This window comes from Fulvimonas sp. R45 (assembly GCF_030504985.1).
Taxonomy (GTDB): Bacteria; Pseudomonadota; Gammaproteobacteria; order Xanthomonadales; family Rhodanobacteraceae; genus Rhodanobacter_A.
On record NZ_JASERU010000009.1, the window covers coordinates 1 to 57,671 of the forward strand.

A 57,671-nucleotide genomic window follows, 5' to 3' on the forward strand; every position below is an offset into this window, starting at 1 on the left:
GCCAAGGCATCGGCCGCCTCCTCCGAACTGACCGATGCAAAGTCTGGATGTGTCCACCATGTCCCCGAACACCTGTCCACCATGTGTCCGGGCTAAACACCCTGCAAGCAGGGGAGAGAGAAAGGCTCGGGCGGCGTTTTCGTTTGCCCCTCCCCCTGCATGCAGGGGGAGGTTGGGAGGGGGTCCAACCTCACGGCAAGCCCGCCTACCCCTCCCCGACCCTCCCCTGCAAGCAGGGGAGGGGGAAAGCCCGGATGGCGCTTTCGTTCGCCCCCCTGCAAACACAGGGGAAGGAGTCAAGAATCGCCGCCCCGTCCGCTTGCGGCATGCTCCGCGATCCACGCCCGCGCGAATGCCTGCAGCTGCGGAAAGAACGCCTCGAAATGCCCCTGCAGCGGCGCGTCCAGCCCGGCCAGCAGCGGCAGCATCCGGTCCAGCGGATTGTCCCGTCGCAGCCGCCCGGCGATGCCCTGCAGCGCCCGCCCGATCTCCTCGCGCCGCGCATAGCCCGCCGGCAGGTCGTGCGCGTCCATGTAGGCGCGGAAGCGGCGCAGCGCCGGTGGCAGCAGCGCGTCGTGGCGCCACAGCAGCCTGCGCGCAGCGTCCGAGAATTCCGCCAGCGGCTCCGCGCTCCAGCGTGCGAAGTCGCGCGCCAGGCAGTGGTCGAACCAGAGATCCAGCGCGATGCCGGCGTAGCGCCGGTACGGCGGGGCGAACAGCGCCCGCGCCGCCGCCACTTCTGGATGGGTGTCGGTATGCACGTCGATGGCGCGATGCAGGCGGATGCCCTGCGCCATACGCGCCGGCAGCGCCGGGTCCGGTGCGCCGTGCACGAAATCGCCGAGCAGGCCGCCCAGGCGCAGCGCCTCGTCGTCGCCGGCCAGCAGCAGGTGCGCCAGGTGGTTCACCGGCGCCTGCCCGCGCGCCGTCCGGGGCGGCCGGCGGCGCCGGCGGTTATCATCTTCGGCATGAATCCCACCGCGCTTCCCGACGACCCCGCCCGCTTTCCCGACCAGGCCGCCAGCTTCGCGCTCGCCGGCCCGGCCGGCAAGCTGGAGACCCTGACCGACCTGGCCGAGCGCCCCGGCGCGCGCGCCGGCACCGCGGTGATCTGCCATCCCAACCCGGTGCAGGGCGGCACCATGCGCAACAAGGTGGTGACCATGCTGGAGCGCAGCCTGCGCGAGTCCGGCCTGGACACGGTGCGCTTCAACTTCCGCGGCACCGGCGAATCGGAAGGCGGCTACGACAACGGCAACGGCGAGAGCGACGACCTCGCCGCGGTGGTCGCCTGGCTGCGCCGGGTGCGTCCCGGCGACGCGCTGTGGCTGGCCGGCTTCTCGTTCGGCAGCTACGTGACCATCCGCAACGCCACGAAGCTCGGCGCGCGCGCCCTGGTCAGCATCGCGCCGCCGGTGGGGCGCTGGGAAGTGGCCACCGACGTGCTGCCCGACTGCCCCTGGCTGGTGGTGATGGGCGAGGCCGACGAGGTGGTGGAGCCGCAGGCGGTGTTCGACTGGATCGACGACATGGAGCACCCGCCCGAACTGGTGCGCATGCCCGAGACCGGACACTTCTTCCACCGCCGTCTGATGGACCTGCGCGGCGCGGTGAAGCACGCCATCCGCGACTGGCTGCCGCCGGAACGCGCCGCGTAGCGGCCGCCCGCCCCTGTCCGCCGGCCCGCGCACGGGCCGTCCGCCCCGCCCTGCCGTCGCCCGATGACCGATCCCGTCCTGCTCACTCCCTCCACCCGCTACCACGAAGGCGTGGCCGCGCACCGCTGGCAATCCGACCCGGCCCAGCTCGCCGTGCTGCCCGAGCTCGACCGGCTGCACGCCGCGCTGTGCGCCGCGCCGGCCGCCGGCAACGGCCTGTTCGGCCGGTTGAAGTCGCTGCTCGGCACCGAGGAACGCGAGTCCGTGCCCGGCCTGTACCTGTGGGGCAGCGTGGGCCGCGGCAAGACCTTCCTGATGGACCTGTTCGCCGCCAGCCTGCCGCACGGCGTGGCGCTGCGCCGGCATTTCCACCGCTTCATGGGCGAGGTGCACGGGCGCCTGCGCGAACTGGGCGAACGGCAGGACCCGCTGGTCGAGGTGGCCGCCGGCCTCGCCCAGCGCTGCCGGGTGCTGTGCCTGGACGAATTCCTGGTCGAGGACATCGGCGACGCGATGATCCTGGCCCACCTGCTGGATGCGCTGTTCGCCCGTGGCGTGGCCCTGGTCACCACCTCCAACACCGCGCCGGCGAACCTGTACAAGGACGGCCTGCAGCGCGCGCGCTTCCTGCCCGCCATCGCGGCGCTCGAGCGGCACTGCCACGTGGTGGAGATGGCCAGCCCGCGCGACTGGCGCCTGCGCGCGCTGGCCCAGGCGCCGGTCTACCACACGCCGCCCGGCGCCGAGGCGGAACGCGCGCTGGCGCGCATCTTCGACGGCCAGGCGCACGGCGAGGCGCGCGAAGGCGGCAGCATCACGGTGAACGACCGCGCCATCCCGCTGCGCCGGCGCGCTAAGGACGTGCTGTGGTTCGACTTCGCCGCGCTGTGCGAAGGCCCGCGCTCGGTGGCCGACTACATCGCGCTGGCGAAGGCCGTGCCGACCGTGATCGTGTCCAACGTGCCGCAGTTCAACGCCTACGGCGAGGACGCGGCCAAGCGCTTCGTGCAGCTGGTGGACGAGTTCTACGACCGCCACGTGAAGCTGGTGCTGTCCGCCGCCGCGCCGATCACCGAGCTGTACGACGGCGAGCGCCACCGCGCCGAGTTCGGTCGCACCGAGTCGCGCCTGATCGAGATGCAGAGCGAGGCCTACCTGGCCCTGCCGCACCGCCCCGGCTGAACCGGCGCGGCGCGCGTTGCGGCCGCGCCCCCGCCGCAGTAGCCTGCCGGCGAGGTCGCGCCGTTCCGCAGGGGGATTCGCGATGGACACCATACCGGGGACCGCCCCGGGTCCGCTGCCGGATGCAGGCCGGTCCGCCGCCCAGGGCGCGGAGCCGGCCAGTGGCCAGGCCGTGCCCGGATTCGACGCGGTGGCGCGCTTCGCCTCGCATGCGCTGGACGTGCCGCTGGTGGCCCTGGTGCTGGTCGACGGCAGCGCCTACTGGTACCTCGCTGCCGCTTCCGGCCACCTGCCCGCCGGCGGCGCGCCGGCGCCGGCCTGCCTCGCCGCGGCACGCGGCGGCGAGCCCACGCTCACGCTCGACACCCACGACGATCCGCGCTTCCTGCCGCCCGCCGCGACGGACGAACCGGTCGCGCCGGTCCGCTTCTTCGCCAGCGAGCCGGTGTTCGCGCTCGACGGCCGGCTGCTCGGCGCGCTCTGCGCGATGGACCACAAGCCGCGCGCCGTGCTGGACGAGGTGCAGCGCGACGCGCTGCGCGACGCCGCCGCGCTCACCGCCAACGGCGTGGCGCTGCGCGCCTACCTCGGCCGCATCGACCCCACCACCCGGCTGCCGCACCGCGGCGCCTTCTTCGCCGACCTCGGCGCCCACCTGCGCACCGACGCGGACACCGTGTGGCTGGCCGCGATCGAAGTGGCGCCGGTGGCACGCTTCCACGCCTTCATGCGCGCCATGGGCCATGCCTACGCCGACGCGCTGATGCGTGCGGTGGCCGCGCGCGTGCAGGCCTGGGCGGGCACGGACATCCAGCTCTACCAGGTCGGCGCCTCCCGGCTGGCGGCGATGCTGCCCGAGCCGCACGAGAGCCTGCCCGCCGACCGCCTCGACGACCTGGTGGCGTTGCTGCGCGCGCCGGTGGACTGCCTCGGCATCCCGCTCACCCTGCAGCCCGGCGTGGGCCTGCTGCGGGTGGCGGCGCACGAGCTGCGCGGCGGCGACCCGCTGCGGCTGGTGATGAGCGCCTCGCACGCGGCGCAGGACAGTTCCCGCGGCTGGGCGGTGTACGAGCGCACGCAGGACGAGCGCCACCGGCAGGAATTCTTCCTGGTCACCGAGCTGGCCGCCGCGCTCACCGAACGCGCCGAGCTGGAGCTGTACTACCAGCCGCGGGTGGCGCTGGACAGCGGCCGCTGCGTGGCGCTGGAAGCGCTGGCGCGCTGGCGCCACCCCACCGTGGGCGAGGTGCTGCCCAGCGTGTTCGTGGCGCTGGCCGAGCAGGCCGGGCTGATGCGTGCGCTGACCGACTGGGTGCTGGACCACGGCCTGGCCCAGCTGGCCGCGTGGCGGCGCGAGGGGCTGGACGTGAAGCTGTCGCTCAACGTCTCCAGCGCCGACCTCGACGCCACCCTGGCGCCGCGGCTGCAGGCGGCCGCGACGCGGCACGGCGTGCAGCCGTCGATGGTCGAGCTGGAATTCACCGAGAGCACGCTGATGCGCCACTGCGACGCCACCCGCCGCTACCTGGCCGAACTCCGCGAGCTGGGCGCCGGCGTGGCGATCGACGACTTCGGCATCGGCTACAGCAACCTCGCCGCGCTGCGCCAGATGCCGGCCGGCAGCCTGAAGATCGACCAGTCGCTGGTGCGCGGCATGGACGCGCGGCCGCATGACGCCACCATCGTGCGCTCGGTGGCCGCGCTGGCGCACGAGCTGGGCTTCCGGGTGGTGATCGAGGGCGTGGAAAGCGCCCGCATCTACGCCGCGGTGCAGGGCATGGCCTGCGACGAGGCGCAGGGCTACCACATCTCGCGCCCGCTGCCGGCGGCGCTGGTGGTGGGCTGGCTGCGCCTGCACGCCACCCCGCCCGCGCCGCGGGACGACGCCCGGCCCGGCTGAACCCTCCATCCGGCGGGGCGTTGCGCCGGCACCGCCGCAGGGCCTACCGTGCCCCCGAGCCACGGAGCCGCGCATGATCCCGATCCTCGCCCTTGCCCTCGCCCTCGGCGCCGCCCGGCCCGACGCCGGCTTCGCCGCCCGCGTGACCCGGGCCAAGCTGGCCGAGGCCGCGCCGGAGGGCGGCGCCTACCAGAAGGCGCTATGGCGGAAGATCGGCGACCCCACCACCGATGCCTACCGCGGCTGCCTGGCCAGCAACGCCCCGGCGGACAAGCGCCCGTTCACCCTGGTCGCCGACGTCGGCCGCGACGGCCACCCCGCCCGCATCGCGGTGATGCCGGCCACCCCGGTGGCCGCCTGCATGGCTGGCCAGTTCGCGCGCTGGACGCTGCCGCCACCCCCCACGCAGCCGGCACCCTACCCGGTCGAGATCGATTTCAGCGTGACGCCCTGACAGGCCAGCAACGACGCGGCCTGGCCGCACTTATCCACGACCTTATGCACAACCTGTTGGGTTGACCGTGCCTGGTCATCCCGATATGTTGTGCCCGTCGGTGCCCTGCCAGACGCGATCGTCGGCTGGGCTGAAAAGGGAATCCGGTGCGAATCCGGAACTGCCCCGCAGCGGTAAGCGGAAACGAACGCCTTGAGATCGCACTGGCTCGCAGCGGCCGGGAAGCGAAGGCAAGTAGGCGGGTCGCAAGGCCCCGGTCCGCGAGTCCGAAGACCTGCCGACACGGCATGGCGGAGGCCATGCCGAGTGGTGACGGCTTCCGCGGGGAGGCGCGTCGGACCGTCGGGCGCCCTGCCGCCCGATGGCGCGACCGTCCGCGAGCAACCGCCACTTCAGCCCTGCGCGCGGGAGCAGGCGGTTGATCACTTTCGGTTGGAGTCACCGACATGCAGCCTCTCGATACCGCCACCCGCGAGCGCCCCGGCGCCCGCGTGGAGTCGTCCGCGTTTGCCGCCGGGGCCATCGAGGCCACGGCACCCACCAGCGAAGCCCCGATGCCCGTCCTGCAAGAACCGCGCCCAGCCGCACCCGCCGAACCCTTCGCCCTCACCCCGCCGCACAACCCCGGCCAGATGCGCGTGACCAAGCGCAACGGCGGCCAGGAAACGGTGGACGTCAACAAGATCGTGCGTGCGGTGACCCGCAGCGCCGACGGCCTGCACGCGGTGGACCCGCTGCGCGTGGCGCTGAAGACCATCGGCGGTCTGTACGACGGCGCCACCACGCAGGAGCTGGACCAGCTCTCGATCCGCACCGCCGCCGCGCTCACCGCCGAGGAGCCCGAGTACGGCCAGCTCGCCGCGCGCCTGCTCGGCGCCTACATCGACAAGGAGGTGAGCGGGCAGGAGATCCAGAGCTTCTCGCAGTCGATCGCGCGCGGCGCGGAACTGGGCATCCTCAACGAGCGCCTGCGCGACTTCGTGGCCGCCAACGCGCGCAAGCTCAACGACGCGATCGACCCGCTGGCGACCCGCCGCTTCGAGTACTTCGGCCTGCGCACGGTGTACGACCGCTACCTGCTGCGCCACCCGCAGCAGCGTTTCGTGACCGAGACGCCGCAGTACTTCTTCATGCGCATCGCCTGCGCGCTGGGCGGCAACGAGATCGGCGAGACGCTGGAGCTGTACCGGCTACTGTCCTCGCTGGAATACATCGCCAGCTCGCCCACCCTGTTCAACGCCGGCACCGCGCACGAGCAGCTGTCGTCGTGCTTTCTGCTCGACTCGCCCACCGACTCGCTGGAGTCGATCTACGACAAGTACGCCGACGTGGCGAAGCTCAGCAAGTTCGCCGGCGGCATCGGCCTGGCCTACTCGCGCGTGCGTTCGCGCGGCTCGCTGATCCGCGGCACCAACGGCCACTCCAACGGCCTGGTGCCGTGGCTGAAGACGCTGGACGCCTCGGTCGCCGCAGTGAACCAGGGCGGCAAGCGCAAGGGCGCCGCCTGTGTGTACCTGGAACCGTGGCACGCCGACATCGAGGAATTCCTGGAGCTGCGCGACAACACCGGCGACGAGGCGCGCCGCACGCACAACCTCAACCTCGCCAACTGGATTCCCGACGAATTCATGCGCCGCGTGGAGACCGACGGCGAGTGGTCGCTGTTCGATCCCAAGGTGGTGCCGCACTTCGTGGACAGCTGGGGCGAGGCCTTCGAGCAGGCCTACCGCGAGGCGGAAGCCGCCGGCCTGGCCGTGAAGAAGGTGAAGGCGCGCGAGCTGTACGCGCGCATGCTGCGCACGCTGGCGCAGACCGGCAACGGCTGGATGACCTTCAAGGACCGCTGCAACGCCACCAGCAACCAGACCGCGCAGGCGCAGAACGTCATCCACCTGTCCAACCTGTGCACCGAGATCCTGGAAGTGACCTCGGCCGCCGAGACGGCGGTGTGCAACCTGGGCTCGATCAACCTGTCGCGGCACGTCGTCCCGAACGCCGACGGCAGCGTCGCGTTCGACTTCGACAAGCTCGCCGCCACCGTGCGCACCGCGGTGCGCCAGCTGGACCGCGTGATCGACCTCAACTTCTACCCGATCGACACCGCGCGCACCGCCAACATGAAGTGGCGCCCGGTGGGCCTGGGCGTGATGGGCCTGCAGGACGTGTTCTTCAAGCTGCGCCTGCCGTTCGACTCGGCCGAGGCGCTGGCGCTGTCCACGCGCATCGCCGAGGAGATCTACTTCCACGCGCTGTCGCAGTCGAACGCGCTGGCCGCGCAGCACGGCGCGCATCCCGGCTTCGCCGAGAGCCGCGCGGCGAACGGCGAGCTGCAGTTCGACTACTGGCCGAACGCCCGGCCACACGACGAGGCGCGCTGGGCCGCGTTGCGCGAGTCGATCAAGTCCAGCGGCCTGCGCAACTCGCTGCTGATCGCGATCGCGCCCACCGCCACCATCGCCTCGATCGCCGGCTGCTACGAATGCATCGAGCCGCAGGTGAGCAACCTGTTCAAGCGCGAGACGCTGTCCGGCGACTTCCTGGTGGTGAACCGCTACCTGGTCGAGGAACTGAAGACGCTGGGGCTGTGGACCAGCGAGATCCGCGACGCGATCAAGCTGGCCGAAGGTTCGATCCAGGGCATCGCGGCGATCCCCGAGCGGCTGCGCCAGGTCTACCGCACCGTGTGGGAGCTGCCGCAGAAGGCGCTGATCGACCTCGCCGCCGCCCGCGGCGCCTGGATCGACCAGAGCCAGTCGCTGAACCTGTTCATGGAGAACCCGAACATCGGGCAGCTTTCATCGATGTACATGTACGCGTGGAAGTCCGGCATCAAGACCACCTACTACCTGCGCTCGCGGCCGGCGACGAAGATCGCCAAGGCCACGGTGTCGGCGGGCAAGGCGGCCGTCGCGGACCAGGTCGGCATCGACCAGGGCCAGGCCACCGCCGCGGTGTTCTGCTCGCTGGAGAACCCCGAGTACTGCGAGGCCTGCCAGTAGCGGGACGCGCCCGATGAAGCCGTACCGGAACCGCAGCGGGAAATCCGGCGTCGCCGCCTACGACAGCGGCGACGGCTTCATCCGGGTGCGCTTCGTCCGCGACGGCACCTACGAATACACCGACGCCCGGCCCGGCCGCCAGCACGTGCGCAACATGCAGGCGCTCGCCGCGGCCGGCCTCGGCCTGTCCACCTACATCAGCCGCTTCGTGCGCGAACGCTACGCGCGCAAGCTCGATTGAGCGCCCGCGGCGCCGCAAGGAAACCCCATGTCGCACATCCTCGACCCCGGCTTCGAACTCACCCTGCGCCCGATGCGCTACCCGGCGTTCTACGAGATGTACCGCAACGCCATCAAGAACACCTGGACGGTGGACGAGGTGGACTTCTCGCTCGACACCACCGACCTCAACGCGAAGATGTCGGCGGCCGACCGCCACCTGATCCACCGCCTGATCGCGTTCTTCGCCACCGGCGACACCATCGTGTCGAACAACCTGGTGCTGAACCTGTACCAGCACGTCAACGCACCCGAGGCGCGCATGTACCTGTCGCGCCAGCTCTACGAGGAGGCGCTGCACGTGCAGTTCTATCTGACCCTGCTGGACACCTACATCCCGGACCCGGGCGAGCGCGCCAAGGCCTTCGCGGCGATCGAGAACATCCCCTCGATCCGCGCCAAGGGCGAGTTCTGCTTCAAGTGGATCGACTCGATCCAGGACCTCAAGCGGCTGGAGACGCGCGGGCAGCGTCGCCAGTTCCTGCTCAACCTGATCTGCTTCGCCGCCTGCATCGAGGGCCTGTTCTTCTTCGCCGCGTTCGCCTACGTGTACTACTTCCGCTCGCGCGGGCTGCTGCACGGCCTCGCCTCCGGCACCAACTGGGTGTTCCGCGACGAGAGCTGCCACATGGCGTTCGCCTTCGAGGTGGTGCGCACCGTGCGCGCCGAGGAACCGGACCTGTTCGACGAGGCCATGCGCGCCCAGGTGGAGGCGATGCTGGAGGACGCCATCGCCTGCGAGACGCAGTTCGCCGAGGACGTGCTCTCCGGCGGCGTGGTCGGCCTGTCGGCGAAGGACGTGCGCCAGTACCTGGAGTACGTGGCCGACCAGCGCCTGGCCCAGCTCGACCTGCCGAAGAAGTACGGCGCGAGGAACCCGTTCGACTTCATGGACCTGCAGGACGTGCAGGAAGTCACCAACTTCTTCGAGCGCCGCGTCTCGGCCTACCAGGTCGGCGTGGAGGGCGAGGTGGCGTTCGACATGGCGTTCTGAACGCCCGCCACCCAGGGCCCCGGCCTGGCGCCGGTTTCACATGCGGCTGTCATGTCGACGCATCTACAATGGCGCCGCCCTGCCATGCATGGCGCCCGTGCACCCGTCAACCGCCTCCCTCCGGGGAGGCGTTGTCGTACCGGAACAACAATAGGAGCCTGTTCAAAATCTCCCCGTGGCCCGCGCCGGAGCTGTTTGCGCGTAGACCAAGGAAGAGCGAAGGAGTGGACGTCCGTCCACGACTGAGCGATGACGCAGGGAGGCGGGCCAACAGACCCGGCCCGAAGGGCTGCCTTGCCCTGGCCACCATGCGGCAGCGCGCGCGGCTTGGCCTGCCCGCCAGGCAGGCGCTGCGCCACGCACTCCCACCTGGCGGCCAGGGCAAGGCAACGCGGGCTACGGGGAGATCTTGAACAGGCTCTAAGATCGCGCAGCCAACCGAGGAACCCATGGACTCCACCACCCGCGCCCGCTCGCTTCCGTTCGCCATCGCCGCCCTCCTGGCCCTGACCCCGGCCGTCGCCCAGAACATCACCACCTCCGGCGCCGTCGGCCGCGTGCTCGACGCCCAGGGCCAGCCGGTGGCGGGGGCCACCGTGACCATCGTGCACGTGCCCTCCGGCACCACCAAGTCGGTGACCACCGATGCCGACGGCCGCTACTCGGCGCAGGGCCTGCGCGCGGGTGGCCCGTTCACCATCACCGCGGCCAAGCCGGGCCTGGTCGGCACCGAGCAGGACAACGTCTACCTGCAGCTGGGCCAGCCCTCGGCGATCAACCTCACCCTGGGCGCCAGCGCCGTGGAAGCGCACACGCTGGGCGCGGTGACGGTGAATGCCTCGGCGCTGGCGCAGACCTTCACCTCCGAGAACAAGGGCCTGTCCACCACCATCTCGCAGCGCCAGCTGCAGGCCACGCCGCAGGGCAACCGCTCGATCGACGACGTGGCGCGGCTCGACCCGCGCATCACCGTGACCGACCAGGGCACCGGCGCGATCTCCGCCGCCGGCATGAACAACCGCTACAACAACATCGCGGTGGACGGCGTGACCCAGGGCGACCCGTTCGGCCTCAACGCGAACGGCCTGCCGTACCAGAAGTCGCCGATCTCGCCCGAGACCATCGCGGAATACAACATCTCCACCGCCAACTACGACGTCTCCTCCGACGTGGTGGGCGCCGACGTCAACGCGGTGACCAAGTCCGGCACCAACCAGTTCCACGGCTCGGTCTACTACAGCTACCGCAACGCCAACCACCTGGTGGGCGACGCCGGCTGGCTGCCGAAGAGCGACCCGGGCTACCACTACAAGGGCTACCAGAAGGACGCCACCTACGGCTTCAACGTGGGCGGCCCGATCGTGAAGGACACGCTGTTCTTCTTCGTCTCCGCCGAGCACGAGAAGACCACCGGCATCGGCGCCGACTCGGCCAACGGCCTGGACGACTCGCTGGGCAACGGCCCGTCCACCAGCAACAAGGTGTCGCCGGGCGACCTGCAGAAGATCATCGACGCGGCCAGGCAGCTGGGCCTCACCCCGGGCACCTTCGGCGGCCCCACCGGCCTGACCTACGACGACAAGCGCTACCTGGCCAAGATCGACTGGAACATCTCCAACAACCACCGCGCCAGCTTCACCTGGCAGAGCACCAAGGAGATGCTGCCGGCGGTGGGCGGCAACAGCCCGAACAGCGTGGGCCTGACCAGCTACACCTACACCAAGGCCATCACCACCGACAACTACGTGGCGCACCTGTACGACGACTGGAGCGACAGCTTCTCCACCGAGGCCAAGGTCGGCTACCAGAAGTACGTGCAGGACACCACCGCGCCGTTCCAGCAGCCCTCGGTGAACGTGAACCTGTCGCCCACCGGCAAGGGTCCGTCGGTGAACCTGGGCGAGGAGCAGTACCGCCACTACAACCACATCGACACCAAGAAGGTCAGCGTCTTCCTGGCCGGCACCTGGTACGCGGGCGACCACGCGATCAAGGGCGGCATCGACTACCAGCGCAACCAGATCAACAACCTGTTCGGGCAGGCCGAGTTCGGCGTCTACACCTTCTGGGGCATCGACAATTTCCTGGCCGGCAACTACAACAAGTACTCGCTCTACCACCCGGCGCCGGGCTACGCGCTGGCCGACATCGCCGGCCAGTGGACGTACAGCCAGTTCAGCCCGTTCCTGCAGGACACCTGGCAGGTCACCGATGCGCTGTCGCTGCAGTACGGCGTGCGCGTGGACATCCCGCATTCGAGCAGGCAGCCGGTCTACAACCCCGGCTTCGAGCAGGCCTTCGGCTACCCGAACAACAACGTGGTCGGCTCGTCCAACCGCGTGGTGGAACCGCGGCTCTCGTTCAACTACAGCTTCGACACCGCCTACAAGACCCAGCTGCGTGGCGGCGCGGGCCTGTTCCAGACCAACCCGCCCACGGTGTGGATGACCAACCCGTTCCAGAACAACGGCGTCACCCTGCTCAACTACACCTCCTACAACCCCGCCAACGCGCCGTTCAGCCCCGACCCGTTCCACCAGAACATCCCGGCCGGCGGCGGCGCGGGCTCGATCGACACCATCGCCCGCGACTTCCGCCTGCCGACCGTGTGGAAGATGAGCCTGGCGCTGGACCGCGAGCTGCCCTGGTGGGGCCTGGTGGCCTCGGCCGAATACCAGCACATCAAGGTGCGCGACGGCATCCTGTACGAGGCGGTGAACTTCGGCGCGCCCACCGGCACCCTGCCCGACGGCCGCGAGCAGTTCTGGAGGACCCCGGGCGAGGCGCCGACCACCGCCGACACGCTGGCCAACCAGAACCGCGCCTTCAGCACCGCCTCCACCCTGCTGACCAACACCCACCGCGGCAAGTCCGACAGCCTCACCCTCGCGCTGAGCAAGCCGTTCTCGGACGACTGGTTCGGCAACGTCAGCCTCACCTTCAACCATGCCACCGACGTCGACCCCGGCACCGACACCATCGCCTACAACGGCTACCAGCGCGTGGCGCGGCTGAACCCGAACAGCGACGTGCTGGCCACCTCCAACTACAACGTGGCCAAGGTGCTGAAGGCCTCGCTGACCTGGCAGCACGCGTTCTTCGGCGACTACATCACGCAGGTATCGGCGTTCTACAGCGGCCATACCGGCCTGCCCTACACCTGGGTGTTCGGCAACGACGCCAACGGCGACAGCATCGCCGGCTGGGACCCGGTCTACATCCCCGCCGCGAACGACCCGAGGGTGGCCTACGCGCCCGGCACCAGCCAGCAGGCGATCGACCAGTTCCAGGCCTTCCTCGCCGGCAATCCGTACCTGCGCGACCACCGCGGCCGCATCGCCAGCCGCAACGGCGACCGCACCGCCTGGGTGAACGAGCTGGACATGAGCTTCTCGCAGGAAGTGCCCGGCCTGTTCAGGGGCAACAAGGGCGTGCTGCGGCTGGACGTCTACAACGTGCTCAACCTGCTCGACAAGCACTGGGGCCAGCAGCGCAACACCGGGCTCTATCCCACCCGCACGCTGGTCAACTACGCCGGCGTGAACGCGCAGGGCCAGTACGTGTATGCGCTGCCCACCGACAAGAACGGCAACTACCAGCCACAGCAGCTGCAGACCTACGACGGCGGCTTCTACGACCCCAGCCGGGTGGTGTCCCGCTGGTCCGCCATGCTGACCCTGCGCTACAACTTCTGACCGGCCGCTGCGGCCGCACCCAGCACGGGCGCCTGCGGGCGCCCGTGTCGTTTCCGGCGCGGGAGGCCGCCTGCTTGACATGTAACGAACGTTACATGTAACGTTCGTTACATGCAGACCCGGAAAGAAGCCCTGATCGAATCCATCGTCGGCTACCTGCTGGAGCACGGGCTGGCCAATCTCTCGCTGCGCCCGCTCGCCGCGGCCGTCGGCACCAGCGCGCGCCTGCTCGTCTACCACTTCGAGTCGAAGGAACGACTGCTCGGTGAAGTGCTCGAAGCCATGCAGACGCGGCTGCGCCAGTCCATGGCGGAGCTGCTGGAGCGGCCGTCCGCCAGGCATCCGGAGCAACCGCTCAAGCTGTTCTGGCGCTGGGCCATCGCCGACGACAACTACCCGTACCTCAAGCTGGTCTACGAGCTGACGATACTCGCCGCCCAGGCCCCGGACACCTACGCGCAATACGTCCAGCGCAACACCACGCACTGGACGGATTTCATCCTCGCGATGCTGCCCGCCTCCCGGCGCGACCCGGCCTTCGCCACCCTGTGCGCCGCCGTGTTCGACGGCCTGTTCATCGAACTGATGGCCACCGGCGACCGCAAGCGCACCACCCAGGCCATCGACCGCTTCATACAGATCGTCCTCGACGCGCGCAGGCACCAGGCCGGCGCCTGACGCGTCCCCCACCCGCCAACCACGCAGGGAAAACATCCATGCACAGCCTGGCCGCCCGTCCGAAGACCACCGGCAAACGCCGGTGGGCCATCGCCCTCGCGGGCCTGCTGCTCGCCCTCGGACCGGTCAGCCTGCCCTTCAGCACCTGGGACCACGAGTTCGCCGGCATCGGCCACCTGGTCGGCAACGAGGTCATCTGGTGGATCTACATCGCCGCGGTACTGTGGTACGTGCGCCGGATCGAACGGCGTCCGCTGGCGTCGATCGGCTTTCGCGCGCCCGGGGCCGCGAACATCGCCCTCGGCGTGCTGTCGGGCGTGGCGATCCTCCTCGTGCTCGGCGCGATGGTCTACCTCGTGCTCCCCGCATTGCACCTGGACGATCCGGTGGCCGCCACGGCGGGCGGCAGCGCCCTGATGGCCACGCCGTTCTGGTGGCGCCTCGTCTCCACGGTGCGCGCCGCGGTGTCCGAAGAGGTGCTGTTCCGCGGCTACGCGATGGAACGGGTCGAGGAACTGACCGGCAGCCGGGTCGTCGCAACCGTCCTCTCCCTCGCCGTGTTCGCCATCGACCATGTGGCCTACTGGGGCTGGAGCCACGAGCTGGTGGTCGTCGTCGGCGGCCTGGCGTTCTCGCTGCTGTACCTGTGGCGCCGCAACCTGTGGGTCAGCATCGTCGCGCACTTCATCGTGGATGCCGCCACGGTCCTCCCCTAGCCGCGCGGGAGGCACTTGACTACACGTGTCGCCAGGCGTAGCGTGACGACACGTGTAGTCAAGACAGGTGCACCCGCATGACCCGACCGTCCATCGGCGACCAGGAACTCGCCCTGCTGCATTACCTGGCCGAGCACGAACCCGCTTCGGTGGGCGAAGTGGCCGCCGGCTTCGGCGAGACGCACGGCCTCGCCCGCTCCACCGTGCTGACCATGATGGAGCGCCTGCGCGCCAAGGGCTACCTCAAGCGCCGCCAGGCGCAGGGCATGTACCGCTACAGCACCGCTACCGGCACCGGCGAGGTGATGCGCCGCGCGGTGGGCAGCTTCGTCGAGAACACCCTGCGCGGCTCGGTCTCGCCGTTCGTGGCGTGGATGGCCGAGCGCGGCGAGGTCAGCGACGAGGAACTGGCCGAACTGCAGGCGCTGGTGGCGCGGCTGCAGACCACCCGCAAGGAGAAGTGAGATGGCGACCCTCGATCATCTGGCCTCCCTGCTGCTGACGCGCCTGGCCTGGACGTCGCTGCAGGCTGTCGCCTTGGCAGGCCTGGTCGGCCTGTTGCTGCGCGCGATGCCGCGCCTGCCGGCCGCCGCGCGCTGCGCGTTGTGGTGGCTGGTGGGGCTGCAGGCCCTGCTGGGCCTGGCCTGGCATGCGCCGATCGCCCTGCCGCTGCTGACGCCGCCGGCGGTCGCGGCGCCCGCGACCGCATCGCCGGCCGCCACGGGCGCAGCCGCGGCACGACCGTCCACGCCAGCCGCGGCGGTGACGCAAAACGCCGCGGCGGCGCCCGTACCGTCGGTGGCCACCGTCGTGCCGGCCGCCGCGGCCACGCCGACCGGCATGCCGACGGCGAACGCACCGGAGCGGCTGTCCGCGCACTGGCGCGTGCTGTTGGCCGCGCTGTGGCTGTCGCTGCTGCTGGCGCAGGTGCCGGCGATACTGCTGCAGCACCGCCGCACGCGGCGCCTGCGCCGGGCCGCGACACCGCTGGCCGACGTCGCGCTGCAGGCGCAATGCGTGCGGCAGGCGCGCGCCATCGGCCTGCGCCGCTGTCCACCGCTGCTCGCCTCGCATGCCGTCGCCTCGCCGCAGGTGTGCGGGCTGCGGCGCCCCGTCGTCCTGTGGCCGGCCGCGTCCCCGCTCGCGCCCGCCGAGGCCTCGCTGGCGCTGGCCCACGAACTGGCCCACCTGAAGCGCGGCGACCTGGTGCTGGGATGGATTCCCGCGCTGGCGCAACGGCTGTTCTTCTTCCACCCGCTGCTGCGCTGGGCGACGCGCGAATACGCGTTGCACCGCGAGGCGGCCTGCGACGCGCAGGTACTCGAGCAGCAGCCCACCGCACCGCAGGACTACGGCCACCTGCTGCTGCGCCTGGGCGTGGCGCATCCCCTGCACACCGGGCTGGCGGGTGCATCGCCCACCTTCCACAACCTCAAGAGGCGACTGACCATGTTGCAGCAGACTTCCAACGCCATGCCGCTCGCGCGCGGCTGGCTGCTCGTCGCGCTCGTCGCGCTGACCGGCGTGCTGCCGTACCGCGTGACGGCCGGCGCGGCGAAGCAGTCGAACGCCAGCCCCGCGGTCGGCGCCTACCTGCCGTCCGCGCCGTCCACCCCGCCTCCCGCGCCGCCGCCGCCGCCCGCACCACCCGCACCACCCGCACCCCACATGGCGACGCCGCCGGCACCGCCCCCGCCGCCGCCCGTACCCCCGAAGCCGCCGCTGCCCGCCGGCTTCGCCGGCCACCACGTGAGCATCAGCACGCACGACGACAACGGCTACGGCTTCGCCCTGCTCGACGGCGACTCGGTCACCATCAACGGCACCGACGGCGATCTGTCCACCGTGCGCCACCTGCGCAAGCCGGGCCAGCCGCTGCTGTGGTTCCGCCGCGGCGACAAGTCCTGGCTGATCCGCGATCCCGCCTACATCCAGCGCGCCAGGGCCGCCTATGCGCCGGTCACCGCGCTGGGCAAGCAGCAAGGCGCACTGGGCGAGCGGCAAGGCGCGCTGGGCGAGCAACAGGGCCGGCTGGGCGAACAGCAGGGCCGCCTCGGCAGCCAGCAAGGCACGCTCGGCGCCCGCGAAGCCACGCTCGCGGCCCGGCAGGCGGAGCTGGACGCCCGCATGGCCGGGCTGGACAGCCGCGGCAGCACGGACCAGGCCGACGCGCGCAAGGCACTGCAGGCCGAGGCCGCCAAGCTGGATGCCGAGCACAAGGCCCTGCATGACCAGCAGGCCGCACTCGAGAAGCAGCAGCAGGCATTGGGCTCGCAGCAGGAAGCGCTGGGCCGCAAGCAGGACGCGCTCGGCAAGCAGCAGCAGGCGCTCGGCGAGCAGCAACGCGCGGCCTCGGTCCAGGCCGAACGGCAGATCGACACGCTGCTGGAAGAGGCGCTGGCCAAGGGCGTGGCGCAACCGGTGTCGATGGCCACACCGGCGCGCGCGGCCGCGCCGGCTCCGGTCGCGACGGCGCGCGCACACCGCGATGTCGACGTCGACGTCAGTGTCGCCGCGCCGGACAGCCGCTATGCGCATGCCCTGTACGACCACGACGGCCACAGCGACACCGCGTCGGTCCATGGCACGGCCGCCGACACCGCGCTGGCCAGGCGCCTGCACCAGGCCGACCCCTCGCCGATGTTCTGGTTCCGCCGCGGCAACCGTTCCTGGGTGATCCGCGATCCCGCCTTCGTCGACCGCGCGCGCGACGCCTATGCGCCGGTCGCCGCGTACTGGCGCGACGCCGGCAAGCTGGAGGGGGAGCAGTGGAAGCTGAAGGGCCCGCTCGAGGGCCTGCAGGCCAGGCAACGCAGCATCGACAGCCAGCGCCGCGAGCTGCGCGCGGACCCGCAGGCGCCGGGCGCCGCGGCGCGCCTGGCCAGCCTCGACGAGCAGCAGCGCGACATCGAAGCGAGCCGGGCTTCGCTGCAGAAGCAACTGGCGGCACTGCAGCCGCAGCTCGACGCCCGCGCCCAGCGCCAGCAGGCGGTGCTTGCCGCGGCCGACCAGCGCGCCTCGCAGCTGCTCGACGAGGCGATCGCCCGCGGCCTCGCCCAGGACGCCAGCCGCCGCTGAACCGAGGTGCGCCGCACGGCGCGCCGACCCGACCGTTCCACACGCACCGCCTGCTTGCCGCAGGCGGCAGGGAACGCTGCGCCAGCGCGCGGCGATCGCCGGAGGAACACGATGCACGGCTACTACCTCGCCCTGGCCCTGCGCAGCCTCAAGCGCAGCAAGGTGCTCACCGCGCTGATGGTGCTCGCCATCGGGTTGGGCATCGGCGCCAGCATGACGATGATCGCGGTGCTGCACGCCATGTCCGGCGATCCGCTGCCAGGGCGCAGCGCGCAGCTGTACGTGCCCCAGCTCGACCCACGCCCGCCGGCGCACGGGCAGCCCAAGGGCGCCAGCTCCGGCGACCTGCCCGACAGCCTCGCCTGGCCGGACGCGATGGCCCTGCTGCACGCCCGCCGCGCCGACCGGCAGGCGGCGATGAGCGGCGGCTCGGTGCCGGTGCGCCCCGCGCAGGCCGGGCAACGCCCATTCTTCGAGCACGGGCACTACGTCACCGCGGATTTCTTCCCGATGTTCGCCACGCCGTTCCGTGCCGGCAGCGGCTGGAGCGCACGGGACGACGAGGACCGCGCCCGCGTGGCGGTACTCAACGCCGGCCTCGCCCGCCGGCTGTTCGGCGGCGCGCCGGCGGTCGGCCGCACGGTGCGCCTGAAGGACACCGACTTCCGCGTGGTCGGCGTGCTCGACGACTGGCACCCGCAACCCGCCTTCTACGCCGAGATCAACGACCGCGCCTTCGGCCAGCCCGACCAGTTCTTCGTGCCACTGCAGACCGCGCTGGAGCTGAAGTTGAACATCAACGGCCGGTTCAGCTGCTGGGGCAGCGGCGGCGACGACCGCCGCAGCGACCACTGCACCTGGCTGCAGTTCTGGGTGCAACTGGACAGCCCGGCCAAGGCGCGGGCCTATCGCGCCTTCCTCGCCGGCTACTGGCGCGACCAGCAGGCGCACGGCCGCTTCCCGCGCCCGGTGGACGCGCGGCTGCACGGCCTCGTCGACTGGCTCGCCCACGAGCACCTGATCCCGGCGGACCTGCGCCTGCAGTTGTGGCTGGCGCTGGGCTTCCTCGGCGTGTGCATGGTCAACATCGTCGGCCTGCTGCTGGCGAAGTTCCTGCGCCGGCGCGGCGAGATCTGCGTGCGCCGCGCGCTGGGCGCGCGCCGGCGCGACATCTTCGTGCAGTTCGGCGTCGAGTCGGCGGTGATCGGGCTGGCCGGCGGCGCGCTCGGCCTCGCACTGGCCCAGCTCGGCCTGTGGAGCGTGCGCCAGCGCCCCGACGGCTACGCGCAACTCGCACACATGGACCCGGCGATGCTGCTGGGCACCTTCGTGCTGGCGGTCGCCGCCAGCGTGCTGGCCGGCCTGCTGCCGGCCTGGCGCGCCTGCCGCATCGCGCCGGCGCTGCAGCTGAAGGCGACCTGATGCGCCGGCCCTGCGCGTGAAGGCGCGCCCTCCATGGCCGCACTCCCCATCCGCCTGCACGGAACCCCGACATGCCACGCTTCCCGATGCTCGCCAGCCTCGCCCGCCACCGGCTCACCGTGCTGCTGCTCGCGCTGCAGGTGGCGCTGACCTGCGCCATCGTCTGCAACGTGGCGCTGATGATCGCCGGACGCGCCGCGCAGATGCGCTGGCCCAGCGGCGTGGCCGAGGACGAACTGGTGATGATCGACAGCGCCAGCCTCGGCGACGGCAACCCGCTGGCGCGCCATGCCGCCGACCTGGACGCGCTGCGCGGCATCCCCGGCGTGAGGGCAGTGGCGGCGGTCGACGCGCTGCCGTTCAACCGCAACAACTGGAGCAACGGCATCGCCACCGTGCCGGACGGGTCCGCACACCTGGCCGCCACCGCCTTCAACGGCACGCCGGGCGAGCGGCAGGCGCTGGGCCTGCGCCTGGTCGCCGGTCGCGACTTCCGGCCGGACGAATACGTGCCGGTGGACAGCGCCCACGACTGGGACGGCATCAACCACGTGTCGGCCACCATCGTCACCCGCGCGCTGGCGGCGCGCCTGTTCCCGGGCCAGGATCCGCTCGGCCGGCTGGTCTATCCCGGCGACCAGCCGGTGCGCATCGTCGGCGTGGTCGACCGCCTGCTGCGCCCGATGCTGGAAACCGGCGACGGCAACGGATACGCCATGCTGTTCCCGATGCTGCCCGACGACGACAGCGTCACCTACGTGCTGCGCACCACGCCGGCGCAGCGCCAACGCGTGCTGAAGCGGGCCGCCGAGGTGCTGGACCGGCTCGACGGCAACCGCATCCTGCGCCATGCGCAGACCTTCGAGCAGCTGCGCAGCGACTACTTCCGCCACGACCGCACCATGCTCGGCCTGCTGCTGGCCGCGGCGACCGGGCTGCTGCTGGTCACCGCGGTCGGCATCGCGGGGCTCGCCAGCTTCTGGGTGCAGCAGCGGCGGCGCGCCATCGGCATCCGCCGCGCGGTGGGCGCCACCCGGCGCGACATCCTGCGCTACTTCCAGGCCGAGAACGCGCTGATCGTGGGCGGCGGCCTGCTGCCCGGCGCCCTGCTGGCGCTCGGCCTCAACCTGCTGCTGATGCGGCACTACGAGCTGCCGCGCCTGCCGCTCGCCTACCTGCCCGTCGCGGCGCTGGCGCTGTGGCTGCTCGGCCAGCTCGCCGTGCTCGGCCCCGCATTGCGCGCGGCGGCGGTGCCGCCGGTGGTGGCCACGCGCGCGGATTGAACCACGCTCCGGCTTCCACGCAACCGTTCGATCATAGCCAGCTCCAGCGACACCCGGTCGCCATCTAGCATCGTGCGCAGCTCCGCCACGTTCCACCCGTGTAGCAAGCGGCGCCGGCCGAACAAAGCTGGCAATAGCCACGCGAACCACGACGCCAGCGGTTCACGAGCGGCAGTACGCTAGCCAACAGCGGAGAGGACGCCACGACGTACCAGGCATATGCCTGTCGCCCGCCCCTCATGGGGGGCCTCTTCAATCCGCGCAGGGACGCACCGCCTTAAGGCAGCGGCGGCAAACCCAATTCCAGCAGGAAGGTGTTGTGGCGCTGCTTGGCCGCCGCTAGATCCTTCTCGATCTGTTCCAGTTCACCATGCACCTGCTTCAGGTCGATTTCCTTCTCGGCCTCGGCAGTACTGACATAGCGTGAGATGTTGAGGTTGTAGTCGTTGTTGATGATTTCCTTCATCGGCACGCGGCGGGCGTAACGCTCCACCGGCTTTTCGGGGCGCTGCCGGTAGGTATCGACGATCCGGGCGATATCCTTGTCGCTCAACTGGTTCTGGCGCTTGCCTTTGGTGAAATGCTCGGCGGCATTGATGAACAGCACGTCGTCGGCCTTCTTGCATTTCTTCAGCACCAGGATGCACACCGGGATGCCGGTGGAATAGAACAGGTTGGCCGGCAGGCCGATCACCGTATCGATGTGGCCGTCATCCAGCAGCTTGCGGCGGATGTCCGCCTCCTTGCCGCCCCGGAACAGCACGCCGTGCGGCAGGATGATGGCCATCACACCGTCGTCCTTCAGATAGTGCAGGCCATGCAGTAGGAAGGCGAAATCGGCGGCGCTCTTGGGCGCCACGCCATGGTTCTTGAAGCGCACGTCCTGCGCCATCGCCTCGCCGGGATCCCAGCGATAGCTGAAAGGCGGGTTCGCGACCACGGCATCGAACTGCGGCTTCTTCGCCGGGTTGGTCTCGCGCAACCAGTCCCAATCGTTGTTCAGCGTGTCGCCGTGGTAGATCTCGAACTCGGTGTCCTTCACCCCGTGCAGCAGCATGTTCATGCGCGCCAGGTTGTAGGTGGTGACGTTGTATTCCTGCCCCACGATCCTGCCGATGCTGCCGCCTGCCTCCTTCATGCGGTTGCGGATATTGAGCAGCAGCGAACCGGAGCCGCAGGCGAAATCGAACACGCTGTCCAGCTTGCTGCGCGGCCCGGTCTTCGGCTCCTGGCTGTCCAGCGTGACGATGGCGGACAGGATGTTGGAAATCTGCTGCGGCGTGTAGAACTCGCCGGCCTTCTTGCCGGAGCCTGCAGCGAACTGGCCGATCAGGTACTCGTAGGCATCGCCCAGCGTGTCGGTCTCGGTGGAGAACAACGCCATGCCGCGCGCGATCTCGCTGATGATGGAACACAGCTTGGCATTGCGCGCGGGATAGCTGCGCCCCAGCTTGTCCGAGCCGAGATTGATCTCCGAAAACAGCCCCTCGAAGCTGCTCTGGAACGAATCCTCTTCGATGTATTTGAAGCCGAATTGCAGCGTGTCCAGCAACGTGTCGTCCTGGGTCTTGGCTAGGTGGACGATATTGCCCCACAGGTACTTTGGCTTGATGACGTAGTGCGCCTTGCGGCGCATCTGCTTCTCGAACTCGGCCACGTCACCCGGATTGGCCGCGTACCACACCGACAGCGGCGTCTTGCCGCTGTTGCCGATCGTTGCCGGATCGGGGTAGTCCGATCCCAGCTCCTTCTTGGCCGCCGCTTCGTAGTTGTCCGACAGGTAACGCAGGAACAGGAAGGACAGCATGTAATCGCGGAAGTCGTCCGCGTTCATGCTGCCGCGTAGTTGGTCGGCGATGGCCCACAGGGTCTTGCCGAGTTGTTTCTGGTCGTTTTCGGTCATTTCTTAAGTCGTCGCTTGATCTTGTTTTCCAGCGCGGCCAGCTCGGCCTCGTCGGCAGCATCGGCATCGCGCGCTTCCTGCTGCTTGCGCTGCTCGTCGAACGCGAGGTACCGCTCGCTGGTAGCAGCTTCCATCTGTTCGTGACTGACGGAGCCGGCGCTCGTCAGCAACGGGAAGCCGTTGGAACTGATGATCTGGCCCACGTTCTCCATCCAGAAACGCATGGGAATCTCCTGGCGATTCTTGGCCCGCAGTTCCGCGGTTTCCAGGAAGATCACCACCAGCCGGTTGAGCGTGTCGATCTCGTCTTCGGTGAGGTAGTTCTTGGCGATCAGGATGTCCTGCTTGCGCACCCGTCCGCCGCTCCAGGCGCGCAGGCCGAAATGCGGATCGTCGGGGTTGGCGCGAGCCATGATGAGTTCGGCGGCGGTCTGCCCGGTCACCGCGTAAAGCAACAGGTTCTGCACGGTGGCGAAGAACACCTGCGTGGCGCGGTCGGTCTTGTCGTAGTCCACGCTCAGGGCAAACAGGTCGCGCACCTTCTGGTAGAAGCGCTTTTCCGAGGCGCGGATCTCGCGGATGCGGGCCAGCATCTCGTCGAAGTGGTCCGGGCGGCCATCCGGGTTTTTCAAGCGCTCGTCGTCCATGACGAAGCCCTTGAGCAGGTACTCCTTGAGCGCGGTACTGGCCCACCGGCGGAACTGCACGCCGCGTGGGGAACGCACTCTGTAGCCCACGGCCAGAATGGCGTCGAGGTTGTAGAGCGTGACCGGCCGACGCACCTCGCGCCCGCCCTCCCGCTGAACTACCGAGGATTCCTCGGTAGTTCGTTCAGGTTCCAATTCCTTGTCTGAAAAGATGTTTTTCAGATGCAGGCTGATGTTGTCGACGGTGACGTCGAACAACTCCGCCATCTCCGCCTGCGTCAGCCAGACCGTCTGGCCTTCGGCACGGAGCTGGATGCGGCTCTTGCCGTCTTCGCTGGTATAGAGGATCAGCTCGCTCATGCGCCTACTCGTTCATCAGGCGCTGGAGGGAACAGCTCGGGATTGAAGGCGTAGCGCGCCAGAAAATCGCCGAGAATTTTCCTGAAGTGGGCCTTGTTCTCGTCCAGCATCTGCTTCGGCTCGAACAACGAGTAGTTGCCGTGACTCATGATGTTGATCAGTCGCGTATGCAGGATGCCATCCGGATCGTCATCGGCCTGTTTGATGCAGGCCGAGAAATTCTTGTGCCCGTGGAAGCTTGCCGTCTTCTCGAGGATCGTGCGCAGCATGTTGAAGTGATGCGTGAACAGGCGATCTTCTTGGGCGGCCTGGTACAGCTCGGTCAGCGCCGCAACGTGGTGGAAGGACGGCGTGTCGCCCTTCTCCTCTCGAAGGGTGTAACCAGCACCGCCCGGGCCCTTGCCCAAAAAGAAACGCTTGGCGTTCTTCATCTCGTTGCACAGTACGTTGAAGAACAAGGGATGATGCGTCGAGATCACGGCTTTGAGCATGCTGTCTTCGCGCTTGAGCAGTTGCGCCAGCTGGTTGGCGACGGTAATCGCGTTGTGCTCGTCCAGCGATGAAATCGGGTCGTCCACGTAGACATACTTGACCCAGCGGTACGCCTCGATCTCGGGGTCCATCGCAAGCTCCACGATGGCAAGGAAGAAGCACCAGATGAAGATGTTTTCTTCTCCCCGCGAGATCTTGATGTCTTCCGCAGACACCCGCTCACCCGCCACTTGCGTTTCGCGCGAAAAGCTCACCTTCCAGCGGATCGTGTCGATGCGGAAGTCGAAGTCGGCGTATCGGCCAAGCAATCGGCGGATACGGTTGTCCATCTCCAACTGGTCAAGGCCAGCAAAGAAGCGCGAGTCCTTGTTGATCGTCAGCGACCGCTCCCGATCGTTCTGTAGGTCGTTGTCCCAACTGAACAGGTCTTCCGTAAAGGCATTGAAATAGAGCGTGTCGCCTTGGGCATCCTCAACCTCGATGGCCCCGCCATCCTCGGTAAGGATGAGTTCCCCCGCCTCCGTGATCAGCGCCGCAGGCACCCGCTGCTTGCCCATGTCCTTGAACGCCACGGAGAGTCGCGTCTTGCCCGTGCCGTTGTAGGCATAGAGCAAAATTGTCTTCTTGCCCGCCAGCTCCGTTCGGAGGTGTTGAGCCAATTCAGTCAATGCCGGGAAGTCTAAAGGCGCCATAGATCAACCCTCCGCCGGCGCCGGGAACAGCTGCTGCATCAGGCCCTGCTTGTGGGTCTTGAGGGCGGTCAGCTGGTGGGATTCGGCGGTGATCTGGGCATCTAAGGAGAAGAGGAAGTCGGCGATGCGTTGTTGCTCCTCAACCGCCGGCATCCCAAGCACCAATGACTTGATGATGTCCTTGTTGAGGTTCTGCACGCCGCTCCCGGCAGCTTGATCTACGAAATACGCTTGGCTTCGCTCTGAAAGGATCGAATAGTAGAGAAACCTACGATCCAGACTGTCAGGGATGCGGGTGACAGCGATCCAGCCGTCATGAATACATGTCTCGATCGCCGAAATGTACGGGCGACCGAAACTCATCGAGTTCGACAGAATGAAATCACCCGCCTGAATTACACGAGTCTTAGACAGCGCCTCTGGCCGCACCTTGTCTGCGGTCTTGGTGACAAACATCGCATCCCGATCAACGTCACCAATTTTCAACCAGTTGAGGCCATCAGGATGCGACGTCAGGAAGCCGTCGATGGGCCGCGGGGAGCCACCGCGCACGATTGAAGTTATGTCACCGAGCTTTTTCTCTTTCCACTCCGGCTCATCCCGGAACTCGGGGAAGCGCAGATGGGAGCACGTTTCGCCTTCGCGAGGGAATAGCTGCTGCATCAGACCACGCTTGTGCGCCTTCAACGCCTCGACCTTGCGGCCCTGCGAGGCAATCACCTCGTCCAGCGAGGTCAGGCAATCGGCGATTTTTTGTTGTTCAATCTCAGTTTCTGGCACAGCACACGGAACACTTTTCAAAACATCAACAGATAACCCGGGCTGGGCCTGTCCCGTTGCAAACTGATTCAACTGCAATCCATCTAACGTGTAACAAAGCCAATCGACGTCAATTCCAATTTTAGGTGACGATACGAGTGCGTGCTCCGTAGCGTAGAAGTCGCCTTGGGCATATTGAACATTCCCACAAAGTGCCCCTTGTCGCCCAACAAGGGGATACTTGCCAGAGTGCGTAAAGGTCGAGGTGTAACCTCGCAAGCCATTTCCGCCATAACACGGATATGACCCTTCGTATGGACTTTCGGATATTTCCGACGCGGATATGAACTTACCCGCCTGCATGTCACAAACGTGGGTCAACGTCTTCCATTCCCAGGCGGGAGCGTCCCGAAACTCCGGAAACCGCAGCTTCGGCACCGCCGTCTTCGCCCCCTGCTTCGCCATGCTCATTCCTCGTACGCCTTCAGCCCGGCGATCTCGCGGCCGCCGGCGTGCTTGTGCAGCAGCGGCAGCAGGTCGCGCATCAGCGCCAGTTCGGCCTGGGTGCGCGCCTTCCAGCCCAGATCCAGCGGGGCCAGCAGTTCGGTGAGTTGTTCGCCATCGAAGATGCGGCGGGCCAGGATCGCATCGACGAACGTCTGCAAGCTGGCGACCGACAGGCCGTGCTTACCGGATAGCACAGCCATTTCCCGCGCGGCCTTTTCCGCCTTGAACTTTTCGTAGCCCATACGGATGGCGTCCTCGTTTAACCCTTCGCCGGCCTTCAGCCCGCGCACGTATTCGCTGATGTCCTCGCGCTCGTCCATGAACTTGGCATCGCTGGCTATCAGGCCGATCAATTGCTCGCGGCTCATGCTGGCCTTGCCGGGTGCCTTCTCCGAGTAATCGGCGATCAGCTTCATGATGTAGTCGTAGTCGATGGTGCTGGAGGCGAACAGCACGAACTCGAAGTCGAGTTGCTCGACTTCGTTGCGCGTGGTTTCGTCCAGCCCGCCGGGCTTCTTCTGGTCGGCGCGCAGTTCCTCGGCCTTCTGCAGGTACTGGCCACGGAAGCTGCGCAGTTCGTCCTTGGGCAGGATCGTCTCGATCTGCGCCTGCTGTTCGGCGGTCAGGTCGGTGTACTGGTCGAGCTGGGTCTGCAGCTTCTGCACTTCCTTGAAGTGCTTGACGAAGGCGACCTTGGCCGCGGTTCCCTTGAGGTTGGCGATGTCCTCGGGTTTGCCCTCCAGCCCTTGCGAGGCGAGGAAGCTGTCGAGGTTGGCACGGGCCTCCTTCAGCTTGTCGATGACCACCGGCGCGGTGTCCACCAGCCAGATTTCGCGCGCCTTGTCGGCCCTGGCGCCGGAGAACAGCGCGATGGCGGCGTCCACCTCCTTCTGCTGGCCGCGGAAGTCGAGGATGTTGCCGTAGGGCTTGGTGTCGTTGAGCACGCGGTTGGTGCGGCTGAACGCCTGGATCAGGCCGTGGTGCCTGAGGTTCTTGTCCACGTACAGCGTGTTGAGGTACTTGCTGTCGAAGCCGGTGAGCAGCATGTCCACCACGATCACGATGTCCAGCTTCTCGCGGCCTTTCTTCGGCAGGTCGGCATTGGGGAACTGCTGGTCCTTGATGCGCTGCTGCACATCCTGGTAGTAGGCGTCGAATTCCTCGATGCGGTGGTTGGTGCCAAAGCGCGTGTTGTAGTCGGCGATGATGGCCTTCAGTGCAGCCTTCTTGGCGTCCGGGTCTTTCTTGTTGTCGGCCAGCTCCTGCGGCAGGTCTTCCTGCAACTGGCGCACATCGGCGCTGACGTCGCTGGGCGGCGAGAACACGGCGGCGATGTTGAGCGGCTGCCAGTCCGGATCGGCCTGCTGCTTCTCCGCCTGTGCCGTCCTGAAAATGTCGAAGTACTCGATGGCGTCGTTGATGGATGACGTGGCGAGGATGGCGTTGAAGCGGCGCCCGCCGGTGGCGGCATCGTGCTTGCTCAGGATGGCATCGACCACGGCCCGCTTGGCCAACGTTTCACCCGGCTTGGGTGCGTGCTTGCCGTCGGGCTTGTAGTACTCGACGTGGAAGCGCAGGACGTTCCTGTCCTCGATGGCGTGGGTGATGGTGTATTCGTGCAGAGACTGTTGGAACAGGTCCTCGGTGGTCTTCAGCGTTTGCTCGTCGCCTTCGATGCGCTTGTAGCTGGCGTTTTCCTCGAAGATCGGCGTGCCGGTGAAGCCGAACAACTGGGCGTTGGGGAAGAACTCCCTGATGGCCTGGTGGTTTTCGCCGAACTGCGAGCGGTGGCATTCGTCGAAGATGAAGACGATGCGCTTGTCGCGCAAGGGTTCCAGCCGCTGCCGATAGTCTGCGCGAGCCGGATCCAGCGCACGACCCAGCTTCTGGATGGTGGTGACGATTACCTTGTCGGCAGCATCGTCAGACATCAGGCGGCAAACCAGTGACTCGGTATTGGTGTTCTCCTCGACGCAACCCTCCTGGAAGCGGTTGAACTCCTCGCGAGTCTGGCGATCCAGATCCTTGCGGTCCACCACGAACAGGCACTTCTCGATGGCCGGGTTGGCCTTGAGCAGGGTGGAGGCCTTGAAGCTGGTGAGCGTCTTTCCGCTGCCGGTGGTGTGCCAGATGTAGCCGTTGCCCAGGTTCTTGTCGATGCACTCGACGATGTTCTTCACCGCGTAGATCTGGTACGGCCGCATCATCAGCAGCTTCTGCTCGCTGGCCACCAGCACCATGTAGCGGCTGATCATCTGCCCCAGCGTGCATTTGGGCAGGAAGGCGTCGGCAAAGGCATCGAGGCCACTGATCTTGCTGTTGTCGGGTGCGGCGTACTGGTAGATGGGCAGGAAGCGCTCGTCGGCATTGAAGGCGAAATGGCGCGCGTTGTTGTTGGCGAAGTAATACGTCGCGTCGCGGTTGCTGACGATGAACAGCTGGATGAAGCACAGCAACGTGCGCGTGTAGCCGTTGCCGGCGTCGTTCTTGTATTCGACGATCTGCTCGATGGCGCGGCGCGGGTTGATGCCCAACGTCTTCAGCTCGATCTGCACGGCGGGCACGCCGTTGATCAGCAGCATCACGTCGTAGCGGTGGTAGCTATAGTCGGTGTTGATGCGGAACTGGCTGGCGACCTCGAAGGTGTTCTTGCACCAATCGGTGATGTTGACCAGGGTGTAGTTCAGCGGCGTGCCGTCGTCGCGGGTGAACGCGTTGCGGTGGCGCAGCGTTTGTGCGGCCTTGAACACGTCAGGCGTGACAATTTCCTCCAGCAGGCGCTGGAACTCGGCATCGGTCAGGCTGACCCGGTTGAGCGTTTCGAAATGCTTGCGGAAGTTGCGTTCCAGCGCGGCGCGGTCGTGGATGTCCGGGCGTACCGTGTACTTGAGCTCACCAAGCTTTTCGATCAACTCCTGCTCGATGGTGCTTTCCCTGACTTGCATAGCAATCTCGCTCTCGGACGGTTGTTGCGTCGTGAACCGGTGTCCGGCAAATGGCTTGGCAAGTCTACCGGATGAGGGTACGCAACCCGCATTGCCGATGGATATGGCCGATCGACTCCCGGCCGACCCTGGCCGGTTTGAGACTGCCACGGCCACCGACCTGTGCCAATCCTTTGAAATATGGCATGAGCCCGCTCTGCCGCTGTCATTCGGCTGCTGCCCAGCTGGAGGTCGGCCCGGTTTGTGGGCGTCCTTCATGCCACGTGGCCGATGCGGTCAAACCACGGTACCGCGATTCATCGAAGATCGAGCGGCTCGTTTATGACGAAAAAAGCCGGGGCTCTCGCCCCGGCCTCGCTCGATCCGTCACGTGTGCGCGATCAGAACCACGGCCACGCCTTCAGCCTGTACTCCTTCGGCGGCGTGTCGCCGGCGAGGTACTGCACGAAGTAGTCCCAGCGCCGGCGCGTGGCGTACGGCGTGGAGGCGGCGTAGCCGTGGTGGACGTTGGGGATGATCAGCATGTCGAAGTCCTTGTTGGCCTTGATCAGCGCCTGCGCCACCAGGTAGGTCTCGCCCACCGGCACGTTGTCGTCGATGGTGCCGTGGACCAGCATCAGATGGCCCTTGAGGTGCTTCGCCATGTCCTGGTTGGCCTGGTTGTCGTAGTTGGTGGTGCCGTCCTTGTTCGTCACCAGCAGGCCCTGGTACTTCTCGCCCCAGTCGTTCTCGTAGTTGCGGTTGTCGTGGTTGCCGCTCTCGGCCCAGCCGACCTTGAAGAAGTCGGGGTAGCGGAACATTGCGTCGGCGGTGGTGTTGCCGCCGCCGGAGTGGCCCCAGATGCCGACGCGGTTCACGTCGATCCACGGGTAGCGCTGCGCCAGTTCCTGGATGCCCTTGACCTGGTCGGGCAACGTGTTGTCGCCCATGTCGCCGTACCAGGTGTGGTGGAACGTGGTGGAGCGCCACGGCGTGCCCATGCCGTCGAGCGCGACCACGATGAAGCCGAGTTCGGCCAGCGCCTGGTTGTCGCCGCGCGAGGGGTTGAAACTGCGACCGCGCACCGAGCCGGTCTGCGGGCCGGGGTAGACGTAGTCGATCACCGGGTATTTCTTGTGCGGATCGAAGTGCGACGGCTTGAACATGATGCCGTACAGGTCCGTCTTGCCGTCGCGCGCCTTCACCGTGAACGGGATCGGCGCCACCCAGCCGGCGGCCTTGAGGCGGCTGATGTCGGCCTTGGCGATGGTGGCGATGACGTGGCCATCGGCGCTGGAGCGCAGCACGGTCACTGGCGGCGTGGTCGGCGTCGAGTAGCTGTCGACGAAGGTCTTGCCGTCGGGCGACAGGCTGATGGTGTGGTCGGCGTTCTCCGGCGTGAGCAGCACCGGCTTGCCGCCGTCCAGGCTCACCTTCCAGAACTGGCGGTAGTAGGGATTCACGCCGGGTACCTTGCCCACGCCCACGAACCACAGCTCGCGCGCCTTGCGGTCGAGGTGCAGCACCTCGGCGACGTTGCCGTCGCCGGTGGTGATCGGGTGCTTCACCTTGCCGGTCCTGAGGTCGACCAGGTAGAGGTTGTTCCAGTCGTTGCGTTCGGACGGCCAGACCGCCTCGTCCGTCTTCGGCAGGTACTGCCAGTTGACCTCGCCGTGGCCGCTTTCGTAGTAGTCCTTCACGGTTTCCTCGAAAGCCGTGCGCACGGCGCCGGTCCGCGCGTCGGCCACGCGGTACCACTCGTGCTTGCGGTCGCGCGAGCTGTTGACCATCGCCAGGGTCTGGCTGTCCGGCGCCCACTTCAGGTCGCTCCAGTGGCCGTCGCTGTTGCAGCTGATGTCGTCGCACAGGCTGGACAGGCGCTGCTGCGGCTCGATCTTCAGCCGCACCACCTTGCGGCTGGCCACGTCGATCACCACCGGCTCGATCATGAACACCTTCTTGTCGCCCGGCAGCGGGTACTTCCAGGCGTCCAGCACCGGGTGGCCGACCTGGGTCTTCACGGTGTACATCTCGCCCACGCCGCGCTGGTCCTGCTGGTAGGTGGCGAGCTTCTTCGAGTCGGGCGACCAGTTCACCACGGCGCGGCCGGTGTGGATCCAGCCGGCGTTGTCGGTGGCGTAGCCGAAGTCCTTCACGCCGTCGGTGGTGAGCTGGGTCTCCTTGCCGGTGGCGAGGTCGCGCACCCACAGGTTCCAGTCGCGGACGAAGGCTTCCTTGGTCTTGTCGGGCGAGAGGATGCCGGGCTCGTCGCCGGTCTTCGCCTTGGCCTTGGCGGTGCACTGGCCGGCGCCCTTGAGATCGCACAGGTAGTGCTTGCCCATCAGCTCGATGTCGTAGCGGCCGTCCTTCTGCACGCTGAAGTCGAAGCCGAACGGCGGCACCTTGTCGGCCGGCACCGGCTTGCCGGTGGCCTTGCCCAGCGCGGCGGCCAGCCGGGCCTGGTCGAACGCCGGGGCGGCCTTGCCGGTGACGGTGTCCATTTCCATCACATGGTCGCCGCGGGCGTCGTGGTCGCGGTACCAGAAATGGGTGTCGTCCAGCCACTTCACCCGCTGCACGTCGTGGTCGACCAGCGGCATGGTGTTGTAGGACATGAAGCGTTCCGCCTGCGCATAATCCTGCGCCGTGAGCGTGCGTCCCTGCGCCATCGCGCCGCTGGCGCACGCCAGCAGCCCCGCTGCCAGCGCACCGCACAGGCGCGTCTTGCCGATCGTCGAATTCATGCTGCGCTCCCCTCGGGGTGTTCTCGTAAAGCGGCCGTTCCGCGCGGCCGGACCGCGCGCGAATCGCCCGATGCTAGCGCGCCATGACCTTCGGCACCCCTGCCAAAGGTTGAGGGGGCGCGGCGGCCACGCGACTTGACGCCGGCACGAGGCGGCCGCCACGCTGGCCGTCCCGCCTTCCCAGGACGCACGCATGCCCGGCCTCGTCGTGATCGGCAGCTACATCTCGCCCTACGTGCGCAAGGTACTGGCCTGCCTGGAGCTGAAGGGGCTGGACTACGCGATCGATCCGATCCCGCCGTTCACCGGCAACGCCGCGTTCGCCCGGCTCAGCCCGCTCGGGCGGGTGCCGGTGCTGCTCGACGGCGAACTGGTGCTCAACGATTCCTCGGTGATCTGCCAGTACCTGGAGGACAAGCACCCTTCGCCTGCGCTGTACCCGCACGACATCGCCGCGCGCGCCCGCGCCCGCTGGCTGGAGGAATACGCCGACACCCGGTTGGCCGACGGGCTGATCTGGCGACTGTTCTACCAGCGCTCGATCCGCCGGCGCACCACCGGCGAGCCGCCCGACGAGGCGGTGGTCGCGCAGGCGCTGGAGGTGGAGATCCCCGCCGCGCTGGATTACCTGGAAAGCCAGCTGCCCGCCGCCGGCTTCGTGTTCGGCGGGCTCTCGATCGCCGACATCAGCATCGCCTGCTACTTCCGCACCGCCGCCTTCGTGCGCTACGCCATCGACGCGGCGCGCTGGCCGCGCACCGCGGGGCTGGTGGCGCGCACGCTGGAACTGCCCGCGTTCCGCAGGCTGGCCCGCTTCGAGGACTGCATGCTGCGCCGCCCGCTGGCCGAGCACCGCGACGCGCTGCGCGAGGCCGGCGCCACGCTCACCGACGGGACCTGGGGCGACGGCCCGGTGCGCGCGGTGCAGCCGCGGCAATCCTGAGGCGGATATCCGCATGGGCCGACCGCGCCGTCCGCCGGCCACGCGGGTCCACCCGGTCCTGTCGGCCGGCGGGCCGCGATAGGCGGCCGCTCGCCATCGTCGCCGGGCCGGTCGTCACCAGCTCATGGCGGCTCGGCGCGAAAACGGCAGGCTGGCAGGACGTCCATGCCTCCCGGAGGAAGCCGCCCGTGAAACGCCGATCCGATGTGCCTCGACCGCGCCGCACAGCGCCATGGGCATGGATGGCCTGCCTTGCCGGCCTGGCCGTGGCGTCCGCCCATGCCCAGGCGCCATCGACCTGCGACCGTCCCGAACTGCAGGGGCAGAAGCGCGATCCGGCCACCATCCAGCGGCTGGAACGGGCCTGGTCGGTCGCCTACCTCAAGGGCGATACCGTACTGGAGGCGTGCCTGCTGCTGCCCGGCTTCACCGAGATCCTCGGCGACGGCCGCACGATGCGATTGAACGGCGAACTGGCGCTGGCGCGCTCCAACCAGGGGAAGCACCTGCCGATACCCGGCCTCCCGGCCGAACGCGTGCTGTTGCAGGGCGACGCGGCCGTCGCCTTCGGCACCACGGCGTCGAAGGCTTCCGACGGGCAAGTCCACCGGCAATGGTTCGCCGACTACTACGTCTGGGACCACGACGCCTGGCACGTCTATTTCGCCCAGCAGACGCCGGTCGCTTCGCCCTGAGCGGCGGCCGGCCGGCGTCAGCGCTGCGCCGCCATCAGTTCCACCAGCCAGTCCACGAACACGCGCAGCCGCGCCGGCATCTGCCGCTGCGGCGCGTACAGCACGTGCACCGGCAGCGTGGGCGGCGGCAGGCCGGGCAGCAGTTCGCACAGGCTGCCTCCGGCCAGCGCCCCGGCGATGCGGTAGCGCGGGAACTGCGCGATGCCCAGCCCCGCCTCGCAGCACGCCAGGTAGGCGTCCACGCCGCTGACGGTGACGCGCGAGGGCAGGTGCACCTCGCGGCGGCGGCGTTTCACCATGAACTCCAGCGAGGGCTCAGGCCGGCGCGTGGTGGGCGAGGCCCAGTTCACGGCCACATGGCCCTGCTGCAGCTCCGCCAGCGTGGCGGGCCGGCCGCGCCGGCGCACGTAGTCCGCGCTGGCCACGGTGACCTGGGCCAGCATGGCCACGCGCCGCCCGACCAGGCCGGAGTCCGGCAGCTCGCCCACGCGCAGCACGCAGTCCACGCCCTCGCGCAGCAGGTCGACGAAGCGATCGCTGGTGCCGATGTCCAGCTCGATGCCCGGGTAGCGCGCGCAGAATTCCGGCAACCCGGGGATCACCAGCCGGCGCGCCAGCGTGGCCGGCACGTCGATGCGCAGGCGCCCCTGCGGCTTCAGCGCGGCGTCGCGGAAATCCGCCTCCACCTCGTCCAGGTCGGCCAGCAGGCGCACGCAATGCGCGTAGTAGGCCTGGCCGTCGCGGGTGACGCGCTGGCAGCGCGTGGTCCGCTGCAGCAGTTGCGCGCCCAGCCGCGCCTCCAGCTTCTTGATGGCGTGGGTGACGGTGGCGCGCGGCAGGCCGAGGTCGTTGGCGGCGGCGGTGAAGCTGCCCAGCTCGACGATCCGCGCGTACAGCCGCATGGTGTCCAGGCGATCCATGGATTGTTGATCTGAATTGAATGGTGATGGTGATTATTGAGTATTTATCCGACAACGGCCACGACGCACCATGGCGCCACCCTCACCCATGGAGTGCATCGCAATGCAGACCCGCACGCTCGGCAAGAACGGTCCCCAGGTTTCCGCCCTCGGCCTCGGCTGCATGGGCATGAGCGACTTCTACGGCGACCGCGACGACGCCGAATCCATCGCCACCATCCACCATGCGCTGGACCGCGGCCTGACCCTGCTCGACACCGCCGACATGTACGGCCCGCACATCAACGAGGAGCTGGTGGGCAAGGCGATCAGGGGACGCCGCGACGAGGCCTTCGTCGCCACCAAGTTCGGCATCGTGCGCGATCCCGCCCACCCGCAGGCGCGCGGCGTCAACGGCCGCCCCGAGTACGTGCGCGCCTCGTGCGAGGGCAGCCTGAAGCGGCTCGGCATCGAGACCATCGACCTGTACTACCAGCACCGCGTGGACCCGAACGTGCCGATCGAGGAAACCGTGGGTGCGATGGCCGAGCTGGTGGCCGCGGGCAAGGTGCGTTACCTGGGCCTGAGCGAAGCCTCGGCCGCCACGCTGGAACGCGCCGGCAAGGTGCACCCCATCGCCGCGCTGCAGAGCGAATTCTCGCTGTGGACGCGCGACCCGCAGCACAACGGCGTGCTCGACGCCTGCCGCCGGCTGGGCATCGCCCTCGTCGCCTACTCGCCGCTGGGGCGCGGCTTCCTCACCGGCGCGATCCGCTCGCCCGACGACTTCGAACCCGACGACTACCGTCGCCACAGCCCGCGCTTCATGGGCGAGAACTTCGCCCGCAACCTGGCGCTGGTGGACAAGGTGAAGGCGCTCGCCGCCGACAAGGGCTGCTCGCCCGCGCAACTGGCGCTGGCCTGGGTGCTGGCGCAGGGCGAGGACGTGCTGGCGATCCCCGGCACCAAGAAGCGCAGCCGGCTGGACGAGAACCTCGGCGCGCTGGACGTGACGCTGTCGAAGGACGACCTGGCCGCGATCGACGCGGTGTTCCCGCCCGAGGCGGTGGCCGGCGAGCGCTACGCGGCGGCGAGCATGACGCACGTCAACGGTTGACGGTGCGCTCCTCCCCTGCCTGCAGGGGGAGGCCGGGAGGGGGTAAACGCTCCCGCGAGGTTGCTTACCCCTCCCCGACCCTCCCCTGCGAGCAGGGGAGGGAGTTCCATTTCAAGGCATCGTGTAGCTGTTGTTGGAACTTCCGGCATGCCGCGGTACAGCACGACGCCGAGGGAGTTCCATTTCAAGGCATCGTGTAATTGTTGTTGGAACGGTCCGCGTCGGGCAGCTTGTGGTCGGGGTCGAGTTCCAGCTTCGCGATGCGCTTGCCCGTGTCCAGCGTGATCTTCGGCGTGCCGCTCTGCCGCCACGCTTCCACCGGCACGCGCAGGTCGCGGTGGCTGCCGTCGGCGAAGTCCACGCGCAGCGTGGCCGGCATCACCAGCTTCTGCCGGCTGACCAGGTCCACCGTGGCGCCCCGGGCGGGGTCGTTGCCCACGTAGGACGCGCCGGCGATGCCCATGTCCAACTGCCAGTTGTGGAAGTACCAGCCGCGCCACCACCACGACAGGTCCTCGCCCGCGGCGCTGTCCATGAAGCGGAAGAAGTCCGACGGCGTGGGATGGTGGTACGCCCAGGTACGGATGTAGGCGCGGAAGGCGGGGTCGAAGCGGTCCGGGCCGAGGATCTGCTCGCGCAGCAGCACCAGGCCCAGCGCGCCCTTGAAGTAGGTCAGCGGGTGGCGGTACTTCTCGCTGATCGAGTCGGCGTGGGCCATCAGCACCGGCGCGTCCGGATCGGCCAGCAGCGGCAGGATCTCGTCCACCGGGTTGCCACCGTGCGGCGCGTACTCGCCGTCGCGCTTGGGGCCGTATTCGCCGTGGTTGAAGGCGTCCGAGGCGTAGACGTCGATGAAGGTGTTGAAGCCCTCGTCCATGAACGCGTGGCGGCGCTCGTTGGAGCCCACCACCATCGGGAACCAGGTGTGGCCGATCTCGTGCGCGCTGATCCAGAACAGCGGCTTGCCGTGGTCCTCGTAGCCGTCGAACACGATGCCGGGGTATTCCATGCCGGCGCCGTGGCCACCGAGGTTGATCGCGTTCGGCCACGGGTACGGGTACCACTTCGCCGAGAAGTGCTCGACCGCGCCCTTGATGTATTCGGTGGAACGATTCCACTTGTCGGCCCCCACGCCCTCGACCGGGTAGATCGACATCGCCATCGCGTGCTTGCCGCCGGGCAGGTTGATGCGCGCGGCGTCCCACACGAAGGCCGGCGAGGCGGCGAAGGCCACGTCGCGGGTGTGCTCCATGTGGAAGCGCCAGGTCAGCGTGCCGCTGCGGGTGGGCCGGCTGGACGGATCGTTCACCTCGTCCGGCTTGCGGATGTAGACGGTGCGGTCGCTCTTCGCCGCCTCGGCCAGGCGCTGGCGTTCGGTGGCGGTGAGCACCTGGTCGGGATTCACGAGCTGGCCGGAGCCTTCCACGATCCAGTTCCACGGCACCGTCACCGCGTAGTCGATGGTGCCGTATTCGAGGTAGAACTCCTGCCCCAGGTAGGGCAGCGTGTCCCAGCCGCGCAGGTCGTCGTACACCGCCATGCGCGGGAACCACTGCGCGATCTCGTAGATGTCGCCGTTCTTGCTCGGCGTCACCGCGGTGCGGCCGCCCCACGTGCCGGGCACGGTGTAGTGGTAGCGGATGCGCAGCTTGAGCTGGCCGCCATCGGCCTTCAGCGCCGCGGGCAGGTCCACGCGCAGGCGGGTGTCGTCCACCAGGTAATGCACCGGCTTGCCGTCGATCTCCACCGCGTCGAGCTGGTAGCCGTCGGTGGACTGGCCGGGCTTGCGCGGGAACGGCGACGTGGTCGCGGCGCGCGAATCCGGCTTGTAGATGTTCTGGTCCAGCTGCAGCCACAGCGCGTCCAGCGCGTCGGGGCTGTGGTTGGTGTAGGTGATCGTCTCGTCGCCGGCGAGCGTGTGCGTGGCCGGGTCGATGCGCGCCTGGATGGCGTAGTCGGCACGGTTCTGCCAGAACGCCGGGCCGGGCCTGCCGGCGCCGTCGCGGATGGCGTTGGCCGGGTGCGGCAGGGCCAGCGGCGCGAACAGCGCCTGGGGATCGAAGCCGGCATCCTTGCCGTCGGCGAAGGCCGGCGCGCTCAGCGCGGCGGCCACGGCGAACAGGGCGACCGCCGCGGGGCGGGCCAGGACCGGGGTCTTCATGCGGCTTCCTTCGGGTCGGGGAATGCGAACGGCCCACTATAGGAACCTCGGCGCGCGCGTGGATAGGCCAGAAGTCCTGCCCGGGGCCGGTAGAATGCACGCATGAGCACCCCCGACCATTCCCCGCTCGGCAAGGCCACGCCCTACGCCGACCGCTACGACCCCCGGCTGCTGTTCCCGATCCCCCGCGCGGCCAAGCGCGCCGAGATCGGCGTGGGCACGCCGCTGCCGTTCCACGGCGTGGACGTCTGGAACGCCTACGAGCTGTCCTGGCTGGACATGCACGGCAAGCCGCAGGTGGCGGTGGCCGAGTTCCGCGTGCCGGCCACCTCGCCCAACCTGATCGAGTCGAAGTCGTTCAAGCTGTACCTCAACGGTTTCGCGCAGGAACCGCTGGCCAGCGCCGCGGCGCTGCGCGCCCTGCTGCAGCAGGACCTCACCACCGCCGCCGGCGACGTGGTCGAGGTGAGCCTGCGCCCCGCGCGCACCGGCGAGCACGCCTTCGCCGACCTCGCCGGCGAGTCGATCGACGCGCTGCCGGTGGCAGTCGACGACTACGGCCCGCCCAAGGCCGGCTACCTGCGCGCCGCCGCCGGCGCCGCCATGGTCGAGGAGACCCTGGTCTCCGACCTGCTGCGCTCCAACTGCCCGGTCACCGGCCAGCCCGACTGGGGCAGCGTGCAGATCGCCTACCGCGGCGCGCCGATCGACCGCGAGGGCCTGCTGCGCTACCTGGTCTCCTTCCGCACCCACAGCGAATTCCATGAACAATGCGTGGAGCGCATCTACATGGACGTGATGGCGCGCTGCGCGCCGGAACGGCTCAGCGTGTACGCCCGCTACACCCGCCGCGGCGGGCTGGACATCAACCCGCTCCGCAGCAGCGTCCCCGCCGTCCCGGCCAATCCGCGCGGCGCCCGCCAGTAGCGGAACGCATGTCCACGCGCCTGCCAAGCGGGCGCGCGCCGGCCGGTCATCGGCACTTCAGATCGGCCGCGCTAGCCTTCGCCTCCACGCCTGCCCGCGACGCGGGCCGCACCCGAACCCTGCGCGTTTTCACCGGAAGCCGCCCATGAAACCCTCCGTACGTACCGCCGCCCTGACCAGCGCCCTGCTCGCCGCCCTGCTCGCCCTGACCGCCTGCGGCAAGAGCGGCCAGCCCGCCGCCAACCAGCCGGCCGCCAGCGGCAGCGCCGCCCCGGCCGCCGCCGCAAGCACCCCGGCCGCGCCACCGGCCGCCCCGGCCGCCGCCGGCACCGCCGCGAAGCCCGCCGCCAGCGGTACCGCCGCGGCGGCTCCCGCACCGGCCGCCAGCGTTCCGGCCGCAGCCAGCGCCGACGCCGACGTGCTCAAGGTCGCCTCGCTCACCGTGGGCGACGCGGTGAACGCCGACCACAAGGTGCGCAAGGCGCAGGACCATTTCGCGCCGGACCAGAAGTCGCTCTACGCCAGCGTCGCCACTACCGGCGACACCGACGGCGCCACGCTCGGCGCGAAGTGGAGCTACCTGGAAGGCAAGGGCCAGCTGGTCAGCAACATCAGCCAGCGCATCGCCACCCACGGCCCGGCCACCACCACCTTCAAGGTGGAGAACCCCAACCTGTGGCCGGAAGGCAAGTACAAGGTCGACATCTCGCTGGACGGCAAGCAGGTCGCCAGCCAGACCTTCGAAGTGAAGAAGCGCTGAGCTTTCCCGCCCGACGCGGACCGAGCGCCCGGCCTGCCGGGCGCTTTTGCATGGCGGACGCGGCGTCCGCGTTGCGCATGGCGGCCGCTGTGGCACCATCGCCTTCCGTGGCATCCGAGGATCACGACCGGTGGAACAGCAAGGGGGCGCTGAGATCCTGAGCCGACAGGAGGATCCTGGTCGCGTGCCGGCGGGTCCGGCCTGGCTGCGCCGCTTCGGCGGCCCGCTGCTGTCGGTGCTGATGCTCGCGCTGGCGCTGTGGGCGCTGCAGAAGCTGGCCGGCGAGGTGAGCTACCACGCGGTGGGGCAGTACCTGCACCGCCTGCGCCGCGGCCGCATCGGCCAGGCCGTCGTGCTCACCGCGCTGGGCTACGCGGTGATGACGCTGTACGACATGTTCGCGCTGGCCGCCATCGGCAAGCCGCTGCCGCGCCGGCGCGTGGCCCTGATCTCCTTCATCAGCTACGCCTTCAGCAACACGCTGGGCATGGCGCTGCTGGTGTCCGGTTCGATCCGCTACCGCTTCTACATCCAGGCCGGGCTGTCCACGGCCGAGGTGGCGAAGGTGGTGCTGTTCTGCACGCTCAGCTTCTGGCTGGGCCTGTGCGCGGTGACCGGCGCCACGCTGCTGCTGGAGCCGGTGTCGCCGCAGCTGCCGCTGGCCGCGCTGCACCTGCCGCTGGGCGTGCTGCTGGCCGCGGCGCCGCTGGCCTGGGTGCTGGGCGGCGCGTTGCGGCGCCGGCCGCTGCGGCTGTGGCGCTGGCAGTTCGCGCTGCCTGCGCCGGGCACCGCGCTGCGCCAGGTGCTGGTGGGCGCGCTGGACTGGGGCCTGGCGGCGGCGGTGCTGTACGCGCTGATGCCGAGCGAGATCGTGATCGACTTCGGCCCGTTCCTGGCGATCTTCGTGCTGGCGCAGATGGCCGGCCTAGTGAGCCACGTGCCGGGCGGCCTGGGCGTGTTCGAGGCGGTGATGCTGGCCGGCCTGGGCGCCACCGGCAACGCGGCGCTGGCCGCGCCGGTGCTGGGCGCGCTGGCCGCGTTCCGCGGCGTGTACTACCTGCTGCCGCTGTGCGTGGCCACGCTGGCGGTGGTGCTGCGCGAGGCGCGCGGGCTGCGCCGGCATGCGCGCCTGCCGCGCTGGTTCGCCAGCCTGCTGCCGCCGTTCTTCGCCGGCCTTACCCTGGTCTCCGGCGCGGTGCTGCTGTTCTCCGGCGCCACCCAGGCGCTGCCGCGCCGGCTGGCGATCCTGCGCGACGTGATGCCGCTGCCGGTGCTGGAGGTGTCGCATTTCCTCAACAGCGTGGTGGGCATGTCGCTGCTGATCCTGGCGCGCGGCCTGCAGCGCCGGCTGGACGCCGCCTACGTGCTGACCCTGGTGCTGCTGGTGGCCGGCGCGGTGTTCTCGCTGCTCAAGGGCATCGACTACGAGGAAGCCACGTTGCTGATCCTGCTGGCGCTGGCGCTGGCGCCGGCGCACCGGCTGTTCTACCGCCGCGCCTCGCTGTTCCACGCCACCTTCTCGTTCGGCTGGTCGCTGGCGATCGCGGCGGTGCTGGGCTGCACGGTCTGGCTGGTGCTATTCAGCTACCAGCACGTGGAGTACAGCAACGACCTGTGGTGGGAGTTCAGCTTCCACCACGGCGGCGCGCCGCGCGCGCTGCGCGCGCTGGTGGGCGCCGCCGCGGTGGGGCTGCTGTTCGCCCTGGTCAGCCTGATCCGCTCGGCGCGCCCGCGCCCCACCCTGCCGGACGAGGCCGCGCTGGCCCGCGCGCTGCCGCTGATCAAGCGCTTTCCCTCCGCCCAGGCGCACCTGGCGCTGATGGGCGACAAGCCGCTGCTGTTCGATCCCGACGGCCGCGGCTTCATCATGTATGGCATCGAGGGCCGCAGCTGGGTGGCGATGGGCGACCCGGTGGGCGCCGACGCCAAGGCGCGGCAGGAACTGGTGTGGACCTTCCACGAGCAGTGCGAGCGCGCCGGCGGCTGGCCGGTGTTCTACCAGGTGAACCCGCGCGACCTGGACCTGTACCTGGAAGTGGGCATGAGCCTGCTGAAGGTGGGCGAGGAGGCGCGCGTGCGGCTGGACGCGTTCAACCTCGACGGCAAGTCGAGGAAAAGCCTGCGCAACATCGTCAGCAAACTGCAGCGCGAAGGGCTGCGGCTGGAGATCGTGCCGCAGGCGGACGTGCCCGCGCTGCTGCCGCGACTGAAGCCGGTGTCCGACGCCTGGCTGCGCGACAAGCGCGTGCGCGAGAAGGGCTTCTCGCTGGGCGCGTTCGACGAGCGCTACCTGGCGCGCACGCCGTTGGCGGTGGTGTGGCAGGGCGACGAGCCGCTGGCGTTCGCCAACCTGTTCCTCAGCGGGACGATGGAAGAAGCCTCGGTCGACCTGATGCGCCACCGCCCCGACGGCCCCGCCGGCCTGATGGACTACCTGTTCGTCGAGCTGATGCAGTGGTCGAAGGCGCAGGGCTACCGCTGGTTCAACCTCGGCATGGCGCCGCTGTCCGGCCTCACCAGCCGCCGCCAGGCGCCGCTGTGGAACCGCTTCGGCGCAATGATCTTCGGCCGCGGCGAACGGTTCTACAATTTCCGCGGTCTGCAGCGCTACAAAGACAAGTTCGATCCCGAATGGGAGCCGCGCTACATGGCGGTGCCCGGCGGCATCGCGCTGCCGGTGGTGCTGGCCAACGTGGCCAGCCTGATCTCCGGCGGCCTCACCGGAGTGGTACGTCGATGAAATTCGTTGCCCTGGGCACCGTGGCCGCCTGCGTGGTGGTCGCCGCCGCGATCATCTGGAACCCGTTCGCGCGGCCCAGCCTGGAGAAGGCCACCGTGAAGCTGCAGCCCGCGCCGCAGGTACAGGCGCCGGCCGCGGACCGCGACGTGCTGGTGGTGTTCTATTCCGGCGACGGCGGCTGGCGCGACCTCGACCGCCAGGTCGGCCAGCAACTGGTGCAGCGCGGCTTCCCGGTGCTCGGCGTCAGCATGCTCGACTACTACTGGCGGCACCGCTCGCCGGAGGAATCCGCGCAGGAACTGGACGCGATGATCACCCGCTACCTGGCGCAATGGCACAAGCGGCGCGTGTGGATGGTCGGCTTCTCGTTCGGCGCCGACGTGCTGCCCACCCTGGTCGACAAGCTCAGCCCCGCCAACCGGGCGCGCGTCAGCCAGCTGGTGCTGCTCTCGCCCAGCCGCGACGTGAACTTCGAGATCGCGTTGGAGGGCTACATGCGCGAGAACTGGCTGAAGACCAAGCTCAAGGCGCTGATGGAGAAGCTCAACCCGATCCCGCACTACCCCGCGCTGCCGCGCGTGGCCGCGCTGGACGGCAAGCCGCCGGTGGTCTGCTACTACGGCGTGGAGGACAGCGACGACGACAGCCTGTGCGATGCGCCCGGCCTGCCGGCGTGGATCACCGTGCACAAGACGCCGGGCGACCACCACTTCGACGGCAACTACCCGGCGCTGGCCGAGCGGATGATCGGCGAGTTCCCGCACGTCACCGCACCGGTGGCGCCTGCCACGCCCGCCCCCGGCACAAGCGTCGCCAAGTGAGCCCCTCCCTTCAGGGAGAGGGTGCCGGCAGGCGGGAGAGAGGCTTTCCCTACTCCGCCCGGATCGCCTCGATCGGATCCAGCGCCGCCGCCTGGCGCGCGGGGTAGACGCTGAAGGCCAGGCCGATCGCGGCGCACACCACCACGGACGCCACGATGGGCAGCGGCGCCCATGCCACGTGCCAGCCGGCGAAGGCCGCGATGAGGTAGGCCAGCAGGGCGCCGAAGGCGACGCCGATCAGCGCGCCGGCCACGCAGATCACCACCGCCTCGCGCAGGAAGCGCACCACGATGTCGTCGCGGCGCGCGCCGATGGCGCGCAGCAGCCCGATCTCGCGGCGTCGTTCCAGCACGTTGGCCAGCATGATGTTCATGATGCCGATGCCGCCGACCAGCAGGCTGACGCCGGCGATGGCGCCCATCACGATGGAGAAGATGCGTTGGGTCTTCTGGTGCTGGCGGTAGAGCTGCTGCGGCACGATCAGCCGGGTATCGTCAGCGCCACTGTGGCGGCGCGACAGCACGTCGCCCAGTACGCGCGCGCTGGCGGCCAGGCGCGAAGGGTCGTCGATGCGCAGCAGCACGCGGTCGACGGCATCGTCCATCGGCTCGAAACGGAAGCGTGCCTGCGCGCTGGCCAGCGGCACGAACACGCGGTTGCCGGCCCCGCCCAACGGCACGCCCTCGAACTGGTCCTTGTCCAGGTCGCGGTCGGCCAGCACGCCCACCACGCGCAGCCACACCTGGTTGACCTTGACCAGCCGGCCCAGCGCCTGGCCGCCGGGGAACAGTTCGGTGGCAGCCTGGTGGCCCAGCACGGCCACCGCCGCCAGCGACCGGTCGTCCGCCTCGGTGAGGCCGCGCCCGGCCGCCAGCCGCTGCGACGACAGTTCGAAGTAGCCGGGGCTGACGCCGCTGGCGCCGAGGTCGCTGCCACCACCGCCGTCGGCGAACACCGCGTAGGTGCGGATGCGCTTTTCCGCCGCGAAGCGCTGGGCCCCGGGCACCACCGCCAGCGCCGCACGCGCGTCGGCCAGGGTCAGGCCCAGGCTGCGCTTGCGCAGTTCCTTCAGCGCCTGGTCGTCGCCGGGCGGATGGGCCTCGACGATGATGTTGTTGAGGCCGAGGCTCTCGACCATCTGCAGCGCCTCGCGGCGGCTGCCTTCGCCCACGCCCTGCATGGCGACGATGGCGCCCACGCCGAAGATCAGCCCCAGCAGGGTGAGCAGGGTGCGCAGCTTGCGCCGCGAGAGTTCGTCCCAGGCTTCGCTCCACGGTGCGAGGTTCATGGCGCCTTGTCCCTGCCCGCCACCAGCACCACGCGGTCGCCGGGGGCGAGGCCGCGGACGACCTCGCTGCGTTCCGGCCCGCGCACGCCCAGCGTCACCGCCTGCCATACCTGCCGGCCGTCCTTGTCCAGGCGCACGCGCACCGCCTGGCCGTGGTCGTCCAGCGCGATGTTGGGCACGCTCAGCGCCGACTTCACGTCGGCGAGGACGATGCGCGCGGCGAACTGCATGCCGGGAAGCCAGCCGTACCGGCGTGCCTCGGCGGTCGGCACCGTGGCCTTGACCGCAAGGTACTTGACCGGGCTCTGGCGCGAGATCGGCGCCGCGGCCGCGGCCACCCAGGACACCGTGGTGCGCACCGCCTGCAACGGCGCGCCCAGTGGGTGCAGCTCGACGGCCATGCCTGGACGGATGCCCTGCGCCTCCACCTGCGGCACGTCCAGTTCCACTTCCAGGTGGTCGAGGTCGGGCAGTTCGGCCAGCGGGTTGCCGGCGTAGAAGCTGGCGCCGACCTGCGGCTTCTGGCCGCTCCAGTCGGCCTTGAGCACCACCACGCCGTCGTGCGGTGCGCGCAGCACCAGCGCGTCGACGTTGTCGTGCGCCTGCTTCACCTTGAGCGCCAGCGTGGCGCCCTTGGCGTCCACCACGCCCAGCTCGGCCCTGCCGCGTACGCCGGACTCGCGCTCGCGCCATTCCAGCACGCCCTGCCGGGTGCCCAGGTAACGCTGGTCCTGCACCGCGTCGAGAATCTGGTTGCGCGCCACCGCCTCGATCGTGGCGCTGGCGTAGCGGTTGGCGATGGCCAATTGCGAACCCACCTCGGCCAGGTCCACGCCGAGTTTGCCGCGTACCGTGGCCAGCTCGGCCTGCTTGCCTTCGCGCGCCAGCTGGTTGCGCATCCGGTCGAGTTCGGCCTCGCGCAGGTCCTGCTGGCTCTGTGCCGCGGTGAAGCGCGCCACCACCTGGCCCTGCTTCACCTCGCTGCCGTCGGCCACCACCATCGCCAGCTGGCGCTGCGACCACATCGGGCCCGGCACCATCAGCGGCGTGGCACTGGCCGCCTTGAGCGTGCCCTCGGCATCCACCGCGATGAGCAGCGGCGCCGGCTTCATGGTGAGCGTGACCGGCGCGTCCGCACCGCCGCGCCCGCAGCCGGCCAGCGCCAGCGTCGCCGCCAGCATGGCGGCCAGCTGCCAATGGTGCAGGTTCATGTGGCGCCTCCCGGGCGCAGCGGGATGTCGACGCGCGCCGAGCGCCCGGGCTTGAGGCCCGCATCGGACGAGTCCAGCTTCACGTCGAGGTCGACCACCGGGATCGGCTCGGCGGCGGAGCGGCTGTGCACGTTGCGGCCGATGTCGGCGATGTGCCCGTCCAGCGTGCGGCTGGCGCCACCGCTCAGCACCACCTGCACGGCCTGGCCGACGTGCACCCGCGGCAGGTCGCGCTCGGGCAGCGACGCGCGCACCGCCAGCGAATCCATGTCCGGCATGCTGCCGACGCTGGAGCCGAAGAACACCTGGCTGCCCTGGTCGATCTTGCTGCCGTCGTAGTTCGCCGCATGCAGGAACAGGCCCGCCCTGGGCGCATGCACGGTGAGGCTGGCCATGGCTTCCTGCGTACGCTTGAGCTTGGTCCGCGCCTGCGCCACCTCGGCGTCGGCCTCGGCCAGCTGCGCCTTGCGCGAGGCTGCCGCCACCGCGGCGCGCGCCCGCGTCAGCGCCAGCGTCTGCCGCGCGCTCTCGCGGTCGATCACCAGCTTGCGGTATTCGATGCCGGCCACGTAGGCCTTGGGCATCGACGCCTTGCGCACGGCCTTGTCCGCGTCGGCCTGCGCCTTGGCCACGGCCAGCTCGGCGTCGCGCGCGTCGTCCGCCAGCTGGAAGCCGAGCTGGGTGCGCGCACGTTCCTTCTCGGCCAGTTCGCTCTGCTGGGCGGGCAGGTCCTGCGCCAGCGTGCCGGCGGCGAAGGTCGCCAGCGGCTGGCCCTTCGCCACCCGGCTGCCGTCGGGCGCCATCTGCTCGATGGTGAGCTGCCACAGGCCGGCGACCTGCGGCGCCATGACGTCCCACGAGCGCACCGCCACGATGTCGCCGGTGGCGTGCAGGTTCCGGTCGCCGTCGGTCGGCGCCGGGGATGGCGGCCGGTCGGCACCGGTATCGGTCTCCACCCGCGCGCTCATGCCCGGCAACAGCGCCAGCTTGCCGGCCGCTCCGTCCAGCGCGACGTCGACCCGGTAGTAGTGCCCCCCGCCCCACTCGCTGCGGCTTTCCGCCGCCGCGCTGATCGCGGCGACGCGGCCGCCGACGTCGGCGTCGGGCAGGGCGTCGAAGTGCACCCGCACGGCCTGCCCGGCCTTCAACCCGCGCCGGTCCGGCTGCAGCGCCCAGGCCTGCACGCGAAACTGCCGTCCGTCGCCCACCACCTGGCCGACCTCGGTGCCCGGGAACACCATCGAGCCGTCGTGGTACTGCCCGGGCGCGCTGCCGTTGATGGAAAACGTCTGGAACCCGTGCACCACCACGCCGGCGTGCGCGGCGGCCACCGTGGCCTGGCCCACCTGGCCCTGATAGAACGCAAGTTCGAGTTCGAGCTTGCGCAGGTCCAGCGCGTTGTCCTTGCCCTGGCGGTCCACCGCGGCCTGCGCCGCCGCGAGGTCCTTCTGCTTGAGCGCGGCGTCGCGCGTCGCGCTTTCGAACGCGCCCTGGTACTTGTCGTAATCCAGCGCCGTGATCAGGTTCTTCGGGATGCCCGCGTCGATCGCGGCCTTGGCGAGCGTGTTCCGCGCCGTCACCAGCGCCAGCCTGGCGTCGACCGCCTTGAGCTCCAGCGCGGCCAGGTCCTTCGCGTGCTTGGCCCTGGCCAGCGCGATCTGGTCGCGCAGGGTGTCGATCTGGCCGGAGGCGCTGCTGGCGTCGATGCGCAGCACCGGTTGTCCTTTCTCCACGCGCGTGCCGTCGGGCACGAAATACTGCAGCGTCTCGGGCGAGGTCAGCGACGGCGGCGCCAGCAGTCGTTGCGCCTCGGTGGATTCCACGCTGCCGGTCAGCACCGCGGCGGCAACCGGCGCCGCCGCCAGTGCGCCGGCAAGCGCCATCGACAGCGCGCTACGCCGCACTGTCGTGCTCCACCTTGCCGTCGCGCAGGTGCACCTGCCGCTGCGCGTGCAACGCCACGTCGTGGTCGTGCGTCACCAGCACGATGGTCTGGCCCTCGGCGTGGACCTCGTCGAACAGGCCCAGCACGGCGTCGGCGCTCTTGGAGTCGAGGTTTCCGGTGGGCTCGTCAGCCAGCAGCAGGGCCGGGCGCATCAGCAGCGCGCGGGCGATGGCCACACGCTGCATCTGCCCGCCGGAAAGCTGGCCCGGGCGATGCTCCAGCCGCTCGGACAGACCCATGCGCGCCAGCAGCCCGCGCGCCCGCGCCTCGAAGTCGTCCGTGGCGTGGCGGGCGAAGCGCCGTGGCAGCAGCACGTTCTCCAGCACCGTCAGCCGCGGCAGCAGGTGGAACGACTGGAACACGAAGCCGATGCGGCGGTTGCGGAAGTCGCTGGCGCGCGCGTCGTCGAAGGTGGAGACGTCGGTGCCGTCCAGCCCGTAGCGGCCCGCGTCGGGCCGGTCGAGGCAACCCAGGATGTTGAGCAGGGTCGACTTGCCCGAACCGGACGGCCCCACGACGGCGGCGAACTGCCCTTGCGGCACGTCCAGGTCCACGCCCGCCAGCGCATGCACCCACTGGCCCCCGACACGATAGCGCCGCGCGATTCCCTTCAGTTCGACCACCCCTGTCCTCCCGTTCCCCCGCTGCCTGTCGATCCCGGCGCAGCTGGTCCATTTGAATTCAAATGCGACGGCGCTGTCCAGAAGCGCCGCGCCGGCACGCGGCCGCCTGGCCGGTCGATCCTGCGCGAACCCTCCGTGACGGGCGCCTGCACCAGACTGAATGACGACCGTGCGTCGCGACAGGCCATTCACGAATCGCCTGATCGAATCAGACTCGCGCAAGCCGCGCGGGTTCCCTGTCCCGCGTGGCCGATGCGCCAAGCGGCGGGCAACCGGCCTTCGACGTCCGCCTCCCCCACCGCGATGCCATGCAGCGGCATCGCCTCCATGGAGAAGCGCCATGCTCTATTGGGCCATCGTGTTTTTCATCATCGCGGTCGTCGCCGCCATCTTCGGCTTCGGCGGCATCGCCGCCGGCGCGGCGGGCATCGCCAAGATCCTGTTCGTGATCTTCCTGATCCTGTTCGTCCTGTCGCTGATCTTCGGCGGCTTCCGCCGCGGCCCGCGCCTGTAGGGGTCTTCCACCGCCTTCATCCGCGGACACGCGGATGGGGCGGACGCTGGGCAGGCGCCCGCCCAGCCGCGCCTGGCGGCCGGCGGGCGCAACACCGGGCCAACGGGCCGGAATGCGGGCGCGGCAGGGGCATGTCCCTGCCGCGCCGCATTCCGTTCACCGGCATCGCGCCAGCGCGTGTGTACGGTGCTCCCGCCTAAGAGCCTGTTCACGATCTCCGCGTGGCCCGCGTTGCCTTGCTTTGGCCGCCAGGTGGGAGTGCGTGGCGCAGCGCCTGCCTGGCTGGCAGGCCAAGCCGCGCGCTGCCGCCTGGCGGCCAAAGCAAGGCAACCCGAAGGGCCGGGTCTGTTGGCCCACAGGCCGGCGTCATCGTTCAGTCGTGGACGGACGTCCACTCCCTCACTCTTCCTTGGCCTGCGTGCAAACAGCTCCCGGCGCGGGCTACGCGGAGATCGTGAACAGGCTCTAAAGCCGGCGCTCACCACGCCAGCAGGAACCAGGCGGACAGCGATTCGCCCGGTTCCAGGTTCCGCGCCAGTCCGAGGTTGAATGCGTCGGGCGGCCCGCTCTGCGGTTCGACGCAGGTGGCGTGGGCGGGTTCGTCGTAGACCACCCAGTGGTCGCAGTCGGAGGCCAGGCGCAGGCATTGGCCGGCGCGCCGCAGCAGCACGGGTTCGCGGTTGACGAAGCAATCGTCCCACGGACCCGGCGGAGGATCGGCCGGCGGCAGGTGCGCGATGCCTTCGGCGTCGCGCGGGTAGTAGCGGCTCGGGCGGAAATCGAGCTGGTCGGGCTTCGGGAACCAGGGATGCCAGCCGATCGTGGCGGGCATCGCGCGTTCGCCCGCGGTCAGCGTCAGCGTCAGCCGCAGGCGGCGCTCGTCCGCCTCGATGCGCTGGCGGGCGCTGCCGCCGAACGGCCAGCGCGCGTCCTGCGGCAGTTGCAGAGAGAGTGCGGCGTGCGCGGGCGCGTGTTCCTCGACCTGCCACGGCAGGTCCAGCGCGACGCCGTGGATCGCATGCGCGCCGAGGTTGGCGGGAAGCCGGTGGGACTCGCCGCGGAAATCGAAACGACCCTGCCGTACCCGGCCCGCCCACGGCAGCATGGGGAAACTGCCCCAGGCGATCGCCGCCGCGTTGCCCGCGTCGTGGCCGACCAGCCACTCGACGCCGTCGAAGGCGATCCGCGCGAGGCGTCCGCCCGCCTGCGGGGCGACGTCGACGGCCAGCGCACCGTGCCCGATGCGGAGCAGCGGGCCCGGCGCCAGCGGGCGCCGCGCGCCGTCGGGCGCTACGTCACGCGCCATAGGGATGCAGCATGGCGATGCGGCCCTGCGCGTCGTGCCGCAGTTCGGCCATCTTGATCGAGCGCAGGTGGGTCACGCCGCCGGACAGCAGGGCGTCGTGGTAGAACAGGTACCACTGGCCGCCGAACGCGCAGATCGAGTGGTGCGTGGTCCAGCCGACCACCTCGGTGAGGATGCGGCCCTGCCAGGTGAACGGGCCGTAGGGACTGTCGCCGGTGGCATAGCACAGGAAGTGGGTGTCGCCGGTGGACCAGGACAGGTAGTAGCGGCCCTGGTGCTTGTGCATCCACGGCGCCTCGAAGTAGCGGCGCTCGTGATCGCCCGCGCGCAGCGGCTGCCCCGCCTCGTCCAGGATCGCCACCTCGCGCGGCGCCTCGGCGAAGCGCCTCATGCCGGGGTCGAGCCGCGCCACGCGCGGGCCCAGCGCGGGCGCGTCCGGCGGCGGCTCCTCGTTCATCTCGGCCCAGGCGTTGTCGCGGTACTTCTGCAACTGCCCGCCCCAGATGCCGCCGAAGTACAGGTAGTGCCCGCCGTCGTCGTCGGCGTACACCGCCGGGTCGATCGAATAGCTGCCCTCGATCGGCTGCGGCTCGGCCCGGAATGGGCCCTGCGGGCGATCGGACACGGCCACGCCGATGCGGAACCGGCCGTCCGGCGCCTTGGCCGGGAAGTAGAGGTAGTACCGGCCGTCGCGGCAGGCCGCGTCCGGCGCCCACATCTGCCGCTCGGCCCAGGGCACGTCCTTCACGTGCAGCGCCACGCCGCAGTCGACCGCCTCGGCGTCGGGCGAGTCCATGCGGAAGACGTGGTAGTCCTCCATGCAGAAATGGTCGCCGTTGTCGTTGAACGGCACGCCGCCCTCGATGTCATGCGAGGGGTAGATGTAGATCGCCCCGTCGAACACGTGCGCGGACGGGTCGGCGGTGTAGATGTGGGTGACCAGCGGCCGCGAGATGGCGCGGGCGGCCAGTGCGGCGAGGTCGGTGCTGTCGTCGGTCATGGTCGTGGTGGTCGGTGCGGGCATCGGGGTCATCGGGCGCCTTCGCCCGCCAGCCGGCGCGTGTCGAGCTCGCGCTCGATGCGCGATTCCATCGGCTTGTCAATCTCGTACAGGAACAGCAGCGCCACCGCCAGCAGGAAGGGCACGGAGCAGAACACGCTGACCGTCAGCCGGATGCCGTCGACCACCGCCGGGTCCTGCACGGGCGCGTCGGGGCGGTAGCCGTAGTGCGCCAGGATGCCGGCCACCAGCGCGCCGCCGAGGCTGAGGCCGAGCTTCAGCCCGCACAGCATCGCCGAGAAGATCATCGCGGTGGCGCGGCGGCGGTTCTTCCATTCGGAGTAGTCGGCCACGTCGGCGATCATCGCCCACAGCAACGGCGTGGTGATGCCGTAGAAGAAGCCGTGGACGATGTACGAGGCCACCACCAGGCCGACGGCGTCGGGCGGATACACGTCGAAGGCGAGCAGGAACAGCGTGGAGGCGAGCAGCGCGCCGCCGAACACGTTGCGCTTGCCGTAGCGGTCGGCCAGCCGCTTGGAGCAGCCGATGCCGACGATCATGAAGATGATGCCCAGCGCGTTGAACAGGCTGAAGGTGGAGGTGGCCGCGTCGTGCGGCCACTGGAAGCCGCCCAGCCCCAGGCCGCGCAGCAGCCGGTCCAGCCCCGCCACGACGTGTTCGAAGCCGATCCGGCCGAGGAAGTCCGCCAGCGCCGCCCCGTCCATGTAGTACTTGAAGTAGTACACGTACATGCCGCCCTTCAGGGCGAGGTTGACGAACACCAGGATGGTGACCAGCAGCATGATCTGCCAGGGCCGGTTGCGCGCCAGGTCGGCCAGGTCCTCGCGGATGCTGGAGGCCTCCTGCCGCACCGGCGCCACGCGCTCGCGGGTGGTGAAGAAGGTGACCAGGAAGAACACCGTGCCGATCACGGCGAACGCCGTCATCACCACGTGGAAGCCGTGCGCCTTGTCGCCGTGGCCGAGCAGCAGCACCAGCGGCAGCAGCAGCACCTGGATGATGAACTGCGCCACCATCACCGCCACGAAGCGCCAGGACGACAGGCTGTTGCGCTGCTCCATGCTGCCGGTGAGCACGCCGCTCAGCGCCGAATAGGGAAGGTTGTTGGCCACGTACACCAGCACCAGCAGGGTGTAGGTGGCCAGCGCGTAGGTCACCTTGCCGTGCTCGCCGAGGTCGGGCGTGGTGAACGCCAGCAGCGACAGCACGCCGAACGGCACCGCCGTCCACAACACCCACGGGCGGAACTTGCCCCAGCGCGTGCGCGTGCGGTCGGCGACCAGCCCCATCACCGGGGTGAACACGAAGGCGCCGAGCAGGCCGACCGCGAAGATGATCGTCGCCGCGGTGCCCGCGGGGATGCGGAACACGTCGGTGTAGAAGAACGCCAGGAAGGTCACCAGCGTCTGGAAGATCAGGTTGGCGGCCAGGTCGCCCAGGCTGTAGCCGAGCTTTTCCAGGACGGTGAGTTTTTCTTGGGCGCTGTTCATGGACACCTGGACGGTCGGGGCGCACGCACATGGGTGCCTGCAAGGCGGACCCGCCGCGGCGCTTGGGGACACCGCGGCGGGCCAAGTGGCGGCATCGGCCGCCGTCAAAACGTACCGCGGATGCCGAGCGTGATGGTACGGCCCGGCTCGTAGTACTTGTCCACCATGTTGTCGAGGCCGAAGTAGGAGGTGATCGCCTTGTTGGTCAGGTTCGACACGTTCAGCGTGATCTGCGGCTTGCTGGGCACGCGAGCCAGCGTGTAGCTGGCCGACAGGTCGAGCTGGCCGCGGTCGGCGCCGTAGTAGTACGCGAACGGGATGCTGTTCTGGTTGGTCGAGGAGCCCTTCGCGCCTTCCTGCCAGTTGTAGGACAGGCGCACCGACGCGCCGAAGTCCTCCCAGTACAGCGTGGCGTTCCACATCTTCGGCGAGACGCCGTAGATGTTGCCCGCCAGCGCGCTGGCGTCGTGCCCTTCCGTGGTCAGGTCGAGTTTGGTGTAGTTGGCCATGAAGCCAAGGCCCTTCAGCGCGAAGTCCAGCGGCTGCACCCAGGTCGCCTCCCAGCCGCGCACGTTCAGCTCCGCGTCGGCGTTGACCTGCTGCGACACGTCGACCAGGAAGTTGTCGTAGCCGCCGTTGGCGTCCACCTGGCTCTTCTGGGTGTCGTTCAGCGCGTCGTACGGCACGCCCAGCTGCGACAGCGTCAGGTGGCTCTGGCCGTTGAAGGTGTAGCCCTCCACGCGCTTGTTGAAGAAGGTCAGGCCCACATAGCCTTCGTTGCCGGTGTACCACTCGCCGCCCAGGTCGAAGTTGGTCGAGGTGTACGGCGCCAGGTTGGGGTTGCCCTGGCGCGCCGAGTCCGCGCCCACGCCGGTGAAGGTGGTGGCAGGCAGCATCGCGCTCGGGTTCGGCCGGGTCATCGTCTTCGAGCCGGACAGGCGCAGCACCACGCTGGGCGCCACGCTCCAGGCCGCGCTGAACGAGGGCAGCCACTTGCTGTAGGAACTGCTCAGGGTCTGCCACTGGCGCACGCCGCCCAGGGTGACCGGGCCGCTGATCCACTGGTTGGTGGCGGCGTAGCGGACGCCAGCGTTGATGCGCAGCTCGCGGCCCCACACGTCGTTGGCCGAGTTGAACTCGACGTAGGCGGCGCGGTTGTCCTCGCTGAAGCTGCCGGTCTGCGCGGTGTTGTTGGTCGAGCCGCCTTCCGGCGCGGTATCGCGGTAGTAGGCGTAGTTGGTCGCGTCCATGAACGCGTTGAAGTCGGCGGTGATGAAACCCGGGCCGGGCCGCAGGTACTGCGACAGCGCCGAATCCGGGATCTGCGACAGCACGTAGCTCTGCCATGCGGCGCTGTTGTCGAAGCCCTGGATCTTGCGGTAGTTGCTGTCCCAGGCCACGCCGACCTTGACGTTGTTCTTGTCGTCGCCGCCCAGCTGCAGGTCGGCGCGGAAGTCCGAGGTCTTGGTCAGGCGGTGCTCGTTCTGCACGTTGACGCGGCCGCCGTTGGCCAGCGACCAGCCGAGGTTCGGGTCGTTCAGGTCGAGGGCCGAACGGATCACCGGGATGCCGTCGGTGTTGCTGTAGTTGACCGTGGTGAACGGCGAGGTGACCAGGATGGTGGGCGAGTCGCGGCGCATCCAGCTGCGGCTGGTGCCGGCCTGCAGGTCGAGGCGGACGTCGCCGTCGTCGCCGAACCAGAAGGTCGCACCCGGGTCCACCTGCCAGTAGTTGACCTTCTCATGGTACGGCCGCGCCTCCAGGAAGAACTGCGCGTTGGTGAGGGTGGCGTCGGTGACCACGCCGTTGCTGTCCACCTTCATGCCCAGCGGGATCATGCCGTCGGCGTTGTTGTTGCGCGCCACCAGGTCCATGTCGATGCGGTTGTTGGTGCGCTTGGCCTTGGTGTACAGGTAGTCGACCCAGAAGTGCGCGTCCTGGGAGGGGCGCCATTCCAGCGAGCCCAGCAGCGCGTCGCGGTCGCGGTCGCCGCGCATGCTCACCGGGCGCGGCAGGTACGGCACCAGCGCGTCGCCGATCTGGCCGGTGCTCAGGCCCGGGTTGTGCGCCTGCAGCCAGGCAGCGTCGATGGCCTGGCCCGGGGTCAGGCCGGCGCCGACGGTCGCGGCGTTGTTCGGCACCGCGTCGGGGATGCGCCAGCGGTTCGAGGACGGGTTGCGGCCGCAGTCGGTGCCGCACTGCGCCGGGGTCAGGCCCGGGTCGATCCAGCCGCCGTTGCCGTCCTCCCAGCTGTCCACGGCCATCTTGCCGCGCACCGAGGACAGGCCGAACAGCGCGCCGAAGGTGCCGGCGTCATTGGTCCAGCTGCCGATCACCGAGCCCTGCGGGGCGATCTTGTGGTCGATGCTGTTGTCCGCGGCCTGCACCGAGTAGGTGAGGTGCGTGCCCGGGTTGTCGAAGGCATGCGCATTGCGCATGTCCACCACGCCGGCGGCGCCGCCTTCCGGCAGGCTGGCCTTGGGCGACTTGTACACGGTCAGCTGGCTGAAGAACTCCGTCGGGAAGATGTTCAGGTCGACTTCGCGGTTCTGGTTGGTCGCGTCCAGGCCGATCGAGGCGGTGGCGACCGAGTTGCCGTTGATGGTGGTCTTGGTGAAGCTGCTGCCGAGGCCGCGGATGGCGATGTTCAGGCCCTCGCCGTTGACGTCGCGGTTGAGCTGCACGCCCGGGATGCGGGCCAGCGATTCGGCGATGTTGGTGTCCGGGAACTTGCCGATGTCCTCGGCGAAGATCGTGTCGGTGAAGCCGGTCGCGTCGCGCTTGGCGTCGGTCGAGAACTGGATGCTGCTTCGATAGCTGCCGGTCACGTTGACCGTGGCGAGCTGCTTGGCCGACTTGGCGGCCTGTTTCGGATCGGCCTGCTGCGCCTGGCCGGTGTCCTGCCCCTGCGATGTCGCCTGGGCGTTCGGCACCGCCTGCCCCTGCGGCGGCTCCTGCGCCTGCGCCATGCCCGCGACTCCGAGCAAGGCCAGGCTCAATGCATGCGAAAGCACGGTTCGTGCGATACGGACCTGCACCATGACTCCCCTCCCGATATGTGGTGATCCCACTGCCCCGGCGCGCCATGCGGCGCTTTTCGATTCGTTTTCGATTCCCGCGTCAGCCGCTTCTGAAGAGCGGTTCGTCAGCAAAGGTAGCGCTAACAATTTTTCCGCGCACGCTGCAGGGCAACATCGCTCCCGGCTTCCTCAAAACGGCATAAAACAAGGACATATGACCATTCAAGGCATGTGGGAAGCCGCTTTCGACAGGTCTTGGCCGTACGGATTTGCCAAAGATTCTGATAGCGCTACCATCTCTTCGACCAGGCTGGAGGGGAGTTCGGCGACATGGCCCGCGAAACACATGCAGCGCGACGCGTCCGACCCCGGCCGGGCGAACCTGCACTCCGGCGACGCCGCGGAGGCTGAGATGCATGCCGCCAATCCGCCGCCCCGCCCGGCACCGGGCATGAAGCCCGGCCGTTACCGCTGGCGCGTCTGCGCCATGCTGCTGGCCGCCACCACGATCAGCTACGTCGACCGCCAGGTGCTGGGCGTGCTGGCGCCGTTCCTGCAGGCGAGGATGGGCTGGAGCGAACTCGACTACAGCACCATCGTCACCGCGTTCCAGGCCGCCTACGCGATCGGCCTGCTCGGCGCGGGCGCGGTGATCGACCGCTTCGGCACGCGCATCGGCTACGCGCTGTCGATCGGCGTGTGGAGCCTGGCCGCAATGAGCCACGCGTTGGCCAGCGGCGTGCTCGGCTTCGCCGCGGCGCGCTTCGCGCTGGGCCTGGGCGAGGCCGGCAACTTCCCGGCGGCGATCAAGTCGGTGGCGGAATGGTTCCCACAGCGCGAGCGCGCGCTAGCCGCGGGCATCTTCAACTCCGGCTCGAACATCGGCGCCATCCTGGCGCCGATGCTGGTGCCGGTGATCGCCGCGACCTGGGGCTGGCAGGCGGCCTTCCTGTTCACCGGCGCGCTGAGCGCGACCTGGGTGACCGGCTGGCTGCTCAGCTACCGCACGCCGGACGCGCAGCCGAAGCTGTCGGCCACCGAGCGCGCCCACATCGGCCACGAACCGCCGGGCCCGGCGACGCGCGTGCCGTGGCTGCGGCTGCTGCGCCACCGGCAAGCGTGGGCCTTCGCCGCGGCGAAGTTCCTCACCGACCCGATCTGGTGGTTCTTCCTGTTCTGGCTGCCCAAGTTCCTGCACGCGAAGTACGGCCTGGACCTGCTGCACCTGGGCCCGCCGCTGGTGGCGATCTTCCTGTGCGCGGACGTGGGCAGCATCGCCGGCGGCTGGCTGGCCGGCCGGCTGATCCGCCATGGCTGGAGCGCCGCGCGCGCGCGCAAGGGCGCGATGCTGGCCTGTGCGTTGGCGGTGGTGCCGGTGGCGTTCGCGGCGAAGGCCGGCCACCTGTGGCTGGCGGTGGCGCTGATCGGCCTGGCCACCGCCGGGCACCAGGGCTGGTCGGCGAACGTGTTCACCCTGGCCTCGGACATGTTCCCGCGCCACGCGGTGGCCTCGGTGGTCGGCATCGGCGGCTTCGCCGGCGCGGTGGGCGGCATGCTGATCTCCACCGTCGTCGGCCTGCTGCTGCAGTTCACCGGCAGCTACGCGCCGGTGTTCCTGCTGGCCGGCTCGGCCTATCTCGTCGCGCTGCTGGTGGTGCACCTGCTCGCGCCACGCCTGCAACCTGCTCGACTGGACCCGATGCCGGCGACCGGCCGGCCGCAAGCCTCGCCGGAGGGGAATGCATGAAGACGCTCCGGGCCGTCCTGTTCGCCGCCGCGCTGGCCGCACTGGCGCCCGCCGCGTGGGCGCAGGGCGCGCCGCTGGCCGCCGGCCAGCCGAAATTCCTCGGCTGCGCCTACAGCCCGGCGCAGGCGAAGGGCTTCGCGTCCTACTGGAACAAGCTCACCCCGGAGAACGCCGGCAAGTGGGGCGAAGTGGAAGCGGTGCGCGGGAAGATGGACTGGCGCGCGCTGGACCAGGCCTACCGCTTCGCCAAGGCGCACGGCTTCCCGTTGCAGATGCACGTGCTGGTGTGGGGCAACCAGCAACCGGAATGGATCGAGCACTTGCCGCCCGCCGTGCAGCGCCGCGAGATCGAGCGCTGGTTCGCCGCGGTGGCGCAGCGCTATCCCGACCTCGACTACGTCGAGGTGGTCAACGAGGCGCTGAACGACCCGCCCGGCAAGGACGACGAGGGCGGCGGCCACTACATCGAGGCGCTCGGCGGCGCCGGTCGCACCGGCTGGGACTGGATCGTCGCGTCCTACCGCCTGGCGCGCCGCCACTTCCCGCACGCCAGGCTGCTGATCAACGACTACAACGTGATCGACAAGGCCGAGCACGCCCGCCGCTACCGCGCCATCGTCGACCTGCTGCACAAGGACGGCCTGCTCGACGGCATCGGCGTGCAGGCGCACGCGTTCGAGACGGTGCACACGCCGGCCGCCACGCTACGCGCCAACCTGGACATGCTGGCCGCCAGCGGGCTGCCGGTCTACATCACCGAGATGGACATCGACGGCCCCACCGATGCCGCGCAGCTCGAGGAATACCGACGCGTGTTCCCGGTGCTCTGGGAGCATCCGGCGGTGCGGGGCATCACCCTGTGGGGCTTCCGCCCCGGCCTGTGGCGCGACACGGAGCACGCCAACCTCGTGCGCGAGGACGGCAGCGAGCGGCCGGCGTTGCGGTGGCTGCGCCGGTACGTGCGCGGCGGGATGAAAAGCGGGGCGGCGCGATGAGGCTTGCGGGAATATCGGCAAGCCGCTTTGTCGACCGTCATGCGCACGGTGCTTCGTTCGCGCGTCATGATGCCATGTT

41 protein-coding genes and 1 riboswitch are annotated in these 57,671 nt (G+C 69.3%); of the genes, 24 read left to right on the plus strand and 17 right to left on the minus strand.

What is annotated here, in order from left to right; genetic code table 11:
* Positions 1 to 296: 296 nt before the first annotated feature.
* Entirely contained in the window at positions 297 to 908 is a 612-nt protein-coding gene (locus tag QMK61_RS10030) for an ACP phosphodiesterase (RefSeq protein ID WP_302072061.1), read from the minus strand.
* 60 nt (positions 909 to 968) lie between these two features.
* Between QMK61_RS10030 and QMK61_RS10035 the strand changes: the two genes are divergently transcribed.
* The 14 genes from QMK61_RS10035 to QMK61_RS10100 all read left to right on the plus strand — a co-directional run bounded on the left by QMK61_RS10035 (position 969) and on the right by QMK61_RS10100 (position 20,338).
* Positions 969 to 1,658, plus strand: a complete 690-nt coding sequence (locus tag QMK61_RS10035; RefSeq protein ID WP_302072062.1) for a CocE/NonD family hydrolase — start codon at positions 969 to 971, stop codon at positions 1,656 to 1,658.
* A 63-nt stretch (positions 1,659 to 1,721) separates the two neighbouring features.
* The gene (zapE, locus tag QMK61_RS10040) at positions 1,722 to 2,840 is read left to right on the plus strand and encodes a cell division protein ZapE (protein ID WP_302072063.1); all 1,119 of its coding nucleotides are present in this window, start codon (positions 1,722 to 1,724) and stop codon (positions 2,838 to 2,840) included.
* Between the two features lie 82 nt (positions 2,841 to 2,922).
* Positions 2,923 to 4,740, plus strand: a complete 1,818-nt coding sequence (locus QMK61_RS10045) for a sensor domain-containing phosphodiesterase (RefSeq protein ID WP_302072064.1) — start codon at positions 2,923 to 2,925, stop codon at positions 4,738 to 4,740.
* A 73-nt stretch (positions 4,741 to 4,813) separates the two neighbouring features.
* Positions 4,814 to 5,194, plus strand: coding sequence for a peptidase C13 (locus QMK61_RS10050; RefSeq protein ID WP_302072065.1), 381 nt, complete (start codon positions 4,814 to 4,816; stop codon positions 5,192 to 5,194).
* Positions 5,195 to 5,275: 81 nt separating this feature from the next.
* Positions 5,276 to 5,491, plus strand: a riboswitch (cobalamin riboswitch).
* A gap of 149 nt (positions 5,492 to 5,640) precedes the next feature.
* A complete protein-coding gene (locus tag QMK61_RS10055) occupies positions 5,641 to 8,193 on the plus strand; it encodes a ribonucleoside-diphosphate reductase subunit alpha (protein WP_302072066.1) in 2,553 nt (850 codons plus the stop codon).
* A gap of 13 nt (positions 8,194 to 8,206) precedes the next feature.
* The gene (locus QMK61_RS10060; protein WP_302072067.1) at positions 8,207 to 8,434 is read left to right on the plus strand and encodes a hypothetical protein; all 228 of its coding nucleotides are present in this window, start codon (positions 8,207 to 8,209) and stop codon (positions 8,432 to 8,434) included.
* Between the two features lie 27 nt (positions 8,435 to 8,461).
* Complete coding sequence (locus QMK61_RS10065; RefSeq protein WP_302072068.1) at positions 8,462 to 9,466, plus strand: ribonucleotide-diphosphate reductase subunit beta; 1,005 nt, start codon at positions 8,462 to 8,464, stop codon at positions 9,464 to 9,466.
* Positions 9,467 to 9,915: 449 nt separating this feature from the next.
* On the plus strand, positions 9,916 to 13,161 hold the full coding sequence (locus QMK61_RS10070) for a TonB-dependent receptor (RefSeq protein ID WP_302072069.1): 3,246 nt from the start codon (positions 9,916 to 9,918) through the stop codon (positions 13,159 to 13,161).
* A 111-nt stretch (positions 13,162 to 13,272) separates the two neighbouring features.
* Positions 13,273 to 13,839, plus strand: coding sequence for a TetR/AcrR family transcriptional regulator (locus QMK61_RS10075; RefSeq protein WP_302072070.1), 567 nt, complete (start codon positions 13,273 to 13,275; stop codon positions 13,837 to 13,839).
* 38 nt (positions 13,840 to 13,877) lie between these two features.
* Entirely contained in the window at positions 13,878 to 14,555 is a 678-nt protein-coding gene (locus QMK61_RS10080; protein WP_302072071.1) for a CPBP family intramembrane glutamic endopeptidase, read from the plus strand.
* 77 nt (positions 14,556 to 14,632) lie between these two features.
* Positions 14,633 to 15,019 (plus strand): BlaI/MecI/CopY family transcriptional regulator, encoded by a 387-nt coding sequence (locus QMK61_RS10085; RefSeq protein WP_302072072.1) that lies wholly within the window; start codon positions 14,633 to 14,635, stop codon positions 15,017 to 15,019.
* A 1-nt stretch (position 15,020) separates the two neighbouring features.
* On the plus strand, positions 15,021 to 17,633 hold the full coding sequence (locus QMK61_RS10090) for a M56 family metallopeptidase (RefSeq protein ID WP_302072073.1): 2,613 nt from the start codon (positions 15,021 to 15,023) through the stop codon (positions 17,631 to 17,633).
* A 111-nt stretch (positions 17,634 to 17,744) separates the two neighbouring features.
* Positions 17,745 to 19,055, plus strand: a complete 1,311-nt coding sequence (locus QMK61_RS10095; RefSeq protein WP_302072074.1) for an ABC transporter permease — start codon at positions 17,745 to 17,747, stop codon at positions 19,053 to 19,055.
* Between the two features lie 71 nt (positions 19,056 to 19,126).
* A complete protein-coding gene (locus QMK61_RS10100; RefSeq protein WP_302072075.1) occupies positions 19,127 to 20,338 on the plus strand; it encodes an FtsX-like permease family protein in 1,212 nt (403 codons plus the stop codon).
* Positions 20,339 to 20,615: 277 nt separating this feature from the next.
* On the opposite strand, the gene QMK61_RS10105 is transcribed toward QMK61_RS10100, so the two are convergent.
* The 6 genes from QMK61_RS10105 to QMK61_RS10130 form a co-directional block, all read right to left on the minus strand.
* Positions 20,616 to 22,241, minus strand: coding sequence for a type I restriction-modification system subunit M (locus QMK61_RS10105; RefSeq protein ID WP_302072076.1), 1,626 nt, complete (start codon positions 22,239 to 22,241; stop codon positions 20,616 to 20,618).
* Positions 22,238 to 23,248 carry a virulence RhuM family protein gene (locus QMK61_RS10110; RefSeq protein ID WP_302072077.1) on the minus strand — a complete coding sequence of 337 codons (1,011 nt, stop codon included), beginning with the start codon at positions 23,246 to 23,248 and terminating at the stop codon, positions 22,238 to 22,240. Before QMK61_RS10110 ends, QMK61_RS10105 begins: the two co-directional genes overlap by 4 nt.
* Positions 23,245 to 24,432, minus strand: coding sequence for an AAA family ATPase (locus QMK61_RS10115; RefSeq protein ID WP_302072078.1), 1,188 nt, complete (start codon positions 24,430 to 24,432; stop codon positions 23,245 to 23,247). Before QMK61_RS10115 ends, QMK61_RS10110 begins: the two co-directional genes overlap by 4 nt.
* A 3-nt stretch (positions 24,433 to 24,435) precedes the next feature.
* Positions 24,436 to 25,662, minus strand: a complete 1,227-nt coding sequence (locus QMK61_RS10120; protein ID WP_302072079.1) for a restriction endonuclease subunit S — start codon at positions 25,660 to 25,662, stop codon at positions 24,436 to 24,438.
* Positions 25,659 to 28,643, minus strand: a complete 2,985-nt coding sequence (locus QMK61_RS10125) for a type I restriction endonuclease subunit R (RefSeq protein ID WP_302072080.1) — start codon at positions 28,641 to 28,643, stop codon at positions 25,659 to 25,661. Before QMK61_RS10125 ends, QMK61_RS10120 begins: the two co-directional genes overlap by 4 nt.
* 380 nt (positions 28,644 to 29,023) lie before the next feature.
* Positions 29,024 to 31,366 carry a S9 family peptidase gene (locus QMK61_RS10130; protein WP_302072081.1) on the minus strand — a complete coding sequence of 781 codons (2,343 nt, stop codon included), beginning with the start codon at positions 31,364 to 31,366 and terminating at the stop codon, positions 29,024 to 29,026.
* A gap of 193 nt (positions 31,367 to 31,559) precedes the next feature.
* Here QMK61_RS10130 and QMK61_RS10135 point away from each other — a divergent pair, with 193 nt between their 5' ends.
* Together QMK61_RS10135 and QMK61_RS10140 are read left to right on the plus strand one after the other, a co-directional pair.
* Entirely contained in the window at positions 31,560 to 32,309 is a 750-nt protein-coding gene (locus tag QMK61_RS10135) for a glutathione S-transferase family protein (RefSeq protein ID WP_302072082.1), read from the plus strand.
* Between the two features lie 242 nt (positions 32,310 to 32,551).
* On the plus strand, positions 32,552 to 33,004 hold the full coding sequence (locus QMK61_RS10140; RefSeq protein ID WP_302072083.1) for a hypothetical protein: 453 nt from the start codon (positions 32,552 to 32,554) through the stop codon (positions 33,002 to 33,004).
* Between the two features lie 17 nt (positions 33,005 to 33,021).
* Here the strand turns inward: QMK61_RS10140 and QMK61_RS10145 are convergent, their stop codons facing one another.
* Positions 33,022 to 33,924 (minus strand): LysR family transcriptional regulator, encoded by a 903-nt coding sequence (locus QMK61_RS10145; protein WP_302072084.1) that lies wholly within the window; start codon positions 33,922 to 33,924, stop codon positions 33,022 to 33,024.
* A gap of 103 nt (positions 33,925 to 34,027) precedes the next feature.
* Between QMK61_RS10145 and QMK61_RS10150 the strand changes: the two genes are divergently transcribed.
* Complete coding sequence (locus QMK61_RS10150; RefSeq protein WP_302072085.1) at positions 34,028 to 35,020, plus strand: aldo/keto reductase; 993 nt, start codon at positions 34,028 to 34,030, stop codon at positions 35,018 to 35,020.
* A 184-nt stretch (positions 35,021 to 35,204) separates the two neighbouring features.
* Here the strand turns inward: QMK61_RS10150 and QMK61_RS10155 are convergent, their stop codons facing one another.
* Complete coding sequence (locus QMK61_RS10155) at positions 35,205 to 37,181, minus strand: M1 family metallopeptidase (protein WP_302072086.1); 1,977 nt, start codon at positions 37,179 to 37,181, stop codon at positions 35,205 to 35,207.
* 102 nt (positions 37,182 to 37,283) lie between these two features.
* Between QMK61_RS10155 and queF the strand changes: the two genes are divergently transcribed.
* The 4 genes from queF to QMK61_RS10175 all read left to right on the plus strand — a co-directional run bounded on the left by queF (position 37,284) and on the right by QMK61_RS10175 (position 42,429).
* Entirely contained in the window at positions 37,284 to 38,108 is an 825-nt protein-coding gene (gene queF / locus QMK61_RS10160; RefSeq protein WP_302072087.1) for an NADPH-dependent 7-cyano-7-deazaguanine reductase QueF, read from the plus strand.
* 145 nt (positions 38,109 to 38,253) lie between these two features.
* Positions 38,254 to 38,868, plus strand: coding sequence for a hypothetical protein (locus tag QMK61_RS10165; RefSeq protein ID WP_302072088.1), 615 nt, complete (start codon positions 38,254 to 38,256; stop codon positions 38,866 to 38,868).
* A gap of 184 nt (positions 38,869 to 39,052) precedes the next feature.
* Positions 39,053 to 41,608, plus strand: coding sequence for a bifunctional lysylphosphatidylglycerol flippase/synthetase MprF (mprF, locus tag QMK61_RS10170; protein WP_302072089.1), 2,556 nt, complete (start codon positions 39,053 to 39,055; stop codon positions 41,606 to 41,608).
* Positions 41,605 to 42,429, plus strand: coding sequence for an AcvB/VirJ family lysyl-phosphatidylglycerol hydrolase (locus QMK61_RS10175; RefSeq protein WP_302072090.1), 825 nt, complete (start codon positions 41,605 to 41,607; stop codon positions 42,427 to 42,429). The genes mprF and QMK61_RS10175 overlap by 4 nt, the downstream gene beginning before the upstream one ends.
* Before the next feature lie 49 nt (positions 42,430 to 42,478).
* Here the strand turns inward: QMK61_RS10175 and QMK61_RS10180 are convergent, their stop codons facing one another.
* Genes QMK61_RS10180 through QMK61_RS10195 form a run of 4 tightly spaced genes read right to left on the minus strand, consistent with a single transcriptional unit; the run spans position 42,479 to position 47,496 of the window.
* Complete coding sequence (locus tag QMK61_RS10180; RefSeq protein ID WP_302072091.1) at positions 42,479 to 43,717, minus strand: ABC transporter permease; 1,239 nt, start codon at positions 43,715 to 43,717, stop codon at positions 42,479 to 42,481.
* Entirely contained in the window at positions 43,714 to 44,928 is a 1,215-nt protein-coding gene (locus QMK61_RS10185) for an HlyD family efflux transporter periplasmic adaptor subunit (protein WP_302072092.1), read from the minus strand. The genes QMK61_RS10180 and QMK61_RS10185 overlap by 4 nt, the downstream gene beginning before the upstream one ends.
* Complete coding sequence (locus QMK61_RS10190; protein ID WP_302072093.1) at positions 44,925 to 46,832, minus strand: HlyD family efflux transporter periplasmic adaptor subunit; 1,908 nt, start codon at positions 46,830 to 46,832, stop codon at positions 44,925 to 44,927. The genes QMK61_RS10185 and QMK61_RS10190 overlap by 4 nt, the downstream gene beginning before the upstream one ends.
* A complete protein-coding gene (locus QMK61_RS10195) occupies positions 46,822 to 47,496 on the minus strand; it encodes an ABC transporter ATP-binding protein (RefSeq protein WP_302072094.1) in 675 nt (224 codons plus the stop codon). Before QMK61_RS10195 ends, QMK61_RS10190 begins: the two co-directional genes overlap by 11 nt.
* 340 nt (positions 47,497 to 47,836) lie before the next feature.
* Between QMK61_RS10195 and QMK61_RS10200 the strand changes: the two genes are divergently transcribed.
* The gene (locus QMK61_RS10200; protein ID WP_302072095.1) at positions 47,837 to 48,010 is read left to right on the plus strand and encodes a DUF1328 family protein; all 174 of its coding nucleotides are present in this window, start codon (positions 47,837 to 47,839) and stop codon (positions 48,008 to 48,010) included.
* Between the two features lie 478 nt (positions 48,011 to 48,488).
* Here the strand turns inward: QMK61_RS10200 and QMK61_RS10205 are convergent, their stop codons facing one another.
* From QMK61_RS10205 to QMK61_RS10220, 4 genes are all read right to left on the minus strand, one after another.
* Positions 48,489 to 49,316 (minus strand): aldose epimerase, encoded by an 828-nt coding sequence (locus QMK61_RS10205; RefSeq protein WP_302072096.1) that lies wholly within the window; start codon positions 49,314 to 49,316, stop codon positions 48,489 to 48,491.
* Entirely contained in the window at positions 49,306 to 50,316 is a 1,011-nt protein-coding gene (locus tag QMK61_RS10210; protein WP_302072156.1) for a glycoside hydrolase family 43 protein, read from the minus strand. Before QMK61_RS10210 ends, QMK61_RS10205 begins: the two co-directional genes overlap by 11 nt.
* Before the next feature lie 29 nt (positions 50,317 to 50,345).
* Positions 50,346 to 51,830 carry an MFS transporter gene (locus QMK61_RS10215; RefSeq protein ID WP_302072097.1) on the minus strand — a complete coding sequence of 495 codons (1,485 nt, stop codon included), beginning with the start codon at positions 51,828 to 51,830 and terminating at the stop codon, positions 50,346 to 50,348.
* A 104-nt stretch (positions 51,831 to 51,934) separates the two neighbouring features.
* Positions 51,935 to 54,868 (minus strand): TonB-dependent receptor, encoded by a 2,934-nt coding sequence (locus QMK61_RS10220; protein ID WP_302072157.1) that lies wholly within the window; start codon positions 54,866 to 54,868, stop codon positions 51,935 to 51,937.
* Between the two features lie 394 nt (positions 54,869 to 55,262).
* On the opposite strand from QMK61_RS10220, the gene QMK61_RS10225 reads away from it, so the two are divergent.
* Complete coding sequence (locus tag QMK61_RS10225) at positions 55,263 to 56,597, plus strand: MFS transporter (protein ID WP_302072158.1); 1,335 nt, start codon at positions 55,263 to 55,265, stop codon at positions 56,595 to 56,597.
* A complete protein-coding gene (locus QMK61_RS10230; protein ID WP_302072098.1) occupies positions 56,594 to 57,592 on the plus strand; it encodes an endo-1,4-beta-xylanase in 999 nt (332 codons plus the stop codon). Before QMK61_RS10225 ends, QMK61_RS10230 begins: the two co-directional genes overlap by 4 nt.
* The last annotated feature ends 79 nt before the right edge of the window (positions 57,593 to 57,671 follow it).

Coding starts and splice junctions, on each gene's coding strand:
- QMK61_RS10045 (WP_302072064.1), top strand. CDS start 2,923: ATGGACACCATACCGGGGACCGCCCCGGGTCCGCTGCCGGATGCAGGC.
- QMK61_RS10215 (WP_302072097.1), bottom strand. CDS start 51,830: ATGAACAGCGCCCAAGAAAAACTCACCGTCCTGGAAAAGCTCGGCTAC.
- QMK61_RS10180 (WP_302072091.1), bottom strand. CDS start 43,717: ATGAACCTCGCACCGTGGAGCGAAGCCTGGGACGAACTCTCGCGGCGC.
- QMK61_RS10085 (WP_302072072.1), top strand. CDS start 14,633: ATGACCCGACCGTCCATCGGCGACCAGGAACTCGCCCTGCTGCATTAC.
- QMK61_RS10210 (WP_302072156.1), bottom strand. CDS start 50,316: ATGACCGACGACAGCACCGACCTCGCCGCACTGGCCGCCCGCGCCATC.
- QMK61_RS10175 (WP_302072090.1), top strand. CDS start 41,605: ATGAAATTCGTTGCCCTGGGCACCGTGGCCGCCTGCGTGGTGGTCGCC.
- QMK61_RS10035 (WP_302072062.1), top strand. CDS start 969: ATGAATCCCACCGCGCTTCCCGACGACCCCGCCCGCTTTCCCGACCAG.
- QMK61_RS10125 (WP_302072080.1), bottom strand. CDS start 28,643: ATGCAAGTCAGGGAAAGCACCATCGAGCAGGAGTTGATCGAAAAGCTT.
- QMK61_RS10060 (WP_302072067.1), top strand. CDS start 8,207: ATGAAGCCGTACCGGAACCGCAGCGGGAAATCCGGCGTCGCCGCCTAC.
- QMK61_RS10050 (WP_302072065.1), top strand. CDS start 4,814: ATGATCCCGATCCTCGCCCTTGCCCTCGCCCTCGGCGCCGCCCGGCCC.
- QMK61_RS10140 (WP_302072083.1), top strand. CDS start 32,552: ATGGCCTGCCTTGCCGGCCTGGCCGTGGCGTCCGCCCATGCCCAGGCG.
- QMK61_RS10075 (WP_302072070.1), top strand. CDS start 13,273: ATGCAGACCCGGAAAGAAGCCCTGATCGAATCCATCGTCGGCTACCTG.
- QMK61_RS10165 (WP_302072088.1), top strand. CDS start 38,254: ATGAAACCCTCCGTACGTACCGCCGCCCTGACCAGCGCCCTGCTCGCC.
- QMK61_RS10145 (WP_302072084.1), bottom strand. CDS start 33,924: ATGGATCGCCTGGACACCATGCGGCTGTACGCGCGGATCGTCGAGCTG.
- QMK61_RS10155 (WP_302072086.1), bottom strand. CDS start 37,181: ATGAAGACCCCGGTCCTGGCCCGCCCCGCGGCGGTCGCCCTGTTCGCC.
- QMK61_RS10090 (WP_302072073.1), top strand. CDS start 15,021: ATGGCGACCCTCGATCATCTGGCCTCCCTGCTGCTGACGCGCCTGGCC.
- QMK61_RS10135 (WP_302072082.1), top strand. CDS start 31,560: ATGCCCGGCCTCGTCGTGATCGGCAGCTACATCTCGCCCTACGTGCGC.
- QMK61_RS10105 (WP_302072076.1), bottom strand. CDS start 22,241: ATGACCGAAAACGACCAGAAACAACTCGGCAAGACCCTGTGGGCCATC.
- QMK61_RS10065 (WP_302072068.1), top strand. CDS start 8,462: ATGTCGCACATCCTCGACCCCGGCTTCGAACTCACCCTGCGCCCGATG.
- QMK61_RS10115 (WP_302072078.1), bottom strand. CDS start 24,432: ATGGCGCCTTTAGACTTCCCGGCATTGACTGAATTGGCTCAACACCTC.
- QMK61_RS10185 (WP_302072092.1), bottom strand. CDS start 44,928: ATGAACCTGCACCATTGGCAGCTGGCCGCCATGCTGGCGGCGACGCTG.
- QMK61_RS10200 (WP_302072095.1), top strand. CDS start 47,837: ATGCTCTATTGGGCCATCGTGTTTTTCATCATCGCGGTCGTCGCCGCC.
- QMK61_RS10095 (WP_302072074.1), top strand. CDS start 17,745: ATGCACGGCTACTACCTCGCCCTGGCCCTGCGCAGCCTCAAGCGCAGC.
- QMK61_RS10055 (WP_302072066.1), top strand. CDS start 5,641: ATGCAGCCTCTCGATACCGCCACCCGCGAGCGCCCCGGCGCCCGCGTG.
- QMK61_RS10080 (WP_302072071.1), top strand. CDS start 13,878: ATGCACAGCCTGGCCGCCCGTCCGAAGACCACCGGCAAACGCCGGTGG.
- QMK61_RS10070 (WP_302072069.1), top strand. CDS start 9,916: ATGGACTCCACCACCCGCGCCCGCTCGCTTCCGTTCGCCATCGCCGCC.
- QMK61_RS10120 (WP_302072079.1), bottom strand. CDS start 25,662: ATGAGCATGGCGAAGCAGGGGGCGAAGACGGCGGTGCCGAAGCTGCGG.
- QMK61_RS10230 (WP_302072098.1), top strand. CDS start 56,594: ATGAAGACGCTCCGGGCCGTCCTGTTCGCCGCCGCGCTGGCCGCACTG.
- QMK61_RS10225 (WP_302072158.1), top strand. CDS start 55,263: ATGCATGCCGCCAATCCGCCGCCCCGCCCGGCACCGGGCATGAAGCCC.
- QMK61_RS10130 (WP_302072081.1), bottom strand. CDS start 31,366: ATGAATTCGACGATCGGCAAGACGCGCCTGTGCGGTGCGCTGGCAGCG.
- QMK61_RS10110 (WP_302072077.1), bottom strand. CDS start 23,248: ATGAGCGAGCTGATCCTCTATACCAGCGAAGACGGCAAGAGCCGCATC.
- QMK61_RS10205 (WP_302072096.1), bottom strand. CDS start 49,316: ATGGCGCGTGACGTAGCGCCCGACGGCGCGCGGCGCCCGCTGGCGCCG.
- QMK61_RS10150 (WP_302072085.1), top strand. CDS start 34,028: ATGCAGACCCGCACGCTCGGCAAGAACGGTCCCCAGGTTTCCGCCCTC.
- queF (WP_302072087.1), top strand. CDS start 37,284: ATGAGCACCCCCGACCATTCCCCGCTCGGCAAGGCCACGCCCTACGCC.
- zapE (WP_302072063.1), top strand. CDS start 1,722: ATGACCGATCCCGTCCTGCTCACTCCCTCCACCCGCTACCACGAAGGC.
- QMK61_RS10100 (WP_302072075.1), top strand. CDS start 19,127: ATGCCACGCTTCCCGATGCTCGCCAGCCTCGCCCGCCACCGGCTCACC.